The following is a 57,671-nucleotide window of genomic DNA, read 5'->3' on the forward strand; positions in this document are numbered from 1 at the left end:
AGGCTGGTGGGAACAGCCGCCGGCTCCGACGGGGCCTGACCGGGACGGATGACGGACTGCTGGCCCGCACGGACGATGACGACCTTGCCCTGACCGAGCAACGTCACTTCACCCTCGCGCGTGCCCACGGCCACGGTGCCCTGGCCGTTGTTGCTCATGGTGAAGGCACCGGCTTCCTGCAGGGTCGCCACCGCGTCGCTCTGCGCGGCCTTCACCTCGAAGGTGTGGCGCTTGCCGGGCCGCACGACGGCGGTCGCCATGCCGTTGGCGAGCAGGATGCGGGACACCGACGCGGTCAGCTCCTCCACGGACACCTCGGTGCCCGGGTCCATGCGGAACTCCACCGCCTCACCGCCGATGAGCACCGCGTAGGAGCCGTCGTTGGTGCGCACCTTGTCGTGCCGCCGCAGGGCCATGCCCACGGAAGCCGTTCGCCAGGTGCCGTCGCCTTCCTTCACCTCGACGGTGCCCGTCACCTCGGTCAGCTCCAGCTCCATCGCCTTGGGCACCACGGGCGCCGGCACCGACACCACGGGCGGAGCGGGAGGCGGGGGCGGCGGAGGCGGCTCGCGCAGGAAGATGAACCATCCCAACGGCAACGCCGCGAGGATCAGCGCGAGGCCGACGAAGAAAGGCGTCTGGCGCCGGGAGGGGCGGGGCTCGGCCATGGCGTCTCTCTAGCTATCACAGCCGGAGTGGGATGCTCAGGCCCTCGGCAGCTCGACGGTGAAGCAGGCCCCCTGCCCTACTTCCGAGCGGACGGAGAGCGTTCCACCTGACTCCGTCACGACGCGCCAGGCCACGCTCAAGCCCAACCCCACGTTGGACCACACGTCCTTGGTGGTGAAGAAGGGCTCGAAGATGCGCGGACGGATGTCGGGGGAGATGCCCTTGCCGGTGTCCTCCACCTCCAGGAACGTCCGGCCGTCGCGCTGGCCCGTGCGCAGGGTGAGCCGCCGCGTGGGGGACTTCAGCATCGCCGTGCGCGCGTTGGACAGGAGCGCGAGGATGACCTGGGACAGGTGCCCGGGGTCGGCGCGAACACGGCTTAGACCCGGCGACAACTGGGTGGCAAGTGTCACGCCATCACTGAGAATCTGATGTTCGGTGAGGCTGAGGGCATCGCGCACCACGGCGTTGAGGTCCACCGGGCGCAGGTCGGCGCGCTCGCGCTGCTGGGAGAAGCGCAGGAGGTTCTGGGTGATTTCCTTGCAGCGCTTGGCGCTGTGCTCGATTTTGCGCAGCGTCTCCAAATCAGGGTCCGAGGTGCCTCGGTCCAGCATGAGCAACTGCACGTTGCCGAGGATGCCGGCCAGCGGGTTGTTGATTTCGTGCGCCACGCCCGCGCCGAGCTGTCCCACCGCCGCCAGCTTCTGGGCCTCGAGCAACTGGGCCTGCGCGCCTCGCAAATCGTGGGTGGCCTCGTCCACGCGCATGCGCAATTCGTCATTCCAGCGCAGCATCCTGGCGCGGGCCGACTCCAGCTCCTCGCCCATGCGGTTGAAGGTGTTCGCCAGCTCGCTCAGCTCGTCCTGGCCTTCCACCTTGACGCGCCGGCTCAGCTCGCCGCGCCCGTAGGCCTCCGCGCCCTGGACCACCTCTTCCAGCCTGCGGTTGAGCCGCCGCGTGAAGAGCGCGCCCAGCCCGAGGAGCACGAAGAACGCCCCGCCGATGGAGGCCAGCACCGTGCGCCGCATGGCGTGCACTGGAGCCAGGGCCGTGGCCTCGTCCAACTCCACCACCACATCGAAGCGCAGGCCGCGGGACACCCGCGCCACGCTCACGCGCCGGGGCGGCCCCTCCACGCGGAAGCTGCGCACCACGTCCGGCTCCAGGGCCGTCTGCGTCAACAGATGCGCGGCCAGCTCCGGGGCCAGCGTGCTCATGCGTCGCGCGGGCTCGGAGCTCGCGAGGATTCGCCGGTCCTCGTCCACCAGGTCCACGCGCCCCAAGGCGCCCTCGGGACGGCGGAGCAGCGCGGCCTCCAGCGGCTCGAAGACCACCTCCGCCAGCGCGAAGGGGGCATCCTCGCCATCAGCCAGCTTCACCGCCACGGCCACCGCCGCGTGCCCGCTCTCCGCGTGGACATAGGCGCCGCCGAGCGCGGCCTGTCCCTTGCCGCCTCCGCGGAGCTGCTGCACGGGCACGGACTGGACCATCCGCGTCAGCCCCTCTGCCTGGAAGCCAGGGTGCCCCTCCACGCCCTGTGTCCGGAACACGGGCGCGCCCAGCGGGCGGCCGTGGGCGTCGAGCTTCAACACCGCGCTCACCGCCGGGGACTGGCCGTAGAGCAGGCGCAGCCCTCCCACTGTTTCCGCCTCCGTGGCGGACTGCCAGTCGATGAGTTCGGCGGAGCGCGCCAGCGCGTCCACCACCTCCATCAACGTGGCGCCCACGGCCTCGGCCGCGGCGGAAGCCCGCGTGCGTTGCTCCGCGTCGATGCGAGCGGCGAGCTCCGCCTCGGCGCGCGAGAGCAACAGGAAGCCGACCGCGGCGAGCGGCAGCACCGTTGCCGCGAGCATGAACAGGACCAGCTGCTGGTAGAGCCTCACCCGGCGACGGAGCGTACCACCTGCTCGCGGTCACTGCGCAGATAGACGGAGCCCAGGATGGCCTTGGCGCGCTTCTTCATGTCCGCCGCGCGCCGGGCAAGCTCCGCGTGGTCCTGGGTGCCATCCGTCATCACCGCGACGATGGACACGCTCATGATGGGGAAGCGCCGGCGCTCTCCGAAGCGGTCTTCCGCCTCGATGTGGCCCCGCTCACGGTCCTGCCGGTCGTAGTAGAGCGGGATGATGCGGTCGAAAGTTTCGATTGCCGTCTGACAGACGCGGTCCACCGACTCCGGCGCGGCGATGAAGACGAAGTCGTCCCCGGCCACGTGTCCCAGGAAGTCTCCGGGCAGTCCTTCCTGCGCGAAGATTTCGCGCATCAGGTCGCCCGTCTGGCGCACGACGCCATCGGCCTTCGCGAAGCCGTAGTAGTCGTTGTAGGCCTTGAGGTTGTCCAGGTCCAGGTAGCAGAACGCGAACGGCCGCCGAGCCACGAGCCGCCGCTGCACCTCGCGTTCGATGGCGGTGGAGCCCGGAAGCTGCGTCGTCGGAGAGGCCGACAGCTCCTGCTCCTTACGGCGCAGCACGCTCTCCACCCGGGCGCCCAGCTCCAGCGCGTCGAACGGCTTGGTGAGGTAGTCGTCACCGCCCAGCTTGAGGGCGCGCACCTTCGAGGACGTCTCCGCGCGAGCGGAGATGAAGATGACGGAGATGTGGCCACTGGCGCGCTCGGCCTTGATCTCCTCCAGGAAGAGGAAGCCGTCTCCGTCCGGCAGCGTCACGTCCAGCAGGATGACGTCCGGCCGGCGCTCGCGCAGGGAGCGGCGCCCCTCTTCCAGCGAGCCCGCCACCACCACGTCGAAGCCGATGTTCTCCAGCACCTCGCGGCAGATGGTGGCGATCTTCACGTCGTCGTCCACCACCAGCACGCGTCCGTGGGCCGTGCCCGCGCGGCCACGCACCAGCGAGTCCACCGTGGCCAGCAGCTTGTCCGGCATCAGCGGGCGCACCAGGAAGGCATCGGCTCCGGCGCGGAAGGCGCGCTGGCGCTCGTCGAAGGCGGACGAGAGGAGCAGCGGCGCGCGCCGCGTCTCGGGGTCATGCCGGAGAATCTCCGCCAGCCGCAGCCCGTCCACGTCCGGCAGCCGCACTGACACCAGCACCATGTCCGGGTGGTGGAGCCGAGCGCTCGCCAGGCCCTCTTCCGCGTTGAACGCCAGCCGCACGTCGTAGCCGCGCGCGGACATCAGCGCCTTGGCGATGTAGCCGACCTCCGGCTCGCCCTCGATGACCAGCACGCGGCCCCGGCTCTCGCGTCGTCGGGGGCCCGGCGCCTCGCCCGCGTCGTCGGACTGGCGCAGCTCCGGCGGCGGCTCGGTGGGCAGCACCGCCATGAAGCGCACGCCGTCAGCGCACGGCTCGCACCAGATGCGGCCGCCGTGGGCCTCCACGATGTTGCGGCAGATGGCCAGGCCCAGGCCCGTGCCGCGCACGGTGCGGTTGGCCTTGGTGCGCGCCTGCTCGAAGCGGTCGAAGATGCGCTCCAGGCTGTCCTCGGCGATGGGGTCGCCGCTGTTCCAGCAGGAGAGCACCACGTAGCCGGGCAGGCTGGACGTGGCGTGCAGCTCCACGCGCACCTCGCCGCCCTCCGGCGTGAACTTCACCGCGTTGTTGAGCAGGTTGTTGAGGACCTGGTTGAGCCGGTTCGGGTCGGCGACGACGCGCAACGGATGGCGCGGCAGTCCCGGCGTCACCTGCACGCGCTTCTCGCCGAAGGCCGGGCCGTACTTCTCCACCACCCGCTGGACGAGTTCGTCCAGGTAGGCGACCTCGAAGTTCATCCGCAGCCGGCCCTTGGCGAACTTCGACAGGTCCAGCAGGTCGTCGACGATGGTGTTGAGCTTCTCGGTCGAGTCCCGCGCCAGCGACAGGTAGCGGCGCTGCCGCTCGTTGATGTCCCCGGCCATGAAGTTGAGCACCAGGTCCAGCGCGCCGGAGATGGACGTGAGCGGCGTGCGCAGCTCGTGGCTCACCATGGAGACGAACTCGTCCTTGCGCTCCTCCAACCGCTTCTGGTCGGTGATGTCGCGCAGCACCACGCACACGCCGCGCAGCGTGCCGCGCGCATCGCTCACCGGGGTGGTGGTGGTCTGCACATGCCGGTCGAAGAGCTTCACCTCCTCGCGCAGCACCTGCGTGCCGCTGTACTCCCAGCCGCGCACCAGGTGGAAGGGCTGGAAGCCCAGCCGCTCCTCCATCATCCGGCTGGTGTGCTCGGTCGGATCATCCCCCACGCGCAAGAGCCTGCGCGCCGCCGGGTTCATCACGACGATGTCGTTCTTCTCGTCGGTGAGCACCACGCCGTCGGCCATGGACTCCACCATCCGCTCCATGCGGTGGCGAGCCTCTTCCTCCGCCGAGCGCAGGGACTGGATGGCGTCCGCCGTCTGGTTGGCGAGCACGTCCAACAGCACGCCGTCGTCCTCGGTGAACGCGTCCGCGCGCTGGCTGAACAGCGACAGCATGCCCACCGGACGGCCACCCGCGACCAGGTTCACCGTGAGCTGGCTGGGGTAGACAGCAGGCGCCGCCGCGTCCTGCGTCGTCGTCCCCGCCACGCGGGTGATGACCCGGTCCTCCGGCAACAGCAGGCCGCTGCTCTTGCGGTACGCGCCGAGCATCGACTCCTTCACGCCCAAGAGCGCCTGCTCGCCCACGGTGCCATGGCAGCGCAGCCGCAGCGTCGCGCTGCGCGACTCGTCCGGAGCGATGAGCGCCGCGCCGCAGTCGTACGGCAGCACGCGCGCCACGGCGATGAGCACGCGGTCGATGATGTTGTCGTAGCTGGCCGGATCATTCGCGCTGGCCCGGCTCACCTCGTACAGCACGAACAGCGCTTCCACGCGCTGGTGGAGCTGGCGGATGAGCCGCTCCTTGTCCCGCCGCAGCTGCGTGTACTCCACCGCGTTCTTCACGGTGATGAGCAGGTCGTTCACGTCCCAGGGCTTGGTGATGTACCGGTACACCTGCCCCTTGTTGATGGCCGCGATGAGGTCGTCAGGGTCGGTGAAGCCCGTCAGCAGAAGCGTGGTGACGTCGAACCCCTCCGCGCGGGCTGTCGCGGCCAGCTCGATGCCCGTCATCTCCGGCATCCGTTGGTCCGTGACGAGCACGTCCACCGACTCGCGACGTAGGACTTCCAACGCGGCCTGACCGCTCAAGGCCGTGAGGACGCGATACCGGCGCTGGAACATCCGCGAAAGGATGTCCAGGACGTCGGCCTCATCGTCGACGAAGAGCAGCGTGTGGCGGAGCTCGGACAAAGCGGGCGGAATTGTACGTCGAGATCGTCGTCTGCCCTCAAGAACTGAGAATGCCGAAAAGTTCGACACGCACTGAGGGTGCGCCGTGGGACACTGAACGGATTGACTCTACACGTATGTTCAGGGAAAGTGGACACTGAAAGCCTGTTGCCTGGGGACCTGCCCCAAGGGAATCAGGCCGGCCGAGCGAGGGAGCGCATGGAAGAGCTGACGGACCGCCAGCGCGAGATTCTCAGCTTCATCGTGAAGGAGTCGGAGACTCGCGGATTCCCGCCCACCATCCGGGAGATTGGCGAGCACATGGATATCCGCTCCACCAACGGGGTGAATGACCATCTGAAGGCGTTGGAGCGAAAGGGCTACCTGAACCGGGGTGAGCAGCAGAGCCGCTCCCTGGTGCCCACCAAGCGAGCACGGTTGCTGCTGGGCCTGGGCGCCAAGCGCGACGCTGGCATGGTGGAGGTCCCCCTGCTGGGCAAGGTGGCGGCCGGCGCGCCCCTGCTCGCGCAGGAGCACATGGAGGACTCGGTCAAGATCGACAGCTTCCTCCTGGGCGGCGTGAATGGCCGGGAGGTCTTCGCCCTGCGGGTGAAGGGACAGTCGATGATCGACGACGGCATCCACGACGGCGACTACCTCTTCGTGAAGAAGACGCCGGCGGCCAATCCGGGCGACATCGTCGTGGCGCTCATCGAGGACGAGGCCACGGTGAAGCGCTACTACCCGGAAGGCGAGCGCATCCGCTTCCAGCCGGCGAACGCCACCATGCAGCCCATCTACGTGAGCCGCACGGAGTTCCGCTCGACGATGATTCTGGGCCTGGTGGTGGGCGTCTACCGGAAGATGCAGGGCGGGCGCGCGTAGCGTCGTCGCGGGCCCTCCGCCCCTGGGCGCACGCTCAGGGGCACTTCTTCACGCGAGGGTCCGCGGCCAGCGCGCGGGTGCACGCGGCCTTCTCCAGCACGACATCCTTCAGCTCCCGGGCGAGCCGCGCCGTGGAGAGCTGGAGGTCGGCGTCCTTCACCAGGTCGTGCTCGGCGCTGAGGCTCGCGAGGATGCGCAGCGCATCCGGCTTGCGCTCCATGGTGACGAGCAGGTCGGCCAGCTCCCGCAGCTCGCGCACATCGTTGCCCTGCACGGACTCGAGCGCCGCGGCGAGTTCCTGCTCCGCGCCCTGCTTGCTCTTCATCGCGAGCTGGATTCGGGCCAGTGCCACGTGGACGATGGCGCGGTCCTTCACGCGCAGGGATTCCTTGTACGCATCGATGGCCTCCCCCGGCTTGTCGAGCTGCAGCTGGATGGTGCCCACCAGCTCCCACAGCGTGGGGTCCCTGGGGGACTTGCTGGCGGCTTCCTTGTAGGCGGCGGCGGCCTCGGGAAGCTTGCCCGCGCGCACCAGGGCGTCTCCCAGCGCGGTGAGCACCGCCGCCGTGCGGATGCCCTCGTTGGCGGCCTTCTGCACGAGCGCGAGCACCTCCTGCTGGCGGCCGACCTGGATGAGCACCTCGGTGGTGCGGAGGACGAGTTCGGACTTCACCGAGCCCGAGGCGGCGTTGGCGGCCAGGATGAAGTGGCGGATGGCCTCGTCCTGCTCGCCCTTCTTGAGGTGGATTTCTCCCAACTGCTCCAGCGCGTTGAAGTCGTTGGGGTACAGCGCCACGGCCTTGCGCAGCGAGCTGAGGGCCTCATCGGGGCGGCCCAACTGGGCCTGGACGAAGCCCAGGCGGCTCCAGTTGGTGGAGCGCTTGGGGTCCTGCTTGAGGGCGGCCTCGAACTCGGTGGCGGCCTCGGCGAGCTTGCCCATGGAGAGGAAGACCTCGCCGCGAGCCGCAGGCAACCGGGGGTCGGTGGGCGCAAGCTTGCGCATCTCCTCGAAGGACGCGAGCGAGGCCTCGAAATGGCCCTGGAGATACTCGGCGGTGCCCTTGATGTAGAGGCCCTCCGCGTGGTCCTTGGGCGTCACCGTGGGACTGTCGTCACAGGCGGCGGTGGCGAGCAGGGCAATCAGGGACAGGGAACGCAGGCGCGAGAACATGGGGGGCTCCGAATCCTAGAAGTGGTACGCGATGCCCAGGTTGAGGTCCAGATTGAGGCCATCGCCGAGCTTGGACTCCGCGAGTCCGAGCACGGCCTGGGCCACATTCGTACCGGCCTCCAGTTGGACGCCGACGTGTCCGGCGATGAGGTACTCCAGCCCGAGGAAACCGACGACGGTGGGCAGCGGCCCGGTGGACTGGAAGATGCCGAAGTCGCCGAAGGACAGCTGCACGCCCAGGCCGAAACCCCAATAGGGGCGCAGTGACTTCTCCACGTTGTGGTAGTGGCGCGCGCCGACGACGCTGGGCAGGACGTTGAGGCCACCCTCGGCGCCCGCGGTGTCGGAGCGCAGATAGGAGAAGCCCACCTGGACGAAGCCGAGCCACTCCGGGTGGAACCAGTAGCCCACCTCCAGGTCGGCGCCTGGATTGAAGTTGGCCAGCTTGTCGACGAAGTTGTTGTTGATGCGCAGGCCCAGCGAGAGGCCACCGCCGCCGACCATGGGAGCCCCACCGATGAGCGGCCGCGCGCCCTGAGTCACACCGGGAGCCACCAGCTCGGCGACCAGCGCGTCGGCGATGGCGTAGACGGTGGGGAACAGGGTGTCCGCCTCGGGCGACTCCGCGCGCGGCTTGGACAGGCTCTCCTCGCGCTCGGTGTCGAGGAGATTGGCGGAGAGCAGGTAGGAATCGCCAAAGCGGTCCACGCGGCCGATGACGACGAAACGCGCCCCGGTGAGCGTGGAGAGGTCCTTGAGGCAGGCGCCCCGCTCGCACGACGTCTTGAGGTCCGCGAGCTGCCGGCGCTGGGCGTCATCGAGCGACGCTTCGACGTCCCGCTGGGAGACGACCCACAGGCGAGGGGCCTCGGCCAGCCGCCCGGTGATGAGCGAGGTGACGCCCGTCGCGGAGTCCCGGGCGGAGGCGTTGGCCTCGAACGCGAGCACCGCGACGCGAAGGGGCGCCTCCTCCTTCGACGAAGGCGCCGTCGGCCCGGCGGCCGCGGCTTCGGAGTCAGGCCCGCTCGACGGGGAGAACACCTGGGCCCGTGCGGTCGGAGCGAGAAGGACGAGGAGGAGGGCGAGCTGTGCGAAGGGGTGCGGCACGGCGCGGCACTCTACCCTTCCCTGGCCCGGTCCCAGAGGGGGCCTCGGGCCCTGGCGCCTGAATTCGCGGGGCGCGCCCTCCGAATCCAAGTCCACCGGCGAGGGAGGAGGCGAGCCCCCGCCCCGAGGCTCAGGTGGACGGCATCGGCCCCAGGTAGTCGAGCGGGTCCACCGGCTTTCCGTCCAGGCGCAGCTCGAAGTGCAGGTGCGGGCCGGACGTCTTGCCGGACTCGCCCACGGTGGCGATGACCTGCTCCCGGCGCACCTTCTGCCCGGTGCGCACGCGCAGGTCGCGGTTGTGCGCGTAGAGGGTGATGAGCCGGTTGGCGTGCTCGACGATGACGATATTGCCGTAGCCACGCTGCTCGCCCGCGTAGAGCACCGTGCCTTCCTGCGCCGTCTTCACCGGTGTGCCCGCGGGCGCGGCCAGGTCGATGCCGTCATGGGGCTCGCGCCCCTTCTTCCCGAAGCGCCCATACAGGACGCCCCTCAGAGGCCAGTCAATCATCCCCTGGGTGGCCAGCCGGGGCCGCCCGGCGCCAGGACGCGACGCGGGCCGACGTGGTGGCTCCTCGCGACGCGCCACCACCTGCCGGGGCGCCGCACCGGTGGACGTCCGCACGGGCTCCGGGTCCGCTTCCGCGGCGAGCGTGTCCGACGACTCCACCGGCACGCTGCGCTCCACGCCCGGAATCGTCAGCTCCTGCCCCACCGCCAGCGCGCGAACGTCCTTGATGCCGTTGGCGGAGGAAAGCTCGTCCACCGTGAGGCCGTAGGTCTTGGCGATGCGGTACATCGTCTCGCCCGGCGCGACGCGGTGCCGCACGGACACCAGCTCCGGCTCCGGGTGCGCGGCGCGCAAGGCGAACGGCAACGCCCCATTGCGCGGCGGCGGCGCGGGCTCCGGGGAAGCAGCGGCGGGCGCCCCACGCGTCTCACCGGACGGGGCTGGCGCGTCCGAGTCCACCAGCGTGAGCTCCGTCCCGGGAGAGGCGGCTCGGGGGCCCACACAACCCGCGACGAGCGCGGACACGAGGAGAACCAGGAGCGCCCTGCCCGCTCGGATGGGGGTGCCCGGCCTCAACGCTAGGCACCATCCGGCTCGTGTCGGACGAAGTCCGGGACGCTCCAGCCCCCCAGGTCCTCGAGCTGACCATGGTCCGTCAGGTCCAGGTGCAGCGGCGTCACCGACACCCGCTTGGACAGGTGCACGGCGTTGCAGTCACTGCCTGGAATGTCTTCGTGCTGATAGTCGCTGCCGCCAATCCAGTAGTACTTCCGGCCGCGAGGGTCTTCCTTCTCCACCACGCTGTAGCCGTACGAGTGCCGGCCCAGGCGCGTGACGGTGTAGCCCTCCGGCTCCACGCCGCCGGGGATGTTCACGTTGAGCAGCATCCGCCTGGGCAGGGGTCGCGACAGCGCGGCCGTCACCAACGAGCGGGCGAACCGCGCCGCGGGAGCGAAGTCGAACGAGCCTCGCGCCACGAGGCTGAAGGCGATGGCGGGAATCCCGAGCAGGGCCCCTTCCATCGCCGCCGCGACCGTCCCCGAGTAGGTGACGTCTTCGGCCAGATTCGAACCGTGGTTGATGCCGGACACCATGAGCGTGGGGCGATCATCCTTCAGGAGATGGACGATGGCCAGATAAGCGCAGTCGGTGGGTGTCCCATCGACGGCGAACCACCGCTCCCGGACCTCCTTGATGCGCAGGGGCCGATGCAGGGAGATGGCGTGGGACGCGGCGCTCTGCTCGCGGTCCGGCGCCACCACCCAGACCTCTCCCAGGGGACTCACCGCCTCCACCAGTGCCTGAAGTCCTTCGGAGAAATAGCCGTCGTCGTTGGACACGAGGATGCGCGGTTTCCGCATAGCCGCGCGGTTGTAGAGGAGCCCCCGAGCATGGGCAAGCACGCTCACCGTCGCCGCTGTTACAGTGTCCACCCGCCGAATGCCGCCGCCGCCCCGTCGCCGCAATGCCCCCCAGGGGCCCGACCCCCTCCTCGCCCAGCGACGCAGGGGTGCCCTGCTCGGACTCGCCGTGGGCAACGCCCTCGCCGTGCCCACCGCGCACCGTCCGCTGCAGGCCGCGCCCTTCCCCTCTATGGCGGATGGGCCCTACGACAGATTGATGGGCGGAGGCCCTCATCAGCTGCGCAAGGGTCAGGTGACGGAGGAGGTCCACCTGGCCTGTTGCCTGGGGCACAGCCTGCGCGACTTCAAGCGCTATGACGCCGCGGACGCGCTGCGCCGCTACCGGGCCTGGCAGCCTCACGCCTTCGACGTCAGCGAGGCCATGAAGGAAGTGCTGGAGGATTGTCAGGCGGGCCTGCCGCCCCTGGGCTCGGGCAAGCGCGTCTGGCTGCGCGGCCACCGCAAGGCCGTGGGCGCTGGCAGCCTCGCGCGCATCGCCCCGCTGGGTGTGTACCTGGCGAGCGACCCGAAGGCCCGCACCCAGGCCACGCTGGAGGACTCCGCGCTCACCCACTTCGACCCGCGCTGCCAGCTGGCGTGCGCCGCCTTCACCGCCGCCATCGCCAAGGCCGTGACATCCGGCGCCGACCTGAAGGCCGAGGACCTCCTCACCGCCGCGGAGTCCGGCATCCTGCTGGCTGGCGCGGCGTTGGGGCGCTCCGCCCCCGACTACGTCCAGGAGGTCTCCTTCGCCTCCAGCCTGCTGCGCGAGGACCTGGCGCGCGCCCGCGACGACGACCCCCGGCTGTACGGTCCGGACCTGCACGTGCACCGCGCCCAGCACGCCATCCACGTCGCCTTCCGACTGGCCTTCTGGGAGCTGCTCCACGCGCCCACGGCCCAGGCCGCCCTCATCGACGTCATCCACCGGGGCGGAGACACCGAGGTCCACGGCGCGGTGACGGGCGCGCTGGTGGGTGCCTTCCACGGCGAGGAGGCGCTGCCCGCCGAATGGCGCAAGCAGGTGCTGGAGGCGCTCGGCACGGTGAAGGGCCCGCTCTGGGACGTCTACCACCCCCGGCATCTGCTGAGCCTGGTCCCCGCCTGACGTCGCCCGTGCGGGGCGCTGGATACACGAAGCCCGCGGGGGACGGTCCTCAGGGGGACGCCCGCCGCGGGCTCGTTGCCACGCCAATGCGGCCTGGGGGCCGCGACTGTCACTCAGGCCAGCAGGTCGATGACCACCACGCCCCGCTGGGGCTTCTCTTCGTCGGTTTCAGTCCTACGACGCGGGCGGTCGTCGGGCATGGGCAGCGGCAGCTCCACCACGGGCCTGTCGTGCTCCTCCCGGCGGCGCTCCCTGCGCTTGATTTCTTCGATGATGAAGGCGTCGAGCATGGGTTTCCGTCTCCCCTCAGCCTACGTACCCCGATGTACGCCCGCCGTCCCGCCCAGAAATCACTGCCACCACTCTCAGATGCAAATTAAGAACCCCGGTTCCGCACTGGGTACACTGCCGCCATCTCGCACGGTTGCTCGTCCGCCATCCGACATCCGAGCCAGGGGAACCGTGGCGTAGATGTCATGGAGACCCGAAACTTCCGGTCGGGATGGTGTTGATTCTAATGCCCTCGCGACGGCCCGCAAGCGGACCCACTCCCCGGCACACCTCCGGCGTTCGGGGCGGCGGGCACCCGGCGGAAGGGCCTGCCCGCCTGTCTACTCCCAGGCGGGCGGGTCAGCGAGGAACATGGGGTCTAGAGCGACCCCTGTCTGCCACGTTCAGGGCGCCTCGGCGCGGCGCTTGAACGCCTCCAGCATCTTCGGCAGCGACGTGTCGACCAGGGCGTTGACGACGGCCTTGGGCACCAGCAGGCCCAGCGCCATCTCCACGTTGTAGGTCGCGCGCGTCTTGCCCTCGCCTTCGGGCTCCAGCACCCAGCTGCCCTTGTTGTCCTTCATGACCTCGCCCTCGATGAAGGACCAGGACATGCGGCGCGGGCGCTCCTCCACCACGCGGATGGAGTAACGGACCGTCTTCATCACGTCGACCTTGTAGTGGACGTCGACGGTGTTGTCCTTCCGGTTCGCGGTGCGGGTCTCCTTCACCTCGGACAGGAACTCCGGGTAGCGCTCATACTGGGTGATGACGTCGAACACCTTTTCGATGGGGGCGTTGATGACGATGGTCCGCGAGGCGCCAGGCATGGTGTCGGTCTCCGAAAGCGTCGAGGGGACGGCCTAGAAGGCAGCGTAGCCCGGCTTCTTGTCGAACTTGTGCAGGGACTGGATGAAGCGCACGGTGCTCGTCTTGCTGCGCATGACCACCGAGTGCGTCTCGCAGCCGCCGCCGAAGAAGCGCACGCCCTTGAGGAAGTCGCCGCTGGTGACGCCGGTGGCGGCGAACATCACCTCGCCCCGGGCCAGCTCCTCGGCGGCATAGATTTTCGCCATGTCGGTGATGCCCATCTTCTTGGCGCGCTCGATTTCGCCCGGGTTGCGGGGCACCAGCCGGCCCTGCATGTCACCGCCGGTGGCGCGGATGGCCGCCGCGGCGATGACGCCCTCGGGCGCTCCACCGGTGCCCATCAGCACGTCCACGCCCGTTCCCTCGAAACACGTGGCGATGGCGCCCGCCACGTCACCGTCCTCGATGAGCCGGATGCGAGCACCCGCGGCGCGGATCTCCTTGATGAGGTCCTGGTGCCGCTCACGGTCCAGGACGACGACGGTGAGGTCCTCCACGTAGACCTTCATCTTCTCCGCGACGGCGCGCAGGTTCTCCGTGGCGCTCTTGCGCAGGTCGATGGCGCCCCGGGCGCGCGGGCCCACGGCCAGCTTCTCCATGTACGTGTCCGGCGCGTTGAGCAGCCCGCCCTTGCTGGCCATGGCCACCACGGTGATGGAGCCCGGACGGCCGTAGGCGCACAGGTTGGTGCCCTCCAGCGGATCCAACGCGATGTCCACGGCGGGGTCACCCTCGCCGCGTCGGCCCACCTTCTCGCCGATGTAGAGCATGGGCGCCTCGTCGCGCTCGCCCTCGCCAATGACGATGGTGCCGTCGATCTGCAGCGCGTCGAAGGCGCGGCGCATGGCGTCCACGGCGGCCTGATCCGACTCGTTCTTGTCGCCGCGTCCCATCAGTCGGGCGGAGGCGATGGCCGCCATCTCGGTGACGCGCACGACCTCCATTGCAAGGTTGCGATCCATCGTCTGTGCTCCTTCAGGTTCCTGCGTTCGGATGTTCCAGCAGCCGGGCCACGGACTCCGGCAACCGCGTGGGCTTGCCGTCGCGCCCCACGCACGCGTGCAGGGTACGACCGGTGCACAGCAACGTGCGCGGCTCGCCCTCGCGGAAAAGCTCGTAGGTGAACACGACCGAGGCCCGGCGCAACTCGCTCACCATCGCGCGGATGATGAGCACGTCGTCGTAGCGCGCGGGGGACTTGTACGCGCAGCTCGCCTCCGCCACCGGCAGCATCAACCCGGAGCTCTCCATCTCCCGGTAGCTGCCTCCGCGCGCGCGGAAGTACTCGCTCCGGGCGAACTCGAAGTAGCGGAAATAGTTCGCGTAATAGACGACACCCATTTGATCGGTGTCACCGTAGATGACGCGCAGTCGGGCCTCGACCATGAGGGCGCGGACCGTAGCAGGGGCTGACTGCCGCCGTCCAAGACGCCGAAGCGCTTGGCGGTTGCATCTTCCCCGTCGGGCAGTGCAGCTTCTTGGACGTATGATTCGCGCCCTCGTCCTGACCGCCCTGCTGGGTTCGCTGCCCGCCGCCGCGCGTCCTCCCCGACTCACCCTGCTCATCACCGTGGACGCGCTCGGCAGCGACGTCTTGTTGCGCAACCAGCCTCGGCTCCAGGGCGCGTTGGGTCAACTGCTCGACAGTGGCGCCTACTTCCCGTACGCGCGTTATGCCTACGCGAAGTGCCGCACCGCGCCGGGCCACACCACGCTGGCCACGGGCACCAACCCCTGGCGTCACGGCATCGTGGACAACCGGTGGGTGGACCGCTCCACGGGGAAGCTCGTCTATTCCTTCGTGGACCCGGCGCATCCGGTGCTGGAGGCGACGCTCAAGCCGGGCCAGGACGCCAGTCCCGCGAACCTCATGGCGGAGACGCTCGCGGACCGGCTGCGGATGGCCACGCAGGAGCGAGGCAAGGCGGTGGCGGTGTCGCTCAAGTCGCGCTCGGCCATCGCCCTGGCGGGCCGGCTGGGACAGGCCTGGTGGTTCGACGACGGCGTGGGGAAGTTCGTGACGGGCACCTGGTACACGAAGGAGTTCCCCGAGTGGGTGAAGCAGCTCAACGCGCGGAAGATTCCGGAGTCTTCCTTCGGCAAGACGTGGGACTTGATGCGTCCGCGCGCCGAGTACATCGGCGAGGATGACCGGAGCTACGAGGCGGACTCCTATGGCCTGGGCCGCACCTTCCCCCATCCGCTCACCGGCGGACTGAAGGAGCCGGGGCTCAACTTCTACAAGGCGTTCGGCGTCTCGCCGGACTCGCACACTCTGCTCGTGGAGGCGGCGAAGGCGGCCATCGTCGGAGAGGCGCTGGGGAAGGACGCGGTGCCGGACCTGCTCGCGGTGAGCTTCAGCGGGACGGACAACGTCTTCCATGAGTACGGCCCGTACTCGTGGGAGATGCAGGACACGATGCTGCGGCTGGACAAGGCGCTCGGGGACCTCATCTCCGCGGCCGAGCGCGCGGCTGGTGGACGCGCCAACCTGACCATCGCGCTGGTGGCGGACCATGGTGGAGCGACGGCGCCCGAGCAGTGGGCAGCGGCGGGACTTCCCGCGCAGCGGATGAACCCCAAGACTATCAGCGAGGGCATCTCCGCGATGGTGAAGGAGCGCTTCGGCCCGGATGTCACGGTGATGATGGAGGAACTGGACGTGTACCTCGGCGGCCCCGCGCTGACGTCGGGCAAGGTGGATGGCGCGCAGGTGCGGCGCGCGGTGGCGGACTGGTTGCTGAAGCAGCCCCATGTCGTCGCGGCGGTGACGCGTGAAGAGCTCTTCTCCGCGCCGGACCCCGCGGGCTACCTGGCGCCCCTGCGCAAGGGCTACTACCCGGAGCGCAGCGGCGACGTGGTGTATCTGCTGCGGCCCTTCCAGGTCGTCTACTTCGACCCGGAGGGAAGCACGCACGGCTCGCCGTATTCATACGACTCCCAGGTGCCCGTGGTGTTCGCGGGCAAGGGCATCAAGCCGGGGATGTACATGACGGAGATCGACCCGGTGGACGTGGCGCCGACGATCGCGGCGCTGCTCGAGATGGGGATGCCCGCGTCCACGGAGGGCAAGCCTCGCGCGGAGATTCTCACGGGGAAGTGAGCGGGATTCGAGGCCTGGGACCTCCCGCGTGAGGTCCCCGCCGACGGGACGAGCAGCTCAGCGCACCGATGCGAGAAACCCGTCGAGCACGCTGTTCACCCAGGCCGGTGCATCGAGCTGCACCCAGTGGCCGGTGACGGGCTCCACCTTCTTGAACGGCAGCTCGGGCACCCGAATCTGGTACGCATCCGGACCCTCGTTGTACGCCGTCACGACGGACAGCTTGGGCCCCGGATAGCGACGCAGCGCGGAGACCGGGTCGAACGTCAGGAGCGAACCCAGTCCCGACCGGACCGCCACCTGAGCGGTGGCACGCAGTCCTCCGAGCACCTGCTCCCGGACCTCGGGCCGCGAGGGGGCGAGCATCGGCGCCCAGTACTCCTCGACGACCTGAAGCCACGCCTCGGTGCCCAGCACCGCCATCAGCCCCTGCGCCTGCTCTTCTGGAATCAGTCGTCCATCGGAAGCAGGGTCGAGCAGCAGCAACCCCGCCACGCGCGACGGATGCGCCGCCGCGTAGGCCGTGCAGACCGCGCCGCCCAGGCTGTGCCCCACGAGGACGAATCGCTCCAGCTTCAAGCCATCCACCACCGCCGCCACGTCCGCCGCGAAGTCCTCGACGGAAATCGCTCCCTTGGTGGGGACCTCGGACTGGCCGTGGCCTCGCAGGTCCAGCGCCAGCGCCCGACGCGTCTCGCGCAGGTGCGAGAGCTGGGCCGCCCAGTGCTTCGTGCTCCCAGCGCTGGAGTGGACGAACACCACCGGAAGCCCACCCACACCACCGTCATCCACGTACAGCGTCCCAGCCGGGCCCTTCATACCGACCTCCTCGATTCAGGGGCGCGTCCAACCGCGCCATGAATCCTTGAGTACGGCCCATCCCTGTCAGAATCTGTCAGCAAATGGCACGCGTCAGCCGAGTCATGCGTCTGGTCGACTTTCTCCGGGGCCGGGAGGCCACCACCGTCGCGGAGATTTCCGCGGCGCTGGGGGTGAGTCCCCGAACCATCCACAGGGACCTCGCCACCCTGCGGGAGCAGGGCCTGCCCATCGCCAGTGACACCGGGCCGGGAGGCGGCGTTCGCCTGGAGCGAGACAGGGGTGTCACCGCCGTCCACCTCGGCGTCGAGGAGGTCGTCGCGTTATGGCTGGCCGCGAGCCTGTCGTCGACGGGGAGCGCGTTGCCGTGGGGAAGCGCGGCGCGCTCGGGGCTCGACAAGCTCTTCGCCAGCGTGCCGAGGGAGCGCTCCCGGAGCATGCGCGAGCTCTGCCAGCGCGTGGTGGTCGGCCGCCCCGCGACAGCCCGCGTTCTCGCGGACCTGGGAGAGCCTCCCGAGGAGCTGCTCGCCATCTTCGAGCAGGCGTTCCGCGAGCAGGTGTGCCTCGCCTTCGACTACGAGGACCGCCACGGGAAGAAGAGTCGCCGCTGTGTGGAGCCACACGGGCTGCTCGTCGAGTCCCCGGTCTGGTACGTGCTGGCGCGCGACGTGGAGAAGGCAGCGGCGCGCATGTTCCGGATGGACCGCGTCCACCGGCCCAGGCTGGTGCCCGAGCGCCGCTTCACGCCTGACATGGAGGGGCTCAAGGCCCAGGCCCTCGCTCAGCGGAGCAAGGGCCCGGAGTGAGCGGGGCTCAGCCCTGCGAAGGGGCGGCGCGCGGACGGCGCGTCTTCTTCGCGGCGGTGATTTCCAACGACAGGTCCATGGCCCGCGCCGAGTGTGTCAGCGCCCCCATGGAAACGAAGTCCACGCCCATCTTCGCCAGGCGCGGCAGCCGGTCCAGGGTGACGCCACCGGATACCTCGAGCGGTACACGCCCGGCCGCCAGCTTCACGGCCTCGCGAATCTGCGCGTCGTCCATGTTGTCGAGCATCACCACATCGGCGCCGTGCTCGAGTGCCTCGGCGAGTTGCTTGAGGTTGGTGACCTCAATCTCGATTTTGCACAGGCGAGGACCGTTCGCCTTGGCGAGCCGGAGCGCCTCGGAGATGGAACCACCGACGGCCGCGATGTGGTTGTCCTTGATGAGCACGCCATCGAAGAGACCGAAGCGGTGGTTGGTGGCGCCGCCCATGCGGACGGCGTCCTTGGCCAGCACGCGCATGCCAGGGGGCGTCTTGCGCGTGTCCAGCACCTGCATCTTCGAGCCCCGCACCGACGTCATCGCCTGCTGAGCCAGGGTGGCGATGCCGGCGGCGCGCTGGACGAGGTTGAGCGCGGTTCGCTCGGCGGCGAGCAGCGAGCGCAGCCGCCCGTGACACCGAGCGGCCACGACCTTGGGTTTGATCTCCTGGCTGTCCTGGCGGAGCAGCTCCACCTCGACGTCCGGGTCGACTTTGTGGAAGACGCGCGTGAAGGCCTCCAGCCCCGCGAGCACCAACTGCTCTTTGGCGACCAGCTCGGCACTGCCCTCCGCGTCAGGCGGAATGAGGGCCTGCGAGGTGACGTCTCCCGCCGCCCCCAGGTCTTCGTCAAGGGCGAGGTCGATGAGCCGATCGAGGTAATCCTGCTGCACGTCTCCTCCTGCTACCGCCGGGCCTTGGCCCGTGCCGAGGGCTTCGCCCGGGTGACCTTCTTGGCCGCCGCCTTCTTCGCGGAGGACTTCTTCGCGGGAGCTCTTCCGCCCGCCTTCTTGGCCGCCGCCTTCTTCACGGGAGCCTTCTTCGCCGCGCTCTTCTTCGAGGAAGCCCTGCCCGCGGCCTTCTTCGCCGCGCCCTTCTTCGCCGAAGCCTTGCCACCCGCGGCCTTCTTCACCGCGCCCTTCTTCGCCGAAGCCTTTCCACCCGCGGCCTTCTTCACCGCAGCGGCCTTCTTCGAGGAGGCCTTACCACCCGCCGCCTTCGCGGCAGCCCCCTTCTTCGCGGGAGCCTTGGTGCTCGCGGCCTTCGCGGAGGCCTTCTTCGCGGGAGCCTTGGTGCTCGCGGCCTTGGCGGGAGCCTGGGTGCTCGCGGCCTTGGAGGGGGCCTTCTTCGCGGGAGCCTTGGTGCTCGCGGCCTTGGCGGGAGCCTGGGTGCTCGCGGCCTTGGAGGGGGCCTTCTTCGCGGCTGCCTTCGCCGGGGCGGCCGTCGCCACGGTCGGCTTCTCGCTGGAAGCCTTCGGGGCCTTCACGGCCACCGGCTTCGCGGGAGCTTCGCTGACCTCGGAGGCAGTCGCCTGGGGCTTCGCCTTCTTGCCACCCGTGCGCGCGGGCTTGGACGCCGTGCCCTTGGACGGAGCCTCGCGGGAGTCGCCGCCCTCCTTCGCCTTGCCGAACTCGCGCATCGCGTCGTCCACGAGCCCCATGCTCATGTACGCGACGCCCAGGTCATGGTGGTCCGTGGGAGACAGGCCTTCCTTCGTCCCCTCGCGCAGCTTCGCCAGCGCGTCCTGCACCTGGGGGTCCTCCTCGGGCACGCGGCCCTCGTCCCCCATCTCACCCTTCAGTTCCTGGCCCAGGTCCACGCCGCCCTTGTCTTCCTTCGACGGGGCGACCTTCACCTGGGCTGGCTGGGAGGGGGAGGCACTCTCCTGGGTGGACGTGCTGCTGCTCTCGGTCGGCAGATTCTCAGGCATGGACGGCTCCGGGGCGATCCGCTGCAGGTGATCTTCGAGCTTGGCCTTGCGCTCCTTCAACTCCTGCACGCGAGCGCGGTCCTTCTCCACCACGTCGGGCGGCGCCTTGGCCACGAAGTTGGGATTCTCCAACTTGCGCAGGATGCTGGCCGCCTCCTGCTCCGAGCGGGCCATCTCCTTGCGCAGCCGGTCCCGCTCCGCGTCCAGGTCGACGAGCCCCGCCAGCGGCACGTAGATCTCCAGATTCGTCGCCATGAAGGCCGCCGCCTGGGGAGGCTTCGGGCCCGGAGGCCCCACCTGCACGTCGGACAGGCCCGCCAGGGGCAGCAGGTAGCCGCGCCAGCGCTCCAGCAGCTCGCGCGTGCGAGCGTCCGCGCTCTGCACCACCGCCTTCACCTTGGTGGCCGGAGACAGGTTGCTCTCGCCTCGGATGGTGCGCAGTCCCTCGATGGCCGCGATGACCGGCGCCATCTCCGACTCGGCCGCCTCGTCCACCAGCGCCGTGTCCGGCGTCGGGTACGGGGCAATCATGATGCTCTCCGTCGGCCGGGTCATCGGCAGCTTCTGCCAGATCTCCTCGGTGATGAAGGGCATGAACGGGTGGATCAGCCGCAGCACGCGATCCAACGCGTAGACGAGCACCGCGCGCGTGGTGTCCTTCGCCGCCGGGTCCTCGCCATAGAGCGAGCCCTTGGCCAGCTCGATGTACCAGTCGCAGAGCTCCGCCCAGAGGAACTGGTACAGCGTGGAGGCAGCCTCCGCGAAGCCGTAGACCTCCAGCGACGCGCTGGCCTCCGTCGTCGCGCGCTGCAGCCGCGAGAGAATCCACCGGTCCGCCAGCGTGAGCGGCAGCTCCTTCGGCGAGCGGCCGTCGTACTGGTACCCCCCCATGTTCATCAGGGCGAAGCGGCTGGCGTTCCAGAGCTTGTTGCAGAACGCCTTGTAGCCGGCGAGCCGGTCCATCGACAGCTTGATGTCGCGGCCCTGCTGGGTGAGCGAGGCGAGCGTGAAGCGCAGCGCATCCGCGCCAAACGCGGGCATGCCCTGCGGGAACTTGTTCTTCAGCGTCGCGTTGAGCTGCTCGGGCTTCGCGCCGAGAATGACGTCCAAGGGGTCGATGACGTTCCCCTTGACCTTCGACATCTTCTCGCCCTTCTCGTCGCGCACCATCGCGTGCAGGTAGACGGTGCGGAAGGGCACGTCGCCCATGAAGTGCAGGCCCATCATCATCATCCGGGCGACCCAGAAGAAGATGATGTCGTGGCCCGTCTCCATGACGGACGTCGGGTAGAAGGTCTTCAGCTCCGCGGTGTCGCGAGGCCAGCCCAGCGTGGAGAACGGCCAGAGCGCGGACGAGAACCAGGTGTCCAGCACGTCCGAGTCCTGGATGAAGCTCTTGCCGCCACACTTGGGGCAGGACTCCGGCATCGTGCGCGCGACGATGGGCTCCGCGCGAGCGAAGTCCACGCCGCCCACCTTCACCGTCGGGGCATCCAGCGGCAGGTCCGTGTCGTCACCCTGCCGGGGGCTGCACGACGTGCAGTAGTACGCGGGAATCTGGTGGCCCCACCACAGCTGGCGGCTGACGCACCAGTCGTGGATGTTGCGCATCCAGTGGAAGTACGTGTTCGTCCACGCCTCGGGGACGAACTTCGTGCGGCCCTGCTCCACCGCTTCAATCGCGGGACGCGCCAGCGGCTCGATCTTGATGAACCACTGCGGCGACAGGCGCGGCTCCACCACGGTGGTGCAACGCTGACAGGCGCCGATGGACAGCTTGTGCGGCTCTTCCTTCTCGAGCAGCCCCTGCTCCTGCAGGTCCGCCAGCACCGCCTTGCGCGCCTCGAAGCGGTCCATCCCGGCGTACTTGCCGGTGTCCTTCGTCATCCGCGCCGCTTCGTCCAGGATGGACACCATCGGCAGCTTGTGACGCAGGCCCGTCTGGTAGTCGTTGAAGTCGTGCGCGGGCGTCACCTTCACCACGCCGGTGCCGAACTTCGGGTCCACCAGCTCCGCGTCCGCGACGATGGGAATCTCGCGCCCCGTCAGCGGCAGGACGACGAGCTGGCCGGCCAGCCCCACGTAGCGCTCGTCCTCGGGATGGATGGCCACCGCCGTGTCGCCCAGCATCGTCTCCGGGCGCGTCGTCGCCACGGTGAGCGTGCGGTCGCTGCCCTTGATGGGATAGCGGATGTGCCAGATGGAGCCGTTCTTCTCCTCGTGCTCGACCTCCAGGTCGCTCAGCGCCGTGCGGCACGAGGGACACCAGTTGATGAGCTTCTGGGCCCGGTACATCAGGCCCTCTTCGTACAGCCGGACGAAGACCTCGCGGACCGCGGCGGACGACGGCTCGTCCATGGTGAAGCGCTCGCGGCTCCAGTCCAGCGACGCCCCCAGGAAGCGGTGCTGTTCGCCGATGCGGGCGCCGTACTTGCCCTTCCACTCCCAGACGCGCTTGAGGAACGCCTCGCGACCGATGTCGTGACGGCTCTTGCCCTCGGTCTTCTTCAGCTCCTTCTCCACCACCATCTGCGTGGCGATGCCGGCGTGGTCCGTGCCGGGGAGCCAGAGCGCATTGAAGCCGCTCATCCGCTTCCAGCGCGTGAGGATGTCCTGGATGGTCGCGGTCAGCGCGTGACCGATGTGCAGGCTGCCCGTGACGTTGGGCGGGGGCAGGACGATGGAGAAGGCGGGCTTGTCGGACGTCGCCGCGGCGCGGAAGTAGTCGCGCTCGAGCCAGAAGGCATAGAGGCGAGCCTCGACCTCGGTGGGCTCGTAGGCCTTGGACAGTTCGGTCGTATCGGTCATTGAAGACGGCCAGCCCCCCTGAGGGGGCCGGCGGGGAAGTCAGGAGGTTTGCGGCGAGAAACTCGCCTCAGTGCTGCGTCTCTCGGTCCTTGATCAGCCGCTCGAGCTCCTGGCGGATGATCGTCTCCGCGAGCTGCGGTACGACCTCCCAGGCAATCTTCTCGATGACCTCACGGGAAGCCTTGGACAGCGCCTCGCGCAGCAGGGCCTCGCCCCCATCCGCCGCGGGACGGGCGACCGGAGGCCCCCGCTGCGCCGGAGCGGCCGGAGCCACGGGCCCACCCATGTCGAGCGAGATCTCCTCCGCGCCGCTCGTGTCGGGCAGCGAGTCCTCGATGCTGATGGCGGGCTGCGCGGCCACGGGAGCCGGAGCGGCGGGAGCGCCCAGCCCGAACGGATCCCTCGCGCGGGCCGCAGGCTGCGGCGCGCCCCCCTGGATGGGAGGAAGCGGCGTGGCGCCCGGAGGACGCGGCAGCCCCCCCGGCATCCCCGGAGCCGGAGCGCCAGGACGGGCCACCATGCCCGGAGCCCCAGGGCCCGGCGGCATGCCCGGACGCGGAGGCATGCCCGGCGCGGGAGCACCCGGCGGAGGCGGCACACCCGGACGCGCGACGGCGCCCGGCGGCATGCCCGGCCCAGGAGGACGCGCACCCGGTCCCGGCGGCATTCCAGGCCCAGGAGGACGCGCACCCGGCCCCGGCGGCATTCCAGGCCCGGGAGGACGCGCACCCGGCCCCGGCGGCATGCCAGGACCCGGAGGACGCTGCGCCATGCCCGGCCCCGGCGGCATGCCAGGACCCGGAGGGCGCGGCGCCATGCCAGGCCCCGGCGGCATGCCCGGCCCGGGAGGACGCGCACCCGGCCCCGGCGGCATGCCAGGACGGGCACCCACGGGCGCCGCGACGGGCGCGGGCTGCGGCGCCACCGGAGCGGCGGGCGTGACGGAAGGACGAATCACCTGCGTGGCGATGGAGGCCGGCAGCGTGTTGGACTTCTGGCCGACCAGCGCCTTCACCTTGTCGAGCAGAATCTGGCTCTCGAAGGGCTTGGTGACGTGGTCGTCCGCGCGGGCGGCGCGAGCCCGGTTCTCGTCGAAGGCCTCGAAGGTGCCCGCCAGCAGCATCACCGGGATGCCCTGGGTGGCGGGGTCGTTCTTCAGCGCCTCGCAGACCTCGTAGCCGCTCTTGCCCGGCATCGTCACATCGGCGAGGACGACGTCCGGGCGCATCTCGCGCACGCGCGAGATGGCGTCCAGCCCGTTGTCCACCGCGGTCACCTGAAAGTCCTCGGTCGCGAAGATCATGCCGATCACCTTGCGAATGGTGAGCGAGTCATCGGCGACCAGCAGATTCTTGGGCATCGGTATCGGGCCTCGGGGGCGTCGACCCCCCTGAATTCGTTGAGAAATCCGGCCGAGAAAACCTTCTTCACGGCACGGTATCAAGCCCGGCAGCTTACGGTTTGCGCTCCGGGACGATCAAGAAAACATGCGCTGCAGGTCAAGGAACAGCACTGGCTCCGGCAATCCAGGGACGCGGAAGCTTCCCGCGGTGTCGTCCGGCTCGAAGCGCTGCAGGACACCCAGCACTCGCGTGGCCGTCAGCCCTACGTTACGCCCCGCCAGTTCCGCCAGGAGAAAGAATGGCTCGGGCGCGGGGGGAGCCCCCAGCAAAGCGGGAACCGAACAGATGGGCCACAGGACCTGGGCATGCGGAAAGATACCGGCCACCGGTCCGCTCTGCACGGGCAGGACGCTGAAGGACTCACCCCGCTCCACCACCTGGGACACGAAGGCCAGGGGAACGCCGAACAGGCGCCCCTGTGACTCGAAGACGAGCGCCCGCTCGGGCACGGACTCGGCCCAGTGCACGGGGCGCGGGGGAGCAGGCGTGGCTCGAGGCCCCACCCGGTGCGGCAGCGCCTCCGCGATGAGCTCCAGGTACAGCCGCTCCTTGTGGAGCACCGCGCCCCGGCTCAGCGGCGCCAGCGAGTCCGCGAGGCCCGAAGGCAACAGGAAGAACGGCGCGCGCGCGACATCCGCGACCTCCACCACCGAGCGGACCCGCACCGCGAGCGTGGGACTCACGTCGAGCACCACCACCATGCCCACGTCCGGCTCCGGCGCGCCGCCGAGCAGCGCCGCCAGATCCTTCACCTCGAGCACGCCTCGCAGGTTGCTTCCATGGGAGCCAGGCATCGCCACTTCCATGACGGATGTGGCTTCCACGGCATAACGGGTCTCCCCGGCTTCGACGAGCAAGCAGAGTCGGCGACCGCTTTCGAAGGGCGACACGGGAGCGACCCTAGCAGCGTTCCGATGGATGGTGCTAAGCCATGCGGGAGATGGCGCGCATCCTCCTCGTCGACGACGAAAAGATCGCCCGCACCCTCTACGGCGACTACCTCACGGCCGTGGGGCACACCGTCACGGCGGTGGCCACGCTCCACGAGGCCCGACAGGCGCTCGCCGCGGACCGCTTCGACGCGGTGGTGACGGACCTCATCCTCCCCGGTGGCGACGGCATGGAGGTCCTCCGGCACGTGCGGGAGCGACACCCGGGCGTGGAGGTCGTCGTCATCACCGGCCTCGACAAGGTGGACCCCGCCGTGCGCGCCATCAAGAGCGGCGCCGCGGAGTACCTGGTCAAGCCCGTGGCACCAGAAGCCCTGCAGCACGCCGTGCGCCGCGCGCTCACCACCCGCGACCTGATGCGGGAGAACGCCTCCCTGCGCCGACATGTCGCGCTGCTGGAGGCCGGGCAGCGACTGGCCACGACGCTGGACCGGGAGAAGCTGGCCACCGCCACCACCGGCGCGCTCGAGTCCATGGGCTCCGCCAACGCCATCGTCCTGCTGGAGCGCGACGCCGCGGTGGGCCTGCGCACGCAGGGCACGCGCGGGCTGCCCACCGGCGCCGAGGAGACGGTGGTCGCCTGGCTGCGCGAGCAGCTCCTGGAAGCGCGCTCCCCTCGCGAGCTCGAGGTGCCGGACGTCCCCTTCCAGCGAGTCCTCACCTTCCCCGCCGTCGAGGGCGACGCGGTGCTGGGGCACGCGGTGCTCTTCTACGCGGACGCCCGCGACAGCGAGGGCAGCGCCTCCGAGGCCGCCAGCTACCTGGTGCGCAACTGGGCGCTGGCGCTGCGCAACCTGGGTCGCTTCGCGGCCGTCGAGGACCTGGCGTACATCGACGACCTGACGCGCCTGTTCAACACGCGCTACCTGCACCTGATGTTGGACCGGGAGTTCCAGGACGCGCCCCAGACGCACCGCCCCTTCAGCCTGCTGTTCCTGGACCTGGACCACTTCAAGTCCATCAACGACAACCACGGCCACCTCGTCGGCTCGAAGCTGCTCGTGGAGACGGCGCGCGTGGTGAAGGGCTGCGTGAGAGACCACGACGTCGTGGCGCGCTACGGCGGCGACGAGTACGTGGTGATGCTGCGCAACACCGACTCGGGCGGGGCCCTCAAGGTCGCCGAGCGCATCCGCCGCACCATGGAGACGCATCGGTTCCTGGCGCGCGAGGGGCTGTCGCTCAAGCTCACCACCTGCATCGGCGTGGCGAGCTTCCCCGAGCACACGCGAGACAAGGCCACGCTGCTGGATTTGTCGGACCGGGCCATGTACCGCGGCAAGCGCGGCACCCGGAACGTCGTCTACATGGCCGCGCAGGACCTGGAAGCCCCCCCAGCCGAACGTCGCCAGGGAAGCACCGGCACCTAGCTCAGGGCCGCATGCTGCCGACGGTGAGCCGCTTGACGATGCTGGGCTCCGGCGCCTCGGCGCTGGCGCCCTCCTTGCCCACGGCCTCCACCGACTCATGCGGGGCACCGGAAATGATGAGCTTGAACTTCTCCACCGCCTCCTGGGCGTGCTGGGCCTGCTCGGGGTCCAACCGGGCGATGAGCTGCCAGAAGAGGGCGGCGTGCTCACGCTCCTCGTCCATGACGTGCCGGAGGACGGCCTTGGCCTCCTCGTTGTCGGTGGCGTCGATGTGGGCGGCGTAGAGGTTGATGGCGTCCAGCTCCGCCTCGATGTTGAGCCGGATGGAGCGGGCCAGCTCGGCGTCGGTCATCTTCCGAGGCACGAGGGAGTGGAACGGGTCGGTCTGCGGCATGAGAGGCCCTCCGAGGCCGGGCGACGGCGTCCAGCAGGCTGGGCGACGCGGGAAGAACGCGGGAAGCATCCGCGTCCCCGGCGGGCCGGTCAACGGATTCCCTCCAGGCGCGTTGCGTGGGATGGGCCGCCTCCGTCATGCTTCCCGACATGGAGATTCCCGCGCCGCTCGCCCAACTGCTCCAGGCCCTGGACGCGGGGGACCTGCCAGCCGCGCGCACGGCCGCGGCGGCGCTCCAACGCTCCGGCCTCCACGCCACCCAGCTCGCCGCGGAGGTGCTCCACGAGCTGCGCCAGCCCCTGCTCGGCGTGAAGGCCTATGCCCAGCTGCTCGCCGAGGACGGCGGCCCCTCCGGCCCATTGCGCCTCTTGATGTCCCAGGTGGAGCGGATGGAGCAGATCGTCTCCGACTTCATCCGGCTCGCCAGCGAGCGACATGCGCCGCAGCAGCGACTGTCCCTGGCGGCGCCCATCTGGGCCGCCGCGAAGCTCTTCAGCGTCAACCCCGACTCGGCGCGAATCTCGCTGGAGGTGGAGGCCCCGGAGGACATCTCCGTCCAGGGCAACTCGCGCCTCATCGAGCAGCTCACGCTGAACCTGCTCAACAACGCGCGCGACGCCATGTCGGGGCGTGGACGGGTGAAGGTCGTGCTCACGCGCGAGGGCTCGGCGCCCGTGCTGTACGTGGCGGACTGGGGCCCGGGCATCCCCGACGAGCTGCGCGAGCGCATCTTCGAGCCGTACGTCACCGCGAGCAAACGCGGTACGGGCCTGGGGCTCGCCGTGTGTCGACGAATCGCCGAGGAGCACCACGCGCGCATCGACCTCGCGCCGCAGGGCGCGCTGCGGGACGTGCCGGCGCCGGCCACGGTGTTCCGCGTGCAATTCCCCGCCTCGGAGACGGCCCCCGGGCCGCGCAAGCGCCTGCTGGTGGTGGATGACGAGACCATCATCCGCATGGTGTTCCGCGACTTGATGGGCAAGGAGTGCGAGGTCATCGAGGCGGCGAGCGGCGAGGAGGCGTTGGACCTGCTGCGCGAGGCGCCCGTGGACCTCATCGTCACGGACAAGAACCTGCCGGGCCTGTCCGGGCTGGAGCTGGCGCAGCAGGCGCGGCGGCTGTCCGCCACGTCGCGGGTCATCCTGATGACGGGCTATCCGTCGCTGGTGACGACACAGCAGGCGCTGGAGCTGGGCGTGGTGGACTACCTGCTCAAGCCCTTCGACGACATTCGCGAGGTGCGCACGCTCTTGCGCTCCACGCTGGCGGCGCCGCCCACACAGCCCGGTGCCGCGGCCCAGGTGAAGCGCGTGGACGTGCTGGAGGACAACCCCGCCACCGCCGCGCAAATCGCCGAGGCGCTAGAGTTGATTGGCCTGGAAGCCCGCGTGCTGCCCACCTCGGAGCTCATCGCGCTGGAGCCGCCCGCGGGCGTGGTGGTGTCCTGGGACTTCGCGCCGGCCTATGGGCGCAAGGCGCTGGAGCTGGGCAAGGCCATGGCCCAGGGAGCGCCCTTCGTGGTGCTGGCCGAGCACCTCACCATGGAGACCGCGCTGGAGTCGCTTCGCGCGGGGGCCTCGGCCTGTCTGCCCAAGCTGCTGTCCGACACCACTGCGCTGAGCCGTGAGCTGAGCCGCGCGTTCAAGAAAGGCGTCCCATGAGGCTTGCGCTCCTGTCCGTCCTGCTGCTGGGTGTGGCGTGTTCCTCAAACAAGCCCCCGGTGCAGGGCGAACCGGACGCGAGCGGCCCGGAGGACTCGGGCTCGGACGCGGGGACGCAGCCAGACGGAGGCGTGGACCCTGGCGACGGCGGCTCGGGGGATGACGGCGGCACGGGCGCCGACGCGGGGCCCGGTGAGGAGGACGCGGGAAGCTGCGAGCCACCTCCGTCGGTGCGGGAGTCCCTGCTCGTGCCCGGGCTGAACAACCCCCGCCGACTCGCCGTGGACGCGACGGACATCTACATCTCCGAGTCGCACTCGCTGCGGCCCAATGCCCCGGCAGGAGAGGGACAAATCCTTCGCCTTCCTAGAGCTGGCGGAGGAGCGACCTCCGTTGCCAAAGGCTTCTTCGCGCCGGATGCCATCGCGGTGGACGCGAAGAACATCTACGTGCTCGACCAGATTGGACTCTGGCGCGTGGACAAGGCCACGGGTGAGCGCGGTACGGTGCCCATCGAGTCCTCGCTGAACAGCGTCATCACGGGGGGCACCGATATCCGCATCGGACGACTGTCCGGAAAGGACGTCCTCGTCGTGGCGACGGGGCGCCGCCGCCTCGTCCGCGTCGACACGACCGGTGCCACGCCTTCATCCCTGGTGCTCTTCGAGGGCACCGTCGACACCCAGGTCCGTGGCGCGCGCATCGACGGCACCGACGTGTGGTTCCTCGTCACGGGAGGCACCGAGCCAGGCCTCTACCGCGTCCCGCTGGACCTGGACACGCCGGCCCAGCGCGTGGATGCGAGCATCACCACGGGCACCTCGCTGGAGCTCACGCCCACGCACTTCCTCATCACCGAGGGCAGCGGAGGCACCGGCCGGCTGCTCAAGCGGCCCCGAGCTGGCGGCGAGGCCCGCGTGCTCGCGGAGGGCCTGCAAGGCCCGCTGTTCCCGGTGGAGTTGAACGGCGCCGTCTACTTCAAGGACGCCGTGCCCCGCTCCTCCGCCTTCCTGCGCCGGACCCGGGGCTGTCCTCCCGGCACCTCCGACGCGGTCGGCCCCGAGGGAACCGGCCCGGGTGGACTCATCGCGGACGGCGACACCCTGCTCTTCACATCCCAGGAGAGCGGCACCGGGGGCGCCGTCGGCCGCGTTCCCTGAAGTTCCATCCCCTACGAAAGACAACGGCCCCGGCGCCTCGAAAGAGGCATCCGGGGCCGAGGCCAGCTCACCCGCCACATCCCGAGCCGTGGGGCCCGGGACGCGGAGCGTGGCTCAGTACTCCATGTCGTCGCCGCCGTAGTCCGGCATGCCGCCACCGCTACCACCGCCGCTGCCGCCCTTGGACTTGCCCTTCTGGCGCTCAGCGACCATGGCCTCGGTGGTCAGGAGCAGCGAAGCGACGGAGGCCGCGTTCTGCAGCGCGGTGCGCTCCACCTTGGTCGGGTCGATGACGCCGGCCTTCTCCAGGTCCTCGTAGGTGTCCGTGCGCGCGTTGTAGCCGAACGCGCCCTTGCCCTCGCGAACCTTGTTGATGACCACGGCGCCCTCGACGCCCGCGTTGCTGGCGATCTTCCGCAGCGGCTCCTGGAGCGCGCGACGGATGATATCCACGCCGAAGTTCTGCTCGCCGCCCGGCTTGAGCTGCTCGAGCGCCGGCAGCGTGCGCAGGTAGGCGACACCGCCGCCCGGGACGATGCCCTCCTCGACGGCCGCGCGAGTCGCGTGCAGCGCGTCCTCCACGCGGGCCTTCTTCTCCTTCATCTCCGTCTCGGTGGCCGCGCCGACGTTGATGACGGCCACGCCGCCCACCAGCTTCGCCAGACGCTCCTGGAGCTTCTCGCGATCGTAGTCGCTGGTGACGGTGTCGATCTGGCCGCGGATCAGCTTGATGCGGCCCTCGATCTCTTCCTTCTTGCCGTTGCCATCGACGATGGTGGTGTTGTCCTTGTCCACCGTGATGCGCTTGGCGCGGCCCAGGTCGTTCAGAGTCAGGTTCTCGTACTTGTGACCCAGCTCCTCGCTGACCACCATGCCGCCGGTCAGCGTGGCGATGTCCTTGAGCATCTCCTTGCGACGGTCGCCGAAGCCCGGCGCCTTCACCGCGGAGACGTTCAGCACGCCGCGGATCTTGTTCACCACGAGCGTGGCCAGCGCCTCGCCCTCGATGTCGTCGGCGATGAGCAGCAGGGGCTTACCGGAGCGCGCGACCTGCTCCAGGATGGGGACCATGTCCTGCATCGAGGAGATCTTCTTCTCGCTGATGAGGATGTACGGGTCCTCGGCGACGACCTCCATCCGGTCACGGTTCGTCACGAAGTACGGAGAGATGTAGCCGCGGTCGAACTGCATGCCCTCGACCACTTCGAGCGTCGTCTCCAGGCCCTTGGCCTCCTCGACGGTGATGACGCCCTCCTTGCCCACCTTCTCCATCGCGTCCGCGATGATGGTGCCGATGGTCTCATCCCCGTTCGCGGAGATGGTTCCAACCTGGGCAATCTCCTTCTTGTCGGAGGTCGGCTTGGAGAGCTTCTTCAGCTCCGCCACCACCACCTCCACCGCCTTGTCGATGCCGCGCTTGAGGTCCATCGGGCTGTGGCCCGCGGCCACCAGCTTCAGGCCCTCCTCGTAGATGGACCGGGCCAGCACCGTCGCCGTCGTGGTGCCGTCGCCCGCCTTGTCGGAGGTCTTGGACGCGACCTCCTTCACCATCTGCGCACCCATGTTCTCGAAGCGGTTCTCGAGGTCGATCTCCTTGGCGACGGTGACGCCGTCCTTGGTGACCGTGGGCGAACCAAAGCTCTTCTCGATGACCACGTTGCGGCCCTTGGGACCCAACGTCACCGCGACCGCGTCCGACAACGTCCGGACGCCTCGCAGGATGGCCTCACGCGCGGACTGGTGGAAGAAAATCTCCTTCGCTGCCATCGCAACCTCCTGATGTTACTTGGAATTTTCGTGGATACTACGCAGGTCGTTAGCACTCGACCCTGGCGAGCGCCAACATAAGGGTCAGCCCAACGATGTCAACCAGGAAGGGCGGACGTGTGGGCGAGCGGACGGCCCGACGCGTGCCGGGGAGGAGCCTTTTCGGGGGCTACTCGGCGAAGCGCATCAAGGTGAGCAGCTGGCCCATGTCCAGGGGCTTGTTCAGCGTGAGGGCCACGCCCTTGCGCAGGCCGCGCTCGGTGATGTTCCCGTCCGTGCTGGCCGTCATCAGGAGCACGGGGATGGCCTGGAAGCGCGGATCGGCCTTCAGCTGCTCGGTGAAGGTGATGCCGTCCATGTGGGGCATGATGAAGTCGGTGATGACCATGCCCACCTGGTTGCGCTCGAGGATGTCGAGCGCCTGGAGCGCATCCGACGCCGAGTACACCGTGTACCCATGCATCTCCAGGAAGCGAGAGAGCAAGGTGCACAGCTCGAGATCATCGTCGACGACAAGGATGTTCACGGGACGGAACGCCGCACCAGCACGGGCGGCGGAACGTAACAGCCGCACCCGTCGTTGACAACGCACAGCGGGGCTTCTTATGAGCCGGGCCATGGAGAAGCGGACCGGGAAGCGATCGGGGTCGGGGGACCCGACGGCGCGGCTGGAGGCGGTGTCGGACGCCTTCGAGTCGGGTGACATCGAGGCGGCGCTGGCACAGGTGGAAGGTCTGCTTTCGGACGCGCCGGAGCTGCCGGAGGCCCTGCACTACCGGGCCGCGGCGCTCGCGGAGCTTGGACGGCTGGAGGAGGCGGGCCGCGCCTATGGCCAGGCCCTCAAGGTCGCCCCCGAGGACCTGGAAATCCTCCTGGGAGCCGCGGACTGCCTGGTCTGCCGGGCCGGCGAGGACCGGGAAGCGGTGGAGGAAGGCCTGGGCCTGTGCGCGCGGGGCAAGCGCCTGGCCCAGCGCGAGGACGACGTGGAGATGCTCTACGAGTTCCTCCTCCTGGAGGGCATGGGGCTCAACCAGATGGGTGAGTCCGAGCAGGCCCTGCTGAGCCTGGACGCGGCGCTGGGGCACGTGCCGCGCTCGGTGGACGCGCGGCTGGAGCGGGGCATCGCCTTGTTCGAATTGTGCCGCTTCGACGACGCGCGCGCGGGCTTCGAGGCGGTGCTGAAGGACGCGTCCGACGAGGCGTGGGCGCACCACTACCTGGGGCTGATGGCGGAACGGCGGGGGGACGAAAAGGAGGCCAGGAAGCGCTTCGCCAAGGCCCAGTCACTGGCGTCCGAGGAGTTCCCGCCCCCCGTGGAGCTGGCCGAGGCGGAGTTCGACCGCGCGGTGGAGGACGCGGTGAAGGCCCTGCCCCAGCATGCCAAGCAGTACCTGGACAACGTCACCATCGCGGTGGAGGACCTGCCGTCGGAGGAGGACCTCCTGGGGCAGTCCCCTCCCCTGTCTCCGAGCATCCTCGGCGTCTTCCGGGGAACGCCCGTGGGCGAGCGCAGCGTGACGAACGCGTATGACCACTTCCCGGCGTCCATCGTGCTGTACCAGAAGAACCTGGAGCGCTTCGCGAAGACGCGCGCGGAGCTCATCGAGCAGATTGGAATCACGGTGATGCACGAGGTCGGTCACCTCATGGGGTTGGACGAGGACGACCTGTGGCTGCGGGGGCTGGACTGACGGCGGCGGCCGCGCGCCGTTGCTTCAGGGCGGCGAGCGTCTGGCGGATGCCCTCGGCGTAGGGCGTCCTGGGCACGTCGCCGAGCAGGTGGCGCAGCTCCGAGTCGTCCATCAGCACGGGCTGGGTGTGCAGGTAGTGCATCTCCACCAGCTCGCGCATGAACGGGTCGAAGAGGCCGACGAGGCGAATCATCCCCTTCCCCATCGTCATGACCTTCGTGGGGCGGCCGACCTGTCGGTAGGTTTCCTCGACGAGCTTGCGCTGGCTCGTCACGCCCGCGCCGGCGAGGTTCCAGGAACGGCCATAGGCGCGAGGCTCGTCCATCAGCTTCGTCACCACGGGGCCCACGTCGGGCACGTAGATGAAGTCGTGCGGCGAGTCGATGGGGCCGATGAGCTGCGCGCGCTTGCCGTCCACGGCGGCGACGAAGGCGCGGTACAGGAAGCTGAGCTCGACGCCGGGGCCGTAGAAGTCGGGGAGGCGAAGGATGGTGCCGCGAATCGTGCCGGCGGCGTGTTCGGCCAGGAGGAGGTCTTCCTGCTCCTTGCGCATGCGGCCCTTGAAGCTGTTGGGCTCGCGCGGGTGGTCGTCCTTGACGGGCGTCGTGCGCGGCAGGCCGTAGGGGTAGACGGTGCCGATGAGGACCACCTGCTTGACGCCCTCGGCGATGGCTCCGTCGAGCGTCTTGCGCATCAGCACCGGGTGCAGGTGGAACCGCCAGTAGTTGACGCCGACCATGTAGACGAGGGTGTCGACACCGTGGGCGGCCGCGCGGACCGACGCCGGGTCCTCGGGGTTCCACGTCACGATTTCCGCGAGCGGGTCTGAGCCGAACTCGGCCTGCAGGGAGACCTTCGAGCGGCCCACCACCCGATAGGCCCTCCCCTGCGCCTTCAGCGCGTTGGCCACGCTCTGCCCGATGACTCCCGAGGCTCCGAACAACGCCACCTTGCCGTCCATGATGCGCTCCGTTTAGAACATCGAGATTTTTATGAACGCCGTTCTGTGAACACCGTTCATTTACTGGTGGCCGTTCGAATCGTCAAGCCCTAGGGTTGAGGCATGGGGATTTCGGAGCGCAAGGAGCGGCAGCGGGCGGAGCTGCGGGAGCAGATCCTCCGGGTGGCTCGGGACATGGTGGTGAAGGAGGGGTTCAGCGCGCTGTCGATGCGCAAGCTGGCGGAGGCGGTGGAGTACGCGCCCGCGACGCTGTACCTGCACTTCGAGAATCGGGAGGCGATTGCCCGGGAGCTGTGCGTGCGGGGCTTCGGGGAGCTGTTGGGGGCGCTGGAGCCGGGCTCGGCGGTGGCGGAGCCACTGGAGCGGCTGTCGGTGATGGGCGCGGCCTATGTGCGGTTCGGGCTGGAGCACCCGGAAACGTACCGACTCATCTTCATGGAAGACCCCAGGCTGTCGACCGAGCTCTTCCAAGGCGACTCGGACGGTGCGGGGCCTCGCGCTTTCGGCCTGTTGGCCCGGGTGTTCGAGGACCTGAAGTCAGCGGGGAGACTGGCAACCGAGGCGGACCCGGGGCGACTGGCCGAGGCACTGTGGGCGGGGCTGCACGGCATCGTGAGCCTGAAGCTGACGTGCGCGGCGTTCCAGACGTCCGCGGAGGAGCTGCGAGAGACGCTGACGGAGACGCTGGTGCATGGGCTGCCGGGGTTGAAGCCAGCGGCACGGTGAGCGTTGACGGAGCTGGGAAGGCCCGGCACTAATCGGCCACGGTAGGGCCTCCGGACCTGGTGGCCGGCCTGGGCTTCAAACCCAGTGAGAGGCGTTGAGAGACGTCTCTGGCGAGTTCGATTCCCGTGCCCTACCGCCATGTATCCCTTGAGTTCTCTGGCGCAGCCTTGACTGGACCATGGGACAATCCAAATAAAGCCTCTGCACATGACATAACCTTGGGCTTGCAGTTGCATCTCGCTTCATCGAAACCCTTGGAAGAGGCTGCGGACTTGTTATCTGCAAACCCTTCCCGCTTCAGTTCGACATCAACAGAAGGACCGACCCCTCGCTCTCCAGCTTTTCGAAGATCCACCAGCTTGCCGCGCGTAAAAAGCTTCAGCAGTATTGGGGGCGACTCGGATTTGAACCTATCAAAGGAACACCATACTTTGGGTTAAACCTGGATTATCGCCATCCAACCCGGCTGGACCTCGGATTGGAATAACTCACAATAGATTCAACACTGCCCACAAAATGTACGCCCGTTGCCTCCTTGGGCTCCAGGCCTGCGCCTGAGTGCATCACTGACGTTCAAGATGGGCACATCCCTGAAGACCCTGACCGTCCGGCAAAGGCTCTCATCACTCTCAAGTTGGCTGATCGCTTCGTGTTGAAAGCAGAGGCGACGCCGGTGATGCAACCCGAGGGACGTTCGCGCTCAGCAATGGGGACCGAGCTGACTGCGCACGATCTCGCGCCCGGGCGTGACGGTCCGGTAGGCACGCCGTCGGCCCCACCCGCTCCATCACAGGCAGTGTCAGCCCGGAGCACCTGTCAGTTCTATCTGGTATTACCCGACCCTGCGCTGCCGATGCGCTCCCGAGCGATGGGAGCCAGCGCCAGGAGGGCTCCGCATGCTGCCACGATCGTCGATTCTCCTACTGTTCGTGATGCTGGCCGGGTGCAGTAGCGCGACAAGATCGGTGCGTCTGGACACGGGTCCGGGCAAGCCCATCACCTTCACTCCACGCTCCGGTGACGCGGGACCGGTGGAACTGAACGAAGACGACTTCGAAGAGGCCGTGGCGAAGTTGGGCCGAGATGTGCCCGGGTCCACGCAGCCTCGATCGGACGCTCGGCGGCTGTTCTGGTTCCCTGCGAATGATGCGTACGCAGACGCACGAGGGCGCATCGGTCTCGTGTCTGTTGGCTCGGAACTGGACTCGTACAGCGACCACCTCCCACCGATTGAGGCATGGAGGCCGGAGGCGGATTCAGAACTCACGCGCGCCTACGGCCGCTGGTGCGATCGGACGCAGCGCACCCGAGATTGTCTGCATCTACTGGAAGACGGCCCCACTCTTGGCGAAGAAGGAAAGCGCACCCTGGCCCTCCAGTTCGCAATGGGCTCGGTCATGGACGAGACCCATGATGCGCTGGGAAAGATGGTGGATCCGGTCGCTGTGCGGAACACCATCATCACGGCCATGGCCGTGTACCTCGGCCTCTGGTTGCTGCCCGAGCCGGTGAGTAAGGGCGTGGCCGCCACCCTGACGGTCTGCCTCATCGCCTACTTGGGGGTGGACACCGTTTGGAACCTGGTCGCGGGGTGGCGGCAGCTTGCCGAGGACGTAGCGGTCGCCACGACCTTCGACGAGGTACGCATGGCTGGCGAAAAGTACGGCATGGTCATGGGCGAGAACGCGGCGCGCGTCTTCATCATGGTCGCGACCGCCGCCATTGGGAGCACCGCAGGGCTGGCGATCAAGGCACCGGCACTTCCGGGCTCGGCACAGGCGGTGCGGCTGGCCGATCTCCAGGGAGGCTTCCGGTTCACGGCGATCGCGGAAGTGGGCTCGGTGGCTATTCCCACCGAGGGAGCCGTCACCATCGCGCTCGCTCCTGGTGCGCTGGCCATGGCGGCACGAGGGACGAGCGCCGCTAGCACGGCCCCAGTGGACACGGAAGGCCCTTGGCACCACGTCGCCTCCGACAAGTTCAGCACCTCCACCAACAACGGGGGGCCCTGGACGCCAAGGTACCAGGAGATCTTCGACCGGGCAGGCATGTCGCTCGACGATGCGGCGAACCAGGTCCGCGTCCCGCGCCACAAGGGGCCACACCCAAGGGAGTACCATGAGGAGGTCTACGAGCGGCTGGACGAAGCAACATCGAGTTGCAAGAGCATCGAGCGTTGTCGGGAGGCGCTGACGAAAATCCTCGGTGTGTTGGCACGTGAGATCTCGAAGCAGGGGACCAGGCTCAATCGGCTGGTGACCCGAACCGAATGACGGAAGAATGACCTCATGCCGAAGCGGTTCTTCAAGTTGACCGATGATGTGTACCTCTCCGGCCGGTGGGAGCTGGGGCAGCCTCTGGATCACGAGGGCCGGAAACTCGATGACCCGTGGCAGTTCAGGATCGGGCAACGGGCTCAGTCGGACGAGCGCATCAAGATCCCCATCAAGATCTCCGGCAAGCCGCTCGACTATTCCCACGCGGCCTTCAGCATCCCCGTCGTCCACGCCCGCGTGGCCTCCCTCTTCACAGAGGTGGCACCCGACGACGTGCAGCTCATCCCTGTGGAGATCGACTCCCAGCCGGCTCAGCACTTCATCCTCAACGCCACCCGATTGGTGAAGTGCATCGACGACGCTGCGTGCGAGGAGGTGCGTTACTGGACACTGGAGGACGGAATGCCCGAGAAGGTGGGGACGTACTCCTCGGTGTCCGGGATGCGCATCGACACGGCGAAGGCGGAAGGCGCAAAAGTGTTCCGCACCTGGGGCTGGACCGTGGCCTTGATCGTGTCCGAGGAGATCAAGGAGGCCCTGGAGCGCGCGGGCCTCACCGGCGCGAAGTTCACGGACGTAACCGGCCCCGGGCCAGCCAATGGCCCTTGACCTATGCCGTTCCCACCCTCGGGCCCAAGATGGTCGGACGCGGGTGGACCTCCATGGACGCTCCACCTGCCCCGCTCCAGAGGGAAACCGGCCGACCCTCAATCCCTAAACGCTAACCATTGCGAGCAAGGGACTGGGCGCAGACCCTGCTCACACTCCACGAAGCAACAATGAGGCAGATGTCTGCGATTAACCCAAACACATCCAGTGTCCTGACTGTGGGTCACCCGAGCCACTGTCAGAGTCCGCATTGACGCGCGGTTAGCGCAATTCACCACAGGCTCAATCCAAATCGAAGCGCCCGCTCGACATGAACAATGCACTCGTGCATTTGAACTCAGGCGGCCGGCAGCCTCGACACGCACAGGGACATCATGAGTCATCCAGAACGTGAAGATGAGCGAAGCACCGAAGCGCTCATCCAGGCATCACTCGAGGGTGAAGAGGATGACGAGCGTGCCTGGGCAGCCATCCGCGTGCTGCATTTCCGGGGAACGCGCGACGTGCTGGACGCCGCCCTGCGCCTTCTTGACGCTCCCTCCGCGAAGGCTCGGGGGCGCGGCGCGGATATCCTTGGCCAGCTTGGAGCGAGTAGCCCTGGATCTGTCCCCGTCTTCACGCAGGAGCGTGGCGAGGCGCTGTTGGGCCTGCTCCGGCGGGAGGAAGACCCGGCTGTCCTTCTGTCAGCAGGCGTTGCACTGGGGCACCTCAGGGAGCCTCGTGCCCTTTCCGAGCTCATCCGTCTGGCGAGTCACCCCACTTCCGAGGCTCGGTATGGCGCGGTACACGGCCTGGCTGCCATGGATGCACCGGAAGCTGTCGAGGCACTCATCAGGCTCTCGTCCGACGCGGACCGCGACGTGCGGAACTGGGCAACCTTCGACCTGGGAACACTGAGGGAGAACGTAGACACACCGCAACTGCGTGATGCGCTCGCGGCGCGCCTCGGTGAGGAGGACTCAGAGATTTTCGGAGAAGCCCTCGTAGGTCTCGCGGCTCGCAAGGACCCACGCGCTGTCGAGCCCGTACGCGCGGCGCTGTGTGGCAATCCGGTGACGGTGTACGCGCTCGAGGCCGCTGCATCCCTAGGCAACCCGGAATTCTATCCGCTGCTCCTGGCCCTTCGCGATTCACCAGGCAAGGCGGATAGCTACTTCTTGAGCGTCCTCGATGACGTCATCTCCCGGTTCGGGCTGTAGAACCAAACGCAGACGTCGCCAGAACATCGGCCGTAGGAATACCCCGCTTCAATACACACACTGACGCAATTGCCAGAGCAAAAACCTTGCCTGCCATGCGCGCATCGGAGACGTCGAGGGCACGACGGCGCGTCCCGTCGCCCCAGGCCTCCTCTCATGGCCCCGAGGATTCAGGTCTCTTCCGCGACCGCCCGACCCTCACGAACCGCCGCCCCACACACGCTCAGAGGCCGGAGCCTGGGGCCTCCATCGCGGCGCCGGGCTCGCCCCATGGACGAACCTGACGACGCAGGAGCGCGCCGAAGACCAGGTACCAGACAGCGGCGAGCAACCCCAATCCGAGGCACCCCATCCACAGTGCGAACGCACCATGCCGGCCGAGCACCTGTCCCCCGAGGGCGGGAGCGACACATGTGGCGAGGCCCCACACCATGTGGAAGGCGCCCTGGTAGCTGCCCCGCGCATCCACGGGCGACAGGTCCGCCACCACCGCGGGCGCCACGGGGGATTGGATCATCTCCCCCAGCGTCCAAACCCCCACGGCCACGGCGGCAAGACCCGCGGAGGCGGAGAGGGAATGCAGCCCGAAACCCGCCCCCGTGAAGACCGCGCCCCAGGCCAGCAGCGTCATGCGACGAACCCGGACCGTCGCGCGCAGCAACAGCGGCTCTCCCACGGAGATGATCAACCCGTTGACCGCCATCACCGTGCCGAACATCGCCGGGTCCATGCCGCGCGACTCCAGGTCCACCGGAAGCGCGACGCCCCCCTGACAAAGGATGAACGTCGTCGCGAAGATGGGCACGACCAGGCCGACGAACCGGAGATTGCGGAACGGCGTCAGCATCGAGCCCACTTCAGCGGGCGTCTGGCGCACGCCCTCCGTCGAGGGCCGCGTCTCCGGCACCAACACCCAGATGACCATGCCGTAGATGAACGTCGTGCAGGCATCGAGGATGAAGAGGAGCTGGAAGCCCTGCCTCGACATGAACCCCGCCAGTGGCATCGACACCACGGTGGACACGTTGAGCACCCAGTACAGCAGGCCATAGGCGCGCGGGCGATCCACCTCCTGCACCACGTCCGAGATGATGGCGAAGAAGGCGGGCCGGTACAGCTCTCCCACGACGCCCAGGAGGAAGGCGGCGCCAAAGATGTGCACGGGCTCCCGGCAGAAACCGAGCAGCAACATCGCCCCCGCCCCCAGCCAGAGTCCCCCCGCCACGGTGAGCCTCCGACCCACGCGGTCCGCCAGCATTCCACCGAGCGGCCCGGCCACCACCGCGCCCGCGCCATACAGCGACGCGACGAGCCCGGCCCGCTCCACGGTGAAGCCCCGCTCCCCCGTGAGGTAGAGGGCCAGAAACGGCAGGATGAACGTTCCCAGCCTGTTCACCAGCGTCCCCAACCACAGCACCCAGAAGGTCCGGGGCAGGCCACCCACCAGGGGGCGCAGGACCGCGGCGACGTGGGCCCTCAGCCTCCCCGGCGGCGCGCTCACTGGGGTGTCCCGGTGAGCACGATGGCCGAGGGGCTCGACCCCGACGGGAACGGTGAGCCGACGATGGGAGCCAGCGCTCCCGACGCGGCGTCGAGCGTGTAGACCGAGACGTTGGGGCCTTCCGTCTCGATGTTCGTCAGGTACATGCGCCCGCCCACCAGGTCGAACGCGATGAAGCGAGGCCCCACCAACGCCGCGAAGGGCGAGCCAGGCACCGGGACCAGCGCACCGCTGCCGGGAAGGACGGAGAAGCCAGACACGGTGCCGTCCCCCCAATCCGCCACGTAGACGAAGCGGCCGGAGGGGTGAATCTTGATCTGCGCGGGGTTCGCGCCCGTCGGAAACGGAGAGCCCGCGACGGGAGTCAGCGCGCCAGTGATGGGATTCGCGGCGTAGCCCCAGACGTCGCTGGACAGGCCGTGCGCGACGTAGACCGCCCCCGTGAACGGATGGACGGCCACGGAGAAGGGCATCGTCCCCGCGCCGAAGGGCGACCCCGGCACGGGCGTCAGCGCCCCGGTAACCGGGTGGATGGCATACGCGGTGACGGTGTTCGAGACATCATTGACCGCGTACAGGAACCGCCCCAGGGGATTCATCCCGAGCGACAGCGGATGAGGCCCCGTCGCGAGGGGGGACCCCGCGAGCTGCGTCAGCGCCCCCGTCGTCGCATCCACCGAGTACGCCGTCAGCGTGTCATCCCCCCAGTTCGCCACATAGGCGAACCGGCCCTGCGGCGTGAACACCAGGTTGATGGGGCGCACTCCGGTGGAGAACGGCGAGCCGGGGATGGGCGACAGCGCTCCGGTCCTCGGGTCGATGGCGTAGACGGAGATGCTCGATGAGAAGTAGTTCAACGCGTACAGCAGCCGCCCGTTGGGGTGCAGCCGCATGAACGACGGGCGCTCGCCAGCCGCGAACGGGGCGAACGGCAGCGCGCCGAGCGCCCCCGTCCTCGGGTCGATGACATGCCCGGTGATGTCATGCGTATAGAAGTGACTCACATAGGCGAAGCGCCCGCCAGTCGCTCCACCTTCCGCGCTCGCGGGACTGGCGAGCGCGACCAGGCACATCAACGCTGACAGCAGGACGCACCGGCCCCAGGACTCGGGCCGCGACATGAGACGATCCACCAGGAGCACAGCGTCTTCTCTTTCTCGACACGGATGTGGCGTCAGGGGGCCCTGACAGCGGGCCCGGGTGAAGTCTTCAGGCGCTGGCCGCGGCGCGCGCGGGCACGGAGGCCTCGGTCGGTCCGCCGCACCACTTGTGGAGCACCGCCTCCAGGCCCGGGACGCCGGCGCGCGTCACGCCCCAGGCGACGATGCCATCGGGCCGGACGAGCAGCGCGGGGGGCAGGTCGATGCGGTCCCACGCGCCGCCGCGCGCCACGACCACCCGGTCCTCCCAGCCATGCCCCACGACGCTCGCGAAGCGCCCCTCGAGAGTCCTGTCCACGAGGACGAACCGCCGCTGGCGTAGCAACTCGTAGAGCCGGACCGGCCGCGCGTGGGGGAGGTCCATCTGGATGTCTGGGACGCGGCGCCCGACGAGCGGGTGCGCGTCCGCGCCGCGCGGTGGAGGATAGCGGAGCGTCAGCCCCGCGAACTCCTTCACCACGGGCAGTTGGATCGCATTCACCTTCAGCGACTGCATGATGAGCCAGCGCACCAGCCGCAACGGGGCGGCGCTGGAGATCTCATACTTGAACACGAGGTCCGTCTTGCGAAGGGTCGCCTTCGCGATGGGATGGCGCTCCTCCTGGTACGAGTCCAGCAATCCCTCCGGCGCCCAGCCTTGGAGCTCCGCGATCAGCTTCCACGCCAGGTTGATGGCGTCCTGCACGCCCACCTGGAGCCCCTGCCCTCCCGAGGGAATATGCGTATGGGCGGCGTCTCCCGCGAGCAGGACCCGGCCCGCGCGGTATCGGTCCGCCTGGCGCTGGTCGCTGCGGAAGCGAGACATCCACAGCGGCTCGTGAATGCCCAGGTCGACGCCGAGGATGGCGCGCACGCTCTGCTCCACCTCCTCCAGCGTGACGGCCTGCTCCAGCGGGACCTGCATGCGCGCGCGGTCCAACACGATGAGCCGGAAGGTGCCATCCCCGTAGGGGAACACCGCCACGGTGCCTCGCGCGCCGGTGATGGCGTGCACGGGCGGATCCGGCGGGTGCTTCAGTCGCACGTCAGCGGTGACCAGCGAGCAGTCGTACGACATGCCCTCGAAGCCGATTCCCGACAGGGAGCGAACCGCGCTGCGCACGCCGTCACATCCGACGACGTAGCTGGCGTGCTCCTTCCACGTCTTGCCGTCCGCGCCCTCCACGTCGAGCGTCACGCCCGAGTCCTCCTGCCGCAGCCCCACGACACGGGCCTCGCGAACCAGCTCGGCCCCCGCGCGCAGCGCCCACGCCTCCAGCACCTCCTCGGTGCGGTTCTGAGGCATGATCAACATGAAGGGGAAGCGCGAATCGAGTCGCCCGAAGTCCAGGTAGCTCTTCCCATCCCCCAACGGGCCGTGCTTCCAAGGCAGGCCCTTCTCGATGGTGGCGTCGGCCTGACCGCGCATGTCGAGCAGCTCCATCGTGTACGGCGTCAGGCCGAACGCCCGGGACCACGAGGATCGCTGGGCGCGGCGCTCCAGGATGCGGCAGGGGATGCCCGCGCTGGCGAGCTCGGCGGCGAGCGTCAGACCGGTCGGTCCAGCTCCGACAACGATGACCTTCGGGACGGGCGACACAGGGCTCCTGACGAGGACGGCGGCGGTGGGGTGAAGGGATGGGGAGATGCGAGCCCCGGACTCAGACCAGCTCCACGGACGCGTGGATGTTTCCGCGCACGGGCGTGACCCGCGGCTGGTGGTCCGGCGCGAGGAGGACCATGGGCAGCCCCAGCTTGGGGACCAGCGAGATGCGCATCGCCCGGTCGACGCGCGCTCCCGGGACGAGCGTCGGCCGGAAGCGCTGCAGCAACATGGACAGGACGAGCTTCATCTCCAGCTGGGCCATGTGGCGCCCCAGGCAGTTGTGGGGACCGGCGCCGAAGGGGGTGTACTCGTGCACCGTGGGCGTGGCCGTCCTCCACCGCTCCGGCTCGAACCGCTGGGGATTCGGAAAGAGCTCTGGCAGCCGGTGCGTCACGTAGGCGCTCGCGAACACCATGGTGCCCTCGGACAGCTCGTAGGGGCCGAGCTGGCACGCCTCGCTCGTGTAGCGCATCAGGAACGAGGCGGGAGGGAACAGCCGCAAGCTCTCCTTCACCACCAGATCCAGGTACTCCAGCTTCTTGAGCTGCTCCACTGTCGGTGGCGCGCCGCCCAGGGTCGTGCGCAGCTCCTCCTGGAGCGTGGCCAGCACCTGGGGATGTCGGTCCAGCAGGAAGAGCGTCCACGTCATGGACGCCGCGCTCGTGGAGTGGCACAGGACGTTGTAGGCCTCGCCCACGAGCTCGTCGTCCGTGAGCCCCTGCCCGTGCTCGTCCCGCGCCGTGATGAGCGCGGAGAGCACGTCCAACTGTCCGGCCTCCGCCTCCCGCTTGCGCCGGATGAGCACCCCGAGGATGTCCTCGATCTCCCGCGCGACCGCCAGCATCTCCCGGTAGGGCGCGCCAGGCAGGTCCACACGCAGGAGCAGCGTGGTGGGAGCGGAGGCGAGCTCCAGCAACCGGGCGATGAGATACTGAAGCCGCACACCGTCACCGGCGGGGTCCAGGCCGAACATCGTCTGCATGGCGATGCGCATGATGAGCCGCAGCAGATCCTGGTCGAGCCGTGGCCGCGTCTCCCCCACCGTCCACCGGTCCAACTCCGCCTGGGTGAAGCCGATGATGGTGTCCCGGCAGGCGTCGATGCGCTGGGGACGAAAGGCGGGCTGCATCAGCGTCCGGTGCTTGCGGTGGGCCGCGCCGTTCAGCCGGAGCAACCCGAACGTCAGCCGCTCCATCGCCGAATCGCGAGGCAGGTTGCTCTCACGGAAGGCATCCGAGATGAAGCGCTCCGGCTGGGTGAAGAGGAGCTGGTTGTACTCGGGGCCCAGCGCGTACACGTGCCTGGGCTTACGCGGATCCCACGCACTGACGGGGCCGTAGCGCTCAAACGCTCGCATGAAGTGCGCGGGAGGGTCGCCCAGCATCCGCAGGCCCTCCAACTGCCAGCCAATCAACGGCAGCGAGCGCGGCCCCGGCAGGCGAGGGGCGCGCGCCGCCACGGCCCCGGTCGTCATGATGCGCTCCGCGCGGCGGCGTGGGCGGGACGTTCCGCGGACGCGATGACGAAGTCCAGGTTCTCGAAGGTGCCGAACCGCTTCAGGTAGGCGCGGGCCGCCCAACGCACCACCGGGTTCATCCGCTCGGCCATGGCCCCCTCCCCCACCCGACGCAACAGGAAGGAGGAATAGGGCGGGCAGACGTGCTCGCGGATGGACTGGACCTCCACCGCGCCGAAGCCCTCGGCGGCGAGCTTCCGCGCGTAGACATCGCGGGTGTACATGTTCTCGCCCTTGATGTGCATGTTCTGCCGCTCGAAGGCGCCCACCTTCTGCCCGGCCATCGGCAGGATGTCCGCCAGCACGACGCGCCCCCCGGGCTTGAGGACCCTGAAGGCCTGGCGGAAGAACGCCTCGCGCGTGTTGAAGTGGTGGGCGGCCTCCACGCACACCACCTTGTCGAACGTGCCGTCCTCGAAGGGCAGCTCCGTGGCGGAGGCGGCCCACAGGTTGATGCGCTCGCCCAGGCCTCGCTCGAGGACGCGCCCCTGCACCACCTTGAGCTGCGATTCGCTGATGTTGACCGCGTCGATGCGCGCCGGTCCGAACTCCTCCATCCACAGGAGGTCCTGGTCCCCGAAGCCGCACCCCACGTCGAGGAGCCGGTCCCCGGGACCGAGCCTGGCCGTCTGTGCGACGAGCCGCACCAGCGCGCGGGCCGCCTCGTCCAACGTGGCCGGGGCGTCCTTCCAGAAGCCCATGTTCATGAACATGCTCTCCTCGGAGAGGGAGCCGCCCTGGGCCAGGAAGCCATAGTGCGCGCGGACGCGATAGTCGTGCAGGCTCAGCTTGCGGTATGCGTGTTGAAGGATGTTCATGGACCCACCTGTCTGGGGTTTCGTTCCACGGCCTCGAGCGCGCATCGCTCCGGCGACACCGGAGCGCGGCGGTGCCCGAGGCACATGGGGCGGAGAGTTCGCTACTTCGTGGCCTGGAGGACGCCGTGGGGCGTCCAGGCACCGCAGGGGATGCGGTCGGCGCGCTTGAAGCCCGCCGCCTTGACCCACGATTCGTACTGCTCCCACGCGTAGATCATCCCGCCCTCCGCGGGGATGGCCGCGAAGTACACGCTGTCCAGCGCCGCCATCAACGGACCGTCACCCGCGTCGTTGGAGATGGAGCTGAAGATGACGACCCGGCCACCGGGCGGCAGCGCCTCGTAGGCCCGGCGCAGCAAGGAGGTGTTCTCCTCCGGCGTCCAGATGACGAGCTGATGGGAGAACAGGACGCAGTCATGTCCCGGGGGGAACGGCTCCGCGAACATGTCGCCCGCGTGGACCTTGATGCGCTCCGACAACCCGGCCTCCGCGATGCGCCGACGCGTCAGGGGCGCCGTCCCGGGAATCTCCAGGACCGTCACCTCCACGTTCGGGTACGCCTGGGCCAGCGCGATGGCGTTCACCCCATCACCGCCGCCCACGTCCAGCACCTTGCGCACGCCCGAGAAATCCACGTGCTTGAACAGGAGCGGGTTGGACAGCTCAGACCACGAGCGCATGTACTCGTAGAAGACCTGCTCCATGTGGGGGTTCTCGGACAGGCGGTGGTAGAGGTCCCGTCCCGCCCCGCGCACCCGGCGAAGCCCCACGTTGCGGTTGGCCTTCAGCGACTCCGTGAAGTCGACCTGGCCCTCGTAGCAGATGTACTGCTCGAAGCCGACGACCGACTTGAAGATGGCCCAGGTCTCCTCCTTGAACATCCGGCTGATGACCTCGGCGTTGCGGTACGCCCCGTCCACCCGCTCCGTCAGCCGCAGGGACGTGGTGCCCAGAAGCAGGATGTCGATGGCCCGGGGCTGCAACTCCAGCCGCAGGGCAATCTCCTCCTTCGCGAGGCCCGGCTTGTGCTCGAGCAGTTCGAACAGGTTGAGTTCGCAGGCCGCGTTCAGATATTGGGCCGCCGAGGCGCCGAACAGGATGAACGTCAGATCATCGTGCGTCAGCGGACCCGTGGCGGGCCGAGCCGCCACCTTCAAAAGCGCGTTGTCGGTCTTCATCTGGGTGTTCCTCCACATCAAGAGACTGCAGTCGTTCGACCGGCCACATCACGAGGGCAAGGCTCCGCCAGGACCCCACGGGGCCTCTTCCTCGACTGACTTCTGGGAGACGGCAAAAACCCTACGACGTCTGCTCACTCCGGGTAGACAGGGGACGCATGTCTGTCCATGCATTGTCGATGTGGGCCACACAGTCCGAACGGGCTCCGTGGAATCCCTCATCTCGCCAGCCGGGAGGATTGGGGCGCTCCACGGGCCAGATGGAGTACTGCCCTTCGTGGTTCACGACGACCTTGCATGACACGGATTCGTCACTGCCCAGGAATGCAGCCATTGTCTTGTTCCTCCCCCCCAACTCCAGGGAACCAGCATCCAACGGGTCGATACGGCGCTCACTCCTTGATGAGGTGGAGGCGCACGCGCTTGAAGTGCTCCAGGAGCTCCACGGCGGACTTTTCCGTCCGCTCGGCCATCAACAGACTGGTGCGCTCGGTCCCCACGAAGCTGGCACACACCGTTTTGTGTGCGTCATAGGCCCGCGCGACGGATTGGTAGAAGGCCTCACGCGCCTCTTCCAGCTCCACCGGGAGCCCCGCGAAGATGGGACGCAGCCCGGCGAGCACCTTCACCATGTATTCGTGGTCGCGCCACCGCAGCCCTGTCATGCCCGGAGGCGCCACGGGCGGCATCAAGGTGGGACGGACCGACTTCTCGTAGGCCGTATAGGAATAGTCGCCCGTGAAGCGCAGCGCCACCTCGGCGCCATTCATCAGGGCGGTGACGCGCTCCAGGTCGGCGCGCGCGGCCTCCAGGTTCCCCGCCTCCACGTCCTCACGCAGGACGTGAAGGACAACCACCATCCCCTGCACGAGTGACATGAAGACGTAGTGCCCGCGCGTCCACCGACGCAGCGCGTCCCGCTCGCCAGACGCCGTCGAGCGCGGGGGCGGGAGCGCCGCGGCGCCCTCCCGGTCCACCGGACGGTCCAGGAGCATGTCGAAGAGCACGCTGTAGGCATGCCGCAATCGCCCCCACGCCTCGGGCTCCAGGTCCGTGCCGCTCGTGAGGGCCTCATCCAACAACGTCACGAATCCGTGGAGCGTGCTGTGGACGAGCAGCGGCACCACCCGTCCCTCGACCCGGACAATGGCAAATGCCTGATCATTATCCTTGTTGCCCTGCGAGGCCTCCGGGTCGTCCACCACCGGGGTGAAGTCCCCATCCCCCAACCCCAGTCTTGACAGGGAATCCCGCGCCGCGAAGATCGCCTGATCCTCGGCCGACCTCCGGTGCAGCGCGGCAAGGGGCTCCAGCACCGCTACCTGAGCAGCCTCCCTTTGGAGTTCCCCACGCAGGCGTGGCAGTCGCTCGGGTCGCAAAAGATAGATGCCTGGCGCCGTCACGTGCCTTCTCCTTGCCAATCACTGGCATCCCCACCAAACACCAGTACATTGACACGACTTTCCTGGCTTTACAACTTTAATTGACATTCCGGAATTAAGTCCTTACGGTCCAGCCCTTACATCAACCATGGTTGGAGTTGTTCTGGGGGCGCCTTCCCGTGGCATTGGACAAATCCCTCTCAATCAAACACGCGCAGCTCCCCCGCCACACGCTTGTCACCCTTCTGCAACAGCGGGCGGAGACCGAGCCGACACGCGAGGCTTTCAGCTTCCTGGGTGAGTCCGGCCAGGTGGAGCAGCGCGTCGACTACGCCACGCTGGCGCGGCAGGCCCGGGCCATCGCCGCGAGGCTTCAGGCGCAGGGGGCGGTGGGAGAGCGAGCGCTGCTGCTCTATGCCCCCGGTCCAGAATACGTGGCTGCCTTCTTTGGCTGCCTGTTCGCGGGGATGGTGGCGGTCCCTGTCTATCCACCGGAGCTGGCGCGCCCGGAGCGAAGCCTCTCACGGCTGCTTGGCATCGTCCGGGACAGCGAGGCGAAGTGGGTGCTCACGACCGCCCTCCTGCGCGGTGTCGCGGAGGGGCTGTTCGCCGAGTTCCCCGAGCTGGAGCGGCTGAAGTGGGAGCTGACGGACGAGCTGCCTTTGGAGGTGGCGGAGGACTGGCGCGCACCAGAGGTGGATGCCTCCACGATGGCGTTCCTTCAGTACACGTCCGGTTCGACGGCGACGCCGAAGGGCGTCGTGCTCACCCACGCCAACCTGCTCCACAACCTCGAGGCCATCCACGAGCGGTTCGGCCTCACCCGTCAGAGCCGGGGCGTCATCTGGCTGCCGCCCTACCACGACATGGGCCTCATCGGCGGCATCCTCGCGCCCATCCACGGTGGGCTCCCCGTGGACCTCATGTCGCCTCTCACGTTCCTGCAGGCTCCGTTCGCGTGGCTCAAGGCCATCTCGGACCGCAAGGGGACGTGCAGCGGCGGGCCCAACTTCGCGTATGAGCTGTGTGCCCGGAAGGTCACCGAGGCCCAGAAGGCGACGTTGGACCTGTCGACCTGGGAGCTGGCCTTCTGTGGAGCGGAGCCGGTGCGCGCGGACACGCTCGACGCGTTCGCCCGGGCGTTCGAGCCCTGCGGCTTCCGTCGGGAGGCGCTGTACCCCTGCTACGGCCTGGCGGAGGGGACGCTCATCGTCACGGGGCCCGCCAGGGGCCGGGGCGCCCGCGTCCGGACGTTCCAGCGAGAAGCGCTGGAAGCCCACCGTGCCATTCCCCTGGAGCGCGCTCCAGAAGACGGGCAGACGAGCGCGACGCACGTGAGCTGCGGCGAGGCGGCGGCGGGGCTGCACGTGGGCATCGTGGACCCGGGGACGCGGCGGCGGCTCGAAGAGGGCCACGTGGGAGAGATTTGGGTCCAGGGGCCGAGCGTGGCCCAGGGCTACTGGCGACAACCCGAAGCGACGGAGCAGGCCTTCGCGGCCCACGTGGCGGGCGCGGACGACGGGCCGTGGCTGCGCACCGGGGACCTCGGCTTCCTTCAAGATGGCGAGCTGTACGTCACCGGGCGGCACAAGGACCTCCTCATCATCCGGGGACGCAATCACTATCCCCAGGACCTGGAATTGACCGTGGAGCGCAGCCACCCCGCGCTGCGTCCCGGTTGCGCGGCGGTGTTCGCGCGCGGTGACGAGGCCACCGCGGGAGTCGTCGTCGTCCAGGAGCTCGACCGGCGCTACCCGGGCGAGGACTGGGACGCCATCTCGAACGCCATCCGGCAATCCCTCTCCCTGCAACACGGTGTGGGCGTCGACTCTGTCGTCCTCATCCGCGCGGGCGCCCTGCCCAAGACCTCCAGCGGCAAGGTCCAACGCTCCGCGTGCAGGGAGGCCTGGCTCGCGGGACGACTCGCCCCCGTCCACGCGGACGCGCCCCAGACGCGGGAAGTGCCCGACCGGCTCTCGCGAGACGACCTGATGGCGCGCTCCGAGGACGAACGGCGCGCCGTGCTCATCGACTTCCTCTCCCGGGCCGGGAAGCTCCCCCCGGGGTTGCCCGCCCACGAGGCCGCGCACCACTCGCTGGGGCTGGATTCGCTCGCCCTCGTCGAATTGAAGCATCGCCTCGAACGGGACCTGGGCGTCTCGTTGGAGTTGAGGCTGTTGCTGGGCGCCCCCTCCCTGGAGGAACTCGTCACCCACCTGCAGGAGGCGTTGCGCGCGGCGGCGCCACCTCCGAGGGCCGAGGAGTTCCCACGCGACCAGGAGGCCCACCTGCTCCTGACGCCGGGGCAGCGAGCCTTGTGGTTCCTCCAGCAGTTCAAGCCCTCCTCCCTGGCCTACATCCTCGCGAGGGCGGCCCACATCCGAGGGCCCCTGGACGTGGCCGCGCTGCGCCGCGCGTTCGAGGTGCTCGTCGCGCGCCACCCCTCCCTGCGCGCCACCTTCTCCCTCGTCGGAGAAGAGCCCATCCAGCGACTCCACGCCCGGCGCGCGGACCTCCTCCAGGTCGTCGACGTCTCGGGCGAAGACTCGCACACGAGCCATGCCCGACTGCGCGACGCCGCCTTCCAGCCCTTCGACCTGGCCCGGGGTCCGCTGCTCCGCGCGACGTTGTTCTCGAAGGCGGCCGACGAGCACGTCCTCCTGCTGGCGTTCCATCACCTCATCGCGGACTTCTGGTCGCTCGCCGTGCTGGTGGAGGAGCTGATCCAGCTCTACGAGGGGACCGGGAGCGAGGACGCACTGCCCCCGCCCGGGCATCCCGCGACGTGGCTCCAATGGCAGCAGCAATACCTGTCGAGTCCCCGCCAGCAGACTGACTGGGAATACTGGCGACAGCGGCTCGACGGCCCCTTGCCCCTCCTGGACCTGCCGCCCCCGTCGCCCGTCCCCTCCGCGCGTCCCCCGGCTCCGGTTCATCACTTCGCGCTGGGGCAGCGGATGCAACGGCGCGTCGACGACTTCTCCCAGCGCCACGACGTGACGCCCTTCGTCTCGCTGCTCGCGGCGTTCCAGGCGCTGCTGCACCGGCTGAGCGGACAAGACGACCTCGTCGTGGGGACCCCGGTGGCCACGCGAGGCCCCGCGGGCACCGCGCGACTGGTGGGCTATTGCGTCAACACCCTGCCGCTTCGCGTGGACCTGGCGGATGGGCCCGGGTTCGCCGCCCTTGTCCGGCGCACCCGCGACCTCGTCCGAGGGGCCCTGGAGCATCAGGAGTTCCCCTTCCCCCTCATGGTCGAACGACTGCATCCGGAACGCGTCGCCGACCGCACGCCCATCTTCCAGACCCTCTTCGTCCATCAGCGAAGTCCCCTCTCGAGCCATCCCGCGCTGTCGTCCTTCGCGCTCGGCGATGGCGGCGCCCGGCTGCGCATGGGCGGCACGAGCGTCGAGCTGCTGCCACTGCCCCCCGCCGCGTCCCCCTTCGAGCTCATGCTCGCCATCGCGCCGACCGATGAGGGTCTCTCCTGCGCGTTCGAGTACGACCCGGCGCGCTTCGACGCGGCCTTCATCGAGCGGCTCGCGGCGCAGTACGGGCACCTGCTGGAAGCGGCCCTGGACGACGCGGACATGCCCATCGCACGGCTGTCGCTGCTGCCCACGTCACAGCGCGAGCAGCACCTGCTCGCGTGGAACGACTCCCACCGGTCCTATCCCGCGGGCGACGGTCTGCACGCCCTCGTGGCCCGTCAGGCGCGGCGGACCCCGGACGCGGTGGCGCTGGTGCACGGCGCGCGGCGGATGACCTACGGCGAGCTCCTCGCACGGGCCTCGGGGTTGGCGGCGAAGCTGCGCCGGCTCGGCGTGGGGCCCGAGGTCCGAGTCGGCGTCTTCAGCCACCGCACGCTCGACCTGGTCGTGGGTCTGCTCGCAGTGCTGGAGGCGGGGGGCGCCTACGTGCCGCTCGACCCCCAATATCCGCAGCCGCGCCTGGACTTCATCGTCCGCGACGCACGCATCCACGCCCTGCTCACGGAGCGCTCCTTGGACGAGCGACTGCCCGCGAGCACGGCCCACCGCGTGTTCCTGGACGAAGCACACGACGAGGGGACGCTGGCCCCCGAGGCACCCACGGAGGAGGTCCACCCCGACCACCTGGCGTACATCCTCTACACCTCCGGCTCCACCGGCCAGCCCAAGGGCGTGGCCATCTCCCACCGCAGCGCGGCGAACTTCATCCACTGGGCCGGCGAGGCGTTCAGCGACGAGGAGCGACAGGGCGTCCTGGCGGGCACATCCATCTGCTTCGACCTCTCGGTCTTCGAGCTGTTCGCGACGCTCAGCCACGGAGGCAGCGTCATCCTGGCGGACAGCGCACTGCACCTGCCGGAGCAGACCTCGGCCACCGTCACCCTCCTCAACACGGTGCCCTCGGCCATCACCGAGCTGCTCGCCTCGGGCGGCATCCCCGACACGGTGCGCACCATCAACCTCGCGGGTGAGCCCCTCACGCGGGAGCTCGTGCGGCGGCTCTACCAGGAGACGAAGGCCACCCGCGTGGTGAACCTGTATGGGCCGTCGGAGACCACGACGTACTCCACATTCACCACGCTGCCCGCTGAACCCTCCGAGCCGGTGAGCATCGGTGGGCCAGTGGCCAACACCCAGGTCTACGTGCTCGACGCCCACCTCCAGTTCGTGCCCGCGGGCGTCCGGGGCGAGCTGTTCATCGGCGGCGCGGGCGTGGCGCGTGGCTACGTCGAGCGGCCCTGGCTCACCGCGGAGCGCTTCCTCCCGGACCCGTTCTCCGGACTCCCGGGGGCGCGGATGTACCGGACGGGAGACCACGTACGACAGCTCCTGGATGGAACGCTGGAGTTCCTGGGCCGGGTCGACCACCAGGTGAAGCTGCGTGGCTTCCGCATCGAGCTGGGCGACATCGAAGCCGCGCTCCGACAAGAGCCCGGGGTGCGCGACGCCATCGTCGTGGTCAAGGGCGAGGGCGCGCGACGACAGCTGGTCGCCTACGTGGTGCCTGTCCGCGAGAGCACGGGGCTGGAGGTGTCCGCGCGCCATCTGCGAGAACACCTGCGCGCCCGGCTCCCGGAGTTCATGGTGCCGGCGACCCTCCTGGTGCTGCGGGAGCTGCCGCTGACACCCAACGGCAAGGTCGACCGCGCGGCGCTGCCCGACCCACTCACCCGACCGGAAGATCCGGGCGCCGACTACATCGCCCCGCGCAACGAGCTGGAGACTCGCATCGCCCAGGTCTGGGCGGAGTTGCTCCAACGAGAGCGCGTGGGCGTCCACGACAACTTCTTCGACCTGGGCGGCAACTCCCTGCTGGCGACCCGGGTGGCCACGCGGCTGTCCTCGGCGCTGCAAATCCAGGCCAGCGTCCGCACCGTCTTCGAGCACCGGACGGTGGCGACCCTCGCGGAGAACCTCGCCCAGGCACGGGCGTCGTCCTCCGGCCCCTCCACCATCACCGCGCAACCCCGGGTGCCGTATCGCGGCGGCTAGTGCCCGCGAGGAGAGAACCCCCATGTCCACCGTGGATACGAACGCCCGTCCCCCACCGACCGACGCCGCCCTCCAGGGCTGCTTCGTCTTTCCCGCGTCCGCGAGCCAGCAGAGGCTCTGGTTCCTCCACGAGCTGGACGCTCAATGGAGCGTGGCCTACCACCTGCCCGTGGCCTTCCGCGTCGCTGGCGCTGTCGACCGCGTCGCGCTGCAACGCGCCCTCAACCTCGTGGTGGCCCGCCACGAGGCGCTGAGGACCCGCCTCGCGTACCTGGACGGCGAGCTGGTGCAGGTCATCCATCCCGATGCGAGGGTCACCCTCTCCTTCACCGACCTGGGGCACGTCCCCGCGGCCGAGCGAGATGAAGAGGCACGGCGGCTGCTCGCGGGCGAGGCACGGCGCCCCTTCCGGTTCACCGAGGACAGCCTCCTGCGGGTAAACCTGTTGCGACTGGGCGCCGCGGAGCACGCCCTGCTCGTCACGGTGCACCACCTCGTCGCGGATGGGAGCTCCGTGGAGCTGCTCGTGCGCGAGCTGGCGGACAGCTACGACGCCTGCCTCAAGGGCACGGAGCCGGCCCTTCCGGCCCTCCCCATCCAATACGCCGACTACGTGGCCTGGCAGCGGCAGTGGCTCGGCACCGAGGCGCACGCGGCCCAGAGCACCTACTGGAAGCGGAAGCTGGCCGGCGCGCCCCAGGTCATGGAGCTGCCGGTGGACCACCCGCGCCCCTCGGTCCAGACGTTCCGCGGCGCCACCACGGAGTTCACCCTCTCCCCGGAGCTGGGCGCGGCCGTCCGCCGCCACGTCCGCTCCACCGGCATCACGCCGTACATGCTCCTGCTCCAGGCGTTCGCCATCGTGCTGCGGCGGTACACGGGGCAGGACGACCTCCTCATCGGAACACCCGTGGCGAACCGGGAGCGGCCCGAGTTGGAGCCCCTCATCGGGTTCCTCGCCAACACGCTCGTGGTGCGCGTAGACCTCTCCGGGGACCCGCGCGTGGACGCCCTCGGCGCGCGCATCCGGGAGACCGTCCTGGAGGCGCTCACGCACCAGCAGCTCCCCTTCGAGCTGCTCGTCGAGGCGCTCCAGCCCCAGCGCACGCTGAGCCACAACCCCCTCTTCCAGGTGATGTTCGCGATGCAGGAGGCGCCCCTCTCCCGCCTCTCGATGGGAGGGCACGCGCTGGAGCGGCTGCCCGTGGACCCGGGCACCTCCCGCTTCGACCTGTCCTTCTTCCTCATCGACGACGGAGACCGCATCCAAGGCATCGTCGAGTACGGCTCGGACCTGTTCGAGGCCGACACCATCGCCCACCTCGTCCAGCACTTCACGCGGGCAGTCGAGGGGCTCCTGGATGAAACCCGTCCGCGCCTCTCGCGGCTCGCCTTGGACAGCGAGGCCGACCGGCGGGAGCAGCTCGCGCGGGCCTTCCACGCGGAGCCCCACGCCTTCGTCCCCCTCCACGAGGCAGTCGCCGCGCAGGCCGCGCGGACGCCGGAGCGCGTGGCCGTGGAGTGCGGCGCCCTCCGCCTCACCTACCGCGAGCTGATGACCCGCGTGGGCCAGCTCGCGGGTGCCTTGCGCGCGCGCGGCGTGGGCACCGAGGACCGGGTCGCCGTCCATCTGGAGCGCTCGCCGGACCTCATCGTGGCCCTGCTCGCGGTGCTCCAGGTCGGCGGGGCCTACGTCCCCGTGGACCCGCAGTACCCGCGTGAGCGGATCCGCGCCATGCTCCAGGATGCGCGTCCCCGGGCCCTCGTGACGACGCCCCAGCTCGCGTCCCTGGGCGTGGACATCCCCCACGTCCTGACCCCGGACGCGGTCGCGGAGGCCGGCGGGGACGCCCCTCCAGGCCCGAGGGCGGGTGAGCACACCCTCGCCTATGTGCTCTACACGTCGGGCTCCACCGGTCACCCCAAGGGGGTGATGGTGACACACGGAGCGCTCGCCAACTTCCTGCACACCATGGCGCGCGAGCCCGGGCTGCGAGGCGAGGACGTCCTCGCCGCGGTGACCACGTTCTCGTTCGACATCGCCGCGCTGGAGCTCTACCTGCCGCTGCTCGTGGGTGCGCGCGTGGTGCTCGTCACCCGGGAACAGGCGGCGGATGCCCGGGAGCTGGCGGCGCTGCTCGACACCCACCACGTGACGGTGATGCAGGCCACGCCCGCCACCTGGCGGCTCTTGACGGATACCGGCTGGAGACCCTCCAGCAGCTTCACCGCGCTCTGCGGAGGCGAGGCGCTTCCCCAGGACCTCGCCGACCTCCTCACGTATCGCGGCGCCGCGCTGTGGAACCTCTACGGACCCACCGAGACGACGGTGTGGTCATGCCGCAAGCGGCTGCATCCCGGGGAGCGCGTCACGCTCGGCCGGCCCGTGGGCAACACGAGCACCTATGTGCTGGATGAGGACCTGATGCCGGTGCCCCCCGGCGTGAGCGGCGAGCTGTTCATCGGCGGAGAGGGCGTGGCCCGTGGCTACTGGGGGCTGCCCGGACGCACGTCCGAACGCTTCGTGCCCGACCCCTTCTCCGCGAGCCCGGGCGCGCGCCTCTATCGCACCGGGGATCTGGTGCGCCCGCGGCCTGACGGCGACCTCGTGTACCTGGGACGCGCGGACCACCAGGTGAAGCTCCGGGGCTTCCGCATCGAACTGGAGGAGGTGGAAACCGTCCTGCGACGCCACCCGGAGGTGCGCGCTGTGGCGGTCCATCTGTGGGGGACGGACGAGGCCCGACGGCGGCTCGTCGCCCACGTCGTTCCCGCCACGCGCCCCCCTTCCGAGGAGTTCGCCCGGCGCCTTCGGGAGCACGCCCGTGCCCACCTCCCCGAGTACATGGTGCCCGCCACCATCGCCCTGCTGGACGCGCTCCCGCTGACACCCAACGGCAAGGTGGACCGTCGCGCCCTGCCCTCTCCGGACGCCGTCTCCGCCTCCAGCGAGCGGCTCCTCGTCGCGCCCCGCACCGACACCGAACGCCAGGTCGGCGCCGTCTGGACCCGGCTGCTCGAGCGCGAGCAGGTGGGCGTGGATGATGACTTCTTCGAGCTGGGCGGCAACTCGCTGCTCGCCGGGCGGCTCGTGCAACTGCTCGACCAGGAGTTCGGCGTGAGGGTGCCCATGCGCGACCTCTTCATCAACGCCACCATCGCCCACCTCGCGACCGTCATCGACACGCGGCGCCGACAAGCGCCCTCGGTGCTGAAGCCCGCGTCCGACACGCCGCTGGACGGGTTGAGCGACGCCGACGTGGAAGCCCTGCTGAACGATCCGCTGCTGAGCCACGCCCTCTCCCAGGAGATTCGCAGGTGATGCCCTCCCAGAACGACTCCGTCCGAAGGCCCCTCGAGGACCGGCGTGCCACGCTCACCCGCTGGCTCCGGGAGCGCGGGGCCGACCCCGCCAACCTGACGCCCACGCAGCGACGACTGTGGATGCTGCTCCAGTTGGACGGCACGCTGCCGGCCCAGGTGTTGACGGCGCGCGAGCTGCGGGGCGCGCTGGAGCTGGCCCCGCTCCAGCAGGCCATCGCCGAGGTCGGCCGCCGCCACGACCTGCTCCGCAGCACGTTCAAGGACGTGGGGGGAACGCCGCTGCGACTCGTCCACCCCATCGCGGCGCTGTCCCTGCGGGTGACGGACGTGACCGATGCGGACGCCGCGGAGCGCCTCTCCGACATCGCCCGGGAGATGCTCGCCCGGCGCGCCGACGTCGCCTCCGCGCCACTGGTGGACCTGCGGCTCGTGCGGCTCGCCGCCGACAGCCACGTGTTGTTCGCGACGGGCCACGAGCTGGTCGTGGCGACCTCCTCCCTGGAGTCCTTCGTCCAGGAGCTCCTCACGACGTATGCCGCCCTCCACCGAGGCGAGCCCCTCGGTGAGGGCGCCGTGCCCTCCCACGCGGAGCACGCCACCCGCGAGCACGCGTGGCTCGCCAGTCCAGAGGGAGCGGCGGCGGTGGAGCACTGGCGTCGACGGCTCGCGGACGTTCCCGTGCTTCAGCTCCCCACGGACCGGCCGCGTCCGGCCGTGAAGACCCACCGCTCCGCGTCCGTCCACCAGCGCCTGCCGCGGGAGCTTCTGGGTCAGTTGTCCGCGCTCGCCACGCGCACGGACGAGGAGCTGGGGACGGTGCTCTTGACCGGCCTCCAGACCCTGCTGGCCCGCTACTCGCTCCAGGTGGATGTGACGGTGGGAGTGCGCGACGAGCCTCCTGGCAGCGCGGAGTCCGAGC

General features: G+C 69.2%; 43 protein-coding genes and 1 tRNA gene (2 of these 44 cut by a window edge). 16 read left to right on the forward strand and 28 right to left on the reverse strand.

Going from position 1 to position 57,671, the window contains the following annotated elements; all coding sequences use genetic code 11:
* The 3 genes in view from HUA74_RS18795 to HUA74_RS18805 are tightly spaced (at most 36 nt apart) and all read right to left on the reverse strand, a layout consistent with a single transcriptional unit that may run on beyond the window.
* Window positions 1–668, reverse strand: partial view of a FecR domain-containing protein gene (locus tag HUA74_RS18795; RefSeq protein WP_174455603.1) — the 5' portion only. 301 nt of this gene lie to the left of the window's left edge; the window shows 668 of its 969 coding nt (coding positions 1–668); its start codon is at window positions 666–668; its stop codon lies off the left edge, out of view.
* A 36-nt stretch (window positions 669–704) separates the two neighbouring features.
* Complete coding sequence (locus HUA74_RS18800) at window positions 705–2,552, reverse strand: sensor histidine kinase (RefSeq protein ID WP_174455604.1); 1,848 nt, start codon at window positions 2,550–2,552, stop codon at window positions 705–707.
* Window positions 2,549–5,875, reverse strand: coding sequence for a response regulator (locus HUA74_RS18805; RefSeq protein WP_141648755.1), 3,327 nt, complete (start codon window positions 5,873–5,875; stop codon window positions 2,549–2,551). The genes HUA74_RS18800 and HUA74_RS18805 overlap by 4 nt, the downstream gene beginning before the upstream one ends.
* A gap of 198 nt (window positions 5,876–6,073) precedes the next feature.
* On the opposite strand from HUA74_RS18805, the gene lexA reads away from it, so the two are divergent.
* Window positions 6,074–6,739: a transcriptional repressor LexA gene (lexA, locus tag HUA74_RS18810; RefSeq protein WP_141648756.1), complete on the forward strand. Its 666-nt coding sequence runs from the start codon at window positions 6,074–6,076 to the stop codon at window positions 6,737–6,739.
* A gap of 34 nt (window positions 6,740–6,773) precedes the next feature.
* Here lexA and HUA74_RS18815 read toward each other — a convergent pair whose 3' ends face one another.
* The 4 genes from HUA74_RS18815 to surE form a co-directional block, all read right to left on the reverse strand.
* Entirely contained in the window at window positions 6,774–7,910 is a 1,137-nt protein-coding gene (locus tag HUA74_RS18815; RefSeq protein ID WP_174455605.1) for a lipopolysaccharide assembly protein LapB, read from the reverse strand.
* 15 nt (window positions 7,911–7,925) lie between these two features.
* Complete coding sequence (locus HUA74_RS18820; protein ID WP_174455606.1) at window positions 7,926–9,017, reverse strand: hypothetical protein; 1,092 nt, start codon at window positions 9,015–9,017, stop codon at window positions 7,926–7,928.
* Window positions 9,018–9,147: 130 nt separating this feature from the next.
* On the reverse strand, window positions 9,148–10,101 hold the full coding sequence (locus HUA74_RS18825) for a peptidoglycan DD-metalloendopeptidase family protein (protein WP_174455607.1): 954 nt from the start codon (window positions 10,099–10,101) through the stop codon (window positions 9,148–9,150).
* Between the two features lie 2 nt (window positions 10,102–10,103).
* Window positions 10,104–10,886 (reverse strand): 5'/3'-nucleotidase SurE, encoded by a 783-nt coding sequence (surE, locus tag HUA74_RS18830; protein ID WP_141648760.1) that lies wholly within the window; start codon window positions 10,884–10,886, stop codon window positions 10,104–10,106.
* Between the two features lie 79 nt (window positions 10,887–10,965).
* Between surE and HUA74_RS18835 the strand changes: the two genes are divergently transcribed.
* Window positions 10,966–12,036 carry an ADP-ribosylglycohydrolase family protein gene (locus HUA74_RS18835; RefSeq protein WP_174455608.1) on the forward strand — a complete coding sequence of 357 codons (1,071 nt, stop codon included), beginning with the start codon at window positions 10,966–10,968 and terminating at the stop codon, window positions 12,034–12,036.
* 113 nt (window positions 12,037–12,149) lie between these two features.
* Here the strand turns inward: HUA74_RS18835 and HUA74_RS18840 are convergent, their stop codons facing one another.
* From HUA74_RS18840 to HUA74_RS18855, 4 genes are all read right to left on the reverse strand, one after another.
* Window positions 12,150–12,326, reverse strand: coding sequence for a hypothetical protein (locus HUA74_RS18840; RefSeq protein ID WP_174455609.1), 177 nt, complete (start codon window positions 12,324–12,326; stop codon window positions 12,150–12,152).
* 384 nt (window positions 12,327–12,710) lie between these two features.
* Window positions 12,711–13,136 (reverse strand): type II toxin-antitoxin system RatA family toxin, encoded by a 426-nt coding sequence (locus tag HUA74_RS18845; RefSeq protein WP_174455610.1) that lies wholly within the window; start codon window positions 13,134–13,136, stop codon window positions 12,711–12,713.
* A gap of 33 nt (window positions 13,137–13,169) precedes the next feature.
* Entirely contained in the window at window positions 13,170–14,138 is a 969-nt protein-coding gene (glpX, locus tag HUA74_RS18850) for a class II fructose-bisphosphatase (protein WP_141645764.1), read from the reverse strand.
* A gap of 13 nt (window positions 14,139–14,151) precedes the next feature.
* Window positions 14,152–14,562 carry a thioesterase family protein gene (locus tag HUA74_RS18855; protein ID WP_141645763.1) on the reverse strand — a complete coding sequence of 137 codons (411 nt, stop codon included), beginning with the start codon at window positions 14,560–14,562 and terminating at the stop codon, window positions 14,152–14,154.
* A 100-nt stretch (window positions 14,563–14,662) separates the two neighbouring features.
* Here HUA74_RS18855 and HUA74_RS18860 point away from each other — a divergent pair, with 100 nt between their 5' ends.
* Entirely contained in the window at window positions 14,663–16,279 is a 1,617-nt protein-coding gene (locus tag HUA74_RS18860) for an alkaline phosphatase family protein (protein ID WP_174455611.1), read from the forward strand.
* 57 nt (window positions 16,280–16,336) lie between these two features.
* Here the strand turns inward: HUA74_RS18860 and HUA74_RS18865 are convergent, their stop codons facing one another.
* Window positions 16,337–17,098 carry an alpha/beta fold hydrolase gene (locus tag HUA74_RS18865; protein ID WP_174455612.1) on the reverse strand — a complete coding sequence of 254 codons (762 nt, stop codon included), beginning with the start codon at window positions 17,096–17,098 and terminating at the stop codon, window positions 16,337–16,339.
* A gap of 104 nt (window positions 17,099–17,202) precedes the next feature.
* Between HUA74_RS18865 and HUA74_RS18870 the strand changes: the two genes are divergently transcribed.
* Window positions 17,203–17,904 carry a YafY family protein gene (locus HUA74_RS18870; protein ID WP_254625134.1) on the forward strand — a complete coding sequence of 234 codons (702 nt, stop codon included), beginning with the start codon at window positions 17,203–17,205 and terminating at the stop codon, window positions 17,902–17,904.
* Window positions 17,905–17,911: 7 nt separating this feature from the next.
* Here HUA74_RS18870 and nadC read toward each other — a convergent pair whose 3' ends face one another.
* The 4 genes from nadC to HUA74_RS18890 all read right to left on the reverse strand — a co-directional run bounded on the left by nadC (window position 17,912) and on the right by HUA74_RS18890 (window position 24,931).
* Entirely contained in the window at window positions 17,912–18,793 is an 882-nt protein-coding gene (gene nadC / locus HUA74_RS18875; protein WP_174455614.1) for a carboxylating nicotinate-nucleotide diphosphorylase, read from the reverse strand.
* Between the two features lie 11 nt (window positions 18,794–18,804).
* A complete protein-coding gene (locus HUA74_RS18880; protein ID WP_174455615.1) occupies window positions 18,805–22,638 on the reverse strand; it encodes a valine--tRNA ligase in 3,834 nt (1,277 codons plus the stop codon).
* Window positions 22,639–22,705: 67 nt separating this feature from the next.
* Window positions 22,706–23,998, reverse strand: a complete 1,293-nt coding sequence (locus HUA74_RS18885) for a PleD family two-component system response regulator (protein WP_174455616.1) — start codon at window positions 23,996–23,998, stop codon at window positions 22,706–22,708.
* Window positions 23,999–24,115: 117 nt separating this feature from the next.
* Entirely contained in the window at window positions 24,116–24,931 is an 816-nt protein-coding gene (locus tag HUA74_RS18890; protein WP_141645757.1) for a chemotaxis protein CheW, read from the reverse strand.
* Window positions 24,932–24,981: 50 nt separating this feature from the next.
* Between HUA74_RS18890 and HUA74_RS18895 the strand changes: the two genes are divergently transcribed.
* Entirely contained in the window at window positions 24,982–26,361 is a 1,380-nt protein-coding gene (locus HUA74_RS18895) for a diguanylate cyclase (protein WP_141645769.1), read from the forward strand.
* Window position 26,362: 1 nt separating this feature from the next.
* On the opposite strand, the gene HUA74_RS18900 is transcribed toward HUA74_RS18895, so the two are convergent.
* Window positions 26,363–26,755 carry a demethoxyubiquinone hydroxylase family protein gene (locus HUA74_RS18900; protein WP_141645756.1) on the reverse strand — a complete coding sequence of 131 codons (393 nt, stop codon included), beginning with the start codon at window positions 26,753–26,755 and terminating at the stop codon, window positions 26,363–26,365.
* A gap of 149 nt (window positions 26,756–26,904) precedes the next feature.
* On the opposite strand from HUA74_RS18900, the gene sinK reads away from it, so the two are divergent.
* Both sinK and sinM read left to right on the forward strand, forming a co-directional pair.
* On the forward strand, window positions 26,905–28,416 hold the full coding sequence (gene sinK / locus HUA74_RS18905; RefSeq protein ID WP_174455878.1) for a hybrid histidine protein kinase/response regulator SinK: 1,512 nt from the start codon (window positions 26,905–26,907) through the stop codon (window positions 28,414–28,416).
* The gene (gene sinM, locus HUA74_RS18910) at window positions 28,413–29,576 is read left to right on the forward strand and encodes a signal integration modulator SinM (protein ID WP_174455617.1); all 1,164 of its coding nucleotides are present in this window, start codon (window positions 28,413–28,415) and stop codon (window positions 29,574–29,576) included. The genes sinK and sinM overlap by 4 nt, the downstream gene beginning before the upstream one ends.
* A gap of 114 nt (window positions 29,577–29,690) precedes the next feature.
* Here the strand turns inward: sinM and groL are convergent, their stop codons facing one another.
* Complete coding sequence (gene groL, locus HUA74_RS18915; protein ID WP_141645753.1) at window positions 29,691–31,343, reverse strand: chaperonin GroEL; 1,653 nt, start codon at window positions 31,341–31,343, stop codon at window positions 29,691–29,693.
* Between the two features lie 169 nt (window positions 31,344–31,512).
* Window positions 31,513–31,869 (reverse strand): response regulator, encoded by a 357-nt coding sequence (locus HUA74_RS18920; protein WP_174455618.1) that lies wholly within the window; start codon window positions 31,867–31,869, stop codon window positions 31,513–31,515.
* Window positions 31,870–31,960: 91 nt separating this feature from the next.
* Here HUA74_RS18920 and HUA74_RS18925 point away from each other — a divergent pair, with 91 nt between their 5' ends.
* On the forward strand, window positions 31,961–33,034 hold the full coding sequence (locus tag HUA74_RS18925) for a metallopeptidase family protein (RefSeq protein ID WP_141645752.1): 1,074 nt from the start codon (window positions 31,961–31,963) through the stop codon (window positions 33,032–33,034).
* Here the strand turns inward: HUA74_RS18925 and HUA74_RS18930 are convergent.
* Window positions 32,988–33,995, reverse strand: a complete 1,008-nt coding sequence (locus tag HUA74_RS18930) for an NAD-dependent epimerase/dehydratase family protein (RefSeq protein ID WP_174455619.1) — start codon at window positions 33,993–33,995, stop codon at window positions 32,988–32,990. The two genes, HUA74_RS18925 and HUA74_RS18930, sit on opposite strands and share 47 nt — an antisense overlap.
* Window positions 33,996–34,097: 102 nt before the next feature.
* On the opposite strand from HUA74_RS18930, the gene HUA74_RS18935 reads away from it, so the two are divergent.
* The 5 genes from HUA74_RS18935 (at window position 34,098) to HUA74_RS18955 (ending at window position 38,805) form a co-directional block, all read left to right on the forward strand.
* Window positions 34,098–34,721: a TetR/AcrR family transcriptional regulator gene (locus HUA74_RS18935; RefSeq protein WP_174455620.1), complete on the forward strand. Its 624-nt coding sequence runs from the start codon at window positions 34,098–34,100 to the stop codon at window positions 34,719–34,721.
* 40 nt (window positions 34,722–34,761) lie between these two features.
* Window positions 34,762–34,860, forward strand: a tRNA-Sec gene (locus HUA74_RS18940).
* A 757-nt stretch (window positions 34,861–35,617) separates the two neighbouring features.
* The gene (locus HUA74_RS18945) at window positions 35,618–36,994 is read left to right on the forward strand and encodes an AHH domain-containing protein (protein WP_174455621.1); all 1,377 of its coding nucleotides are present in this window, start codon (window positions 35,618–35,620) and stop codon (window positions 36,992–36,994) included.
* Between the two features lie 15 nt (window positions 36,995–37,009).
* Window positions 37,010–37,606, forward strand: coding sequence for an imm11 family protein (locus HUA74_RS18950; RefSeq protein ID WP_174455622.1), 597 nt, complete (start codon window positions 37,010–37,012; stop codon window positions 37,604–37,606).
* 503 nt (window positions 37,607–38,109) lie between these two features.
* Window positions 38,110–38,805, forward strand: coding sequence for a HEAT repeat domain-containing protein (locus HUA74_RS18955; RefSeq protein WP_371817261.1), 696 nt, complete (start codon window positions 38,110–38,112; stop codon window positions 38,803–38,805).
* Between the two features lie 223 nt (window positions 38,806–39,028).
* Here HUA74_RS18955 and HUA74_RS18960 read toward each other — a convergent pair whose 3' ends face one another.
* The 8 genes from HUA74_RS18960 to HUA74_RS19000 form a co-directional block, all read right to left on the reverse strand.
* Window positions 39,029–40,306: an MDR family MFS transporter gene (locus HUA74_RS18960; protein ID WP_371817262.1), complete on the reverse strand. Its 1,278-nt coding sequence runs from the start codon at window positions 40,304–40,306 to the stop codon at window positions 39,029–39,031.
* Window positions 40,303–41,427, reverse strand: a complete 1,125-nt coding sequence (locus tag HUA74_RS45170; RefSeq protein ID WP_217443507.1) for a beta-propeller fold lactonase family protein — start codon at window positions 41,425–41,427, stop codon at window positions 40,303–40,305. Before HUA74_RS45170 ends, HUA74_RS18960 begins: the two co-directional genes overlap by 4 nt.
* A gap of 88 nt (window positions 41,428–41,515) precedes the next feature.
* Complete coding sequence (locus HUA74_RS18975) at window positions 41,516–43,045, reverse strand: FAD-dependent monooxygenase (protein WP_217443508.1); 1,530 nt, start codon at window positions 43,043–43,045, stop codon at window positions 41,516–41,518.
* A gap of 61 nt (window positions 43,046–43,106) precedes the next feature.
* Complete coding sequence (locus HUA74_RS18980; RefSeq protein ID WP_174455624.1) at window positions 43,107–44,525, reverse strand: cytochrome P450; 1,419 nt, start codon at window positions 44,523–44,525, stop codon at window positions 43,107–43,109.
* Window positions 44,522–45,385, reverse strand: coding sequence for a cyclopropane-fatty-acyl-phospholipid synthase family protein (locus tag HUA74_RS18985; protein WP_174455625.1), 864 nt, complete (start codon window positions 45,383–45,385; stop codon window positions 44,522–44,524). Before HUA74_RS18985 ends, HUA74_RS18980 begins: the two co-directional genes overlap by 4 nt.
* Before the next feature lie 101 nt (window positions 45,386–45,486).
* Window positions 45,487–46,563, reverse strand: a complete 1,077-nt coding sequence (locus HUA74_RS18990) for a methyltransferase (RefSeq protein ID WP_141645733.1) — start codon at window positions 46,561–46,563, stop codon at window positions 45,487–45,489.
* Window positions 46,564–46,684: 121 nt separating this feature from the next.
* Complete coding sequence (locus tag HUA74_RS18995; RefSeq protein ID WP_141645734.1) at window positions 46,685–46,897, reverse strand: MbtH family protein; 213 nt, start codon at window positions 46,895–46,897, stop codon at window positions 46,685–46,687.
* Between the two features lie 58 nt (window positions 46,898–46,955).
* On the reverse strand, window positions 46,956–47,879 hold the full coding sequence (locus HUA74_RS19000) for a hypothetical protein (RefSeq protein WP_174455626.1): 924 nt from the start codon (window positions 47,877–47,879) through the stop codon (window positions 46,956–46,958).
* A 245-nt stretch (window positions 47,880–48,124) separates the two neighbouring features.
* Between HUA74_RS19000 and HUA74_RS19005 the strand changes: the two genes are divergently transcribed.
* The 3 genes in view from HUA74_RS19005 to HUA74_RS19015 are tightly spaced (at most 22 nt apart) and all read left to right on the forward strand, a layout consistent with a single transcriptional unit that may run on beyond the window.
* On the forward strand, window positions 48,125–53,428 hold the full coding sequence (locus HUA74_RS19005) for a non-ribosomal peptide synthetase (protein ID WP_174455627.1): 5,304 nt from the start codon (window positions 48,125–48,127) through the stop codon (window positions 53,426–53,428).
* A gap of 22 nt (window positions 53,429–53,450) precedes the next feature.
* Window positions 53,451–56,750, forward strand: coding sequence for a non-ribosomal peptide synthetase (locus HUA74_RS19010; protein WP_174455628.1), 3,300 nt, complete (start codon window positions 53,451–53,453; stop codon window positions 56,748–56,750).
* On the forward strand, window positions 56,750–57,671 hold the beginning of the coding sequence (locus tag HUA74_RS19015) for a non-ribosomal peptide synthetase (RefSeq protein ID WP_174455629.1). It continues 3,551 nt past the right edge of the window; the window shows 922 of its 4,473 coding nt (coding positions 1–922); the start codon lies at window positions 56,750–56,752; the stop codon falls past the right edge of the window. Before HUA74_RS19010 ends, HUA74_RS19015 begins: the two co-directional genes overlap by 1 nt.

This window comes from Myxococcus sp. CA051A (genome assembly GCF_013336705.1).
Classification (GTDB): Bacteria; Myxococcota; Myxococcia; order Myxococcales; family Myxococcaceae; genus Myxococcus; species Myxococcus llanfairpwllgwyngyllgogerychwyrndrobwllllantysiliogogogochensis.

Bases quoted from the DNA above. Each gene is read 5' to 3' on its own strand.
- lexA (WP_141648756.1), top strand. From the start codon at position 6,074: ATGGAAGAGCTGACGGACCGCCAGCGCGAGATTCTCAGCTTCATCGTG.
- HUA74_RS18815 (WP_174455605.1), bottom strand. From the start codon at position 7,910: ATGTTCTCGCGCCTGCGTTCCCTGTCCCTGATTGCCCTGCTCGCCACC.
- surE (WP_141648760.1), bottom strand. From the start codon at position 10,886: ATGCGGAAACCGCGCATCCTCGTGTCCAACGACGACGGCTATTTCTCC.
- HUA74_RS18835 (WP_174455608.1), top strand. From the start codon at position 10,966: ATGCCGCCGCCGCCCCGTCGCCGCAATGCCCCCCAGGGGCCCGACCCC.
- HUA74_RS18840 (WP_174455609.1), bottom strand. From the start codon at position 12,326: ATGCTCGACGCCTTCATCATCGAAGAAATCAAGCGCAGGGAGCGCCGC.
- HUA74_RS18845 (WP_174455610.1), bottom strand. From the start codon at position 13,136: ATGCCTGGCGCCTCGCGGACCATCGTCATCAACGCCCCCATCGAAAAG.
- glpX (WP_141645764.1), bottom strand. From the start codon at position 14,138: ATGGATCGCAACCTTGCAATGGAGGTCGTGCGCGTCACCGAGATGGCG.
- HUA74_RS18855 (WP_141645763.1), bottom strand. From the start codon at position 14,562: ATGGTCGAGGCCCGACTGCGCGTCATCTACGGTGACACCGATCAAATG.
- HUA74_RS18860 (WP_174455611.1), top strand. From the start codon at position 14,663: ATGATTCGCGCCCTCGTCCTGACCGCCCTGCTGGGTTCGCTGCCCGCC.
- HUA74_RS18865 (WP_174455612.1), bottom strand. From the start codon at position 17,098: ATGAAGGGCCCGGCTGGGACGCTGTACGTGGATGACGGTGGTGTGGGT.
- HUA74_RS18870 (WP_254625134.1), top strand. From the start codon at position 17,203: ATGCGTCTGGTCGACTTTCTCCGGGGCCGGGAGGCCACCACCGTCGCG.
- HUA74_RS18880 (WP_174455615.1), bottom strand. From the start codon at position 22,638: ATGACCGATACGACCGAACTGTCCAAGGCCTACGAGCCCACCGAGGTC.
- HUA74_RS18885 (WP_174455616.1), bottom strand. From the start codon at position 23,998: ATGCCCAAGAATCTGCTGGTCGCCGATGACTCGCTCACCATTCGCAAG.
- HUA74_RS18895 (WP_141645769.1), top strand. From the start codon at position 24,982: ATGGCGCGCATCCTCCTCGTCGACGACGAAAAGATCGCCCGCACCCTC.
- HUA74_RS18900 (WP_141645756.1), bottom strand. From the start codon at position 26,755: ATGCCGCAGACCGACCCGTTCCACTCCCTCGTGCCTCGGAAGATGACC.
- sinK (WP_174455878.1), top strand. From the start codon at position 26,905: ATGGAGATTCCCGCGCCGCTCGCCCAACTGCTCCAGGCCCTGGACGCG.
- sinM (WP_174455617.1), top strand. From the start codon at position 28,413: ATGAGGCTTGCGCTCCTGTCCGTCCTGCTGCTGGGTGTGGCGTGTTCC.
- groL (WP_141645753.1), bottom strand. From the start codon at position 31,343: ATGGCAGCGAAGGAGATTTTCTTCCACCAGTCCGCGCGTGAGGCCATC.
- HUA74_RS18925 (WP_141645752.1), top strand. From the start codon at position 31,961: ATGGAGAAGCGGACCGGGAAGCGATCGGGGTCGGGGGACCCGACGGCG.
- HUA74_RS18930 (WP_174455619.1), bottom strand. From the start codon at position 33,995: ATGGACGGCAAGGTGGCGTTGTTCGGAGCCTCGGGAGTCATCGGGCAG.
- HUA74_RS18935 (WP_174455620.1), top strand. From the start codon at position 34,098: ATGGGGATTTCGGAGCGCAAGGAGCGGCAGCGGGCGGAGCTGCGGGAG.
- HUA74_RS18945 (WP_174455621.1), top strand. From the start codon at position 35,618: ATGCTGCCACGATCGTCGATTCTCCTACTGTTCGTGATGCTGGCCGGG.
- HUA74_RS18950 (WP_174455622.1), top strand. From the start codon at position 37,010: ATGCCGAAGCGGTTCTTCAAGTTGACCGATGATGTGTACCTCTCCGGC.
- HUA74_RS45170 (WP_217443507.1), bottom strand. From the start codon at position 41,427: ATGTCGCGGCCCGAGTCCTGGGGCCGGTGCGTCCTGCTGTCAGCGTTG.
- HUA74_RS18980 (WP_174455624.1), bottom strand. From the start codon at position 44,525: ATGACGACCGGGGCCGTGGCGGCGCGCGCCCCTCGCCTGCCGGGGCCG.
- HUA74_RS18985 (WP_174455625.1), bottom strand. From the start codon at position 45,385: ATGAACATCCTTCAACACGCATACCGCAAGCTGAGCCTGCACGACTAT.
- HUA74_RS18990 (WP_141645733.1), bottom strand. From the start codon at position 46,563: ATGAAGACCGACAACGCGCTTTTGAAGGTGGCGGCTCGGCCCGCCACG.
- HUA74_RS18995 (WP_141645734.1), bottom strand. From the start codon at position 46,897: ATGGCTGCATTCCTGGGCAGTGACGAATCCGTGTCATGCAAGGTCGTC.
- HUA74_RS19010 (WP_174455628.1), top strand. From the start codon at position 53,451: ATGTCCACCGTGGATACGAACGCCCGTCCCCCACCGACCGACGCCGCC.